Source organism: Paenibacillus silvestris, from assembly GCF_009882985.1.
GTDB lineage: Bacteria > Bacillota > Bacilli > Paenibacillales > NBRC-103111 > Paenibacillus_E > Paenibacillus_E silvestris.
The window spans coordinates 1,101,121-1,158,791 of record NZ_WTUZ01000022.1; the positions used below are offsets into that span (position 1 = coordinate 1,101,121).

The following is a 57,671-nucleotide window of genomic DNA, read 5'->3' on the forward strand; positions in this document are numbered from 1 at the left end:
ATGAAAATTAAGCGTATCGAAACGTTTACAACCCGCCAGCTTTCCGTTGTCCGCGTCACTTCGGAAGATGGATTGCAGGGCTATGGGCAGATTGCTCCTTATCATGCTAATATTTCTGCGCTGGTGCTGCATCAGCAAGTAGCTCCACACGCACTGGGGGCAGACTTAGATCAAATCGAAGCATTGGCTGAAAAGGTTGTTAGAGAAGAACATAAATTTCCAGGTTCATACATTTGTAGAGCTGTCGGAGGTCTGGACACGGCTTTATGGGATTTGAAGGGGAAAAGGATGGGCAAAAGTGTAAGTGAATTGCTCGGGGGTCAGCCTGGCAAAGTAAAAATATACGGCTCCAGCATGAAGCGCAACATTTCGCCGCAGGAGGAAGCTAACCGGATATTGCGTCTCAAGGAAACGCAGGGGATCGAAGCTTTCAAAATTCGGATTGCCAACAATTTCGCGAATGATGTGGACGTATATCCGGGCCGTTCGGAAGAGGTTGTCCGGGCTGTAAGGGCTGCGATTGGTGACAGCACACAGCTTTATGTCGATGCGAACAGTGGACTCACGCCGGCTAAGGCGATTGAAACAGGTAAAATGCTTGCGGACTACGGGGTATGCCACTTTGAAGAGCCTTGCCCTTACATGGAGTTGGAGTGGACGAAGCAAGTAGCTGACGCACTCGATATTCCGGTAACCGGCGGTGAGCAGGATACGGACTTGGTGCAGTTCAAACGGATGATCCAGATGCGTGCAGTCGATATCGTTCAACCGGATATTTGCTATGTTGGAGGCTTGAGCCGCGCACTTGAAGTAGCTCGAATGGCCGAAGCAGTGGGAATGACCTGTACACCGCATGCCGCGAATTTATCGATGTTGACCGTATTTACGCTGCATATGGTCTCCGCCATTCCGAACGCAGGGAAATACATGGAATATACGATTGAAGAGGACGCTTGGACGAATGGACTTTTTGTAGAGCCGTTGACAGTTTCTGACGGTGCAGTACAGGTTCCGCAAGGACCAGGCTGGGGCATCACGGTACGGCCGGAATGGCTTGAAAAGGCCGAGTATCAAGTGAGCGAATAAACGGGCGAGGTGCTTCACATGCAAACAAAGGTACAGACAATTGTAAAAAGTACGCGCGTACATGAACGCTCACGGTTGTGGGCTGCCATGGTGCAAAGTAAATGGATGTATGCCCTGGCTGCGCCGGGCATCCTATATTTCCTCATATTTAAATTCGCGCCCTTATGGGGGCTCTTGATTGCCTTCAAGGAATACAACCCTTTTAAAGGCCTATGGGGGAGCGAATGGATTGGATTCACCAATTTCACTGAATTATTTAAGAGTGAGATCTTCTATCTCATGTTGAGAAATACGTTTGCCATTAATATTTTTGGGATCATTTTTATGTTCCCTCTTCCGATTTTGCTGGCTTTGATGCTCAATGAAATCCGGCATGAAACGTTCAAACGGATCAATCAGTCGATCGTCTATTTACCGCATTTTCTATCATGGGTCGTTGTTGCTAGTATGACGTTCTTTATGCTCTCCACGGATGTAGGGTTAATCAATAAACTGATTTCGAATATGGGCTTCGAAACGGTATCCTTTTTGTCCAATCCTAATCTATTCTGGGGACTGCTTACCGCTCAAAGCATGTGGAAGGAAGTGGGTTGGGGGACGATTATTTTCTTAGCCGCAATGGCTGGCGTTGACCCTCAACAATATGAAGCTGCCGTCATAGATGGCGCGTCGAGAATGAAGCAGATATGGCATGTGACGCTGCCGGCGATTCGCCCGACTATTATTATCTTGCTTATTCTAAGACTAGGGCATATGGCAGATGTCGGTTTTGAACAAATCTTATTGATGAACAATCCACTGGTAACCTCAGTTTCCCAGGTGTTCGATACTTATGCGTACACCATTGGCATACTCGGGGGCAAAATCAGCGTCGGTGTGACGGTAGGTATGTTCAAGGGCGTTGTGGGCTTGATCCTTGTTATGCTGTCCAACTACGTCGTGAAGAAGCTTGGGCAAGAGGGGATTTATTAAGGAGGAGAACCCATGAGTTATGTTACAACCAAGAAGTTGACGGTTTTCGATTATATTAACTACTCGCTGCTTGCAATCATTTCTATAGCCTGCGTATTTCCATTCATTTATGTATTCAGCGTTTCCTTCACCGATCCGGATGTCTATGTGCCTCTGCAATTTTATTTTTTCCCGGAAAAATGGTCGCTGTCTGCGTACAAATATATTTTGTCAACGAATAGCTTCATTAACGCCCTGAAAAGCACCGTATTCGTGACAGGAATAGGGACTGTGCTTAGTATTCTTATCTCATTTACATTTGCGTATGTGATGACCAAGAAACATGTACCCGGCCGGAAATTAATGCTCGGTGGCGTTATTTTTACCTTGGTGTTCAACGCAGGTATTTTGCCTAACTATTTATTAATGAAAGATATGAACCTGTTGAACTCGCATTGGTCTTTAATCTTATCAGGTCTTACGAATGCATGGAGCTTAATTGTAATCAAAGGATTTCTGGATTCGCTGCCTCCGGAGCTGGAAGATGCTGCTCGAATTGACGGGTGCTCGGATATCGGTGTATTCTGGCGTATCGTCATTCCTTTATCCATGCCGGCGATTGCTGCTTTTGTCCTGTTCTTTGCAGTTTCGTATTGGAATACGTACTTCAATGCTTTAGTTTATTTGAGCGATGCGAAGAAATGGACCTTGCAGGTACTGGTCAAGTCGTTGGTTATCGATTCCGATGCCAGTGGTGCAGGATCTGTCGGCAGTGACGATAGAGTACTGCCACAGGAAACGATTCGTATGGCTTCGATTGTGCTCGCCATGGTGCCGATTTTAGTTATATATCCTTTCTTGCAAAAGCATTTTGCCAAGGGAGTTATGTTAGGTTCCGTAAAAGGCTAACTGGACTTTTATGATAAATGTAATGAAGTGCCGATTCATCACCGCTTACAAACAGCAGGTGGATGAATGGGCACTTTATGTTTTCTACATTGACTAGCCGTTGAGCGCATGGTAGCATCTAGGGATAATGCGATCAAAATACAGAACGATGTTTATCATATAAAGGACGTGACAAAATGGAGCAAAAGTATGCCGTCCCCGCTCTGGACCGGGCACATGCTGTACTTACCTTACTGACTGAGGAGCCATACAAATGGAAGTTGTCCGACTTGTCCAAGCACTTGGGTATCAGCAAAAGTACGCTGTACTCTCTTCTTCAGACAATGGAGCGGCTGCAATGGATTAACCGGGACAGAAATGAAACCTACGCGCTTGGAAGCGCAGTTGGTGATCTAGGCAGCGCTTATTTTCGTCAGTATGACCTTATTGAAGAGTTTAGGCGAATGGCTGAGCCAGTTATGCGTAAGCTGCAAGAATCCGTGCAAATGGCTCGTTTGGATGGAAGCGAAGTTCTCTATCTGACCAAAGTGGAAGCTCCGACACCGGTGCAGATGGTCTCGGGGCCGGGCATTCGTATCCCGGCTCATGCAACTGGTCTTGGCAAATCGTTGATGATCGATATGGATGCCGAGCAAGTCAGCCGAGTATTTCCGCAGGAATCGCTCCACAAGATAACCGTTCATACCATTGGTTCGCGGTCGGCATTTTTGCAAGAATTGGAGAAAGTGCGTGTAGAGGGGTACTCCTTAGATATACAAGAAGGAGTAATGGGATTTTGCTGTGTTGCTGCACCCGTTCGCCGTCTAGGTACTGTAGTTGCAGCGGTCAGCTGCTCAATGCCCATCCATCATTGGGAGGGGAAGAAGGACGAAACCGTTAATGAAATACGCTCACTAGCGAAGCGGATGTCAACGAATATATAAGAATTGAAGTCTCGGGTCACTTAGGTGAATCGGGACTTTTTTCTATGCAAGTGTTTGAACGTACGCTGGCAAAATCCCATTGACACAAACGGAAAACTATGGCAAGATCAATTTAAATACAAAATATAGAACGTTGTTCATAATAATGAACAAGAAAGGCGGCTTTTCTTATGAAATTAGCTCGTTTTACGATACCTGGTGAATCAGAGGTACGCAGTGGGATTGTTGATAACTCTGAGATTCATGAGTTTACAGGAGATCTATTCACCTCTCGTATTCTTACAGGGAAGACATTCTCCTTGCAGAATGTTGGGCTCAAAGCGCCTATTATCCCGAGACACATCATCGGTATCGGTAGAAATTTTGTCGGCGAAGGGGAACCTAAGCCAGCCATTCCAGACATGCCGATCCTGTTCTTCAAGCCATTGAGCACCGTTGTCGGACCCGAGGACGCTGTGCTGCTGCCCCTTGGAACGGATGAGATCAAGTTCGAATCAGAGCTTGCCGTCATTATCGGGAAAGAAGCGAGAAACATAGCCCCCGAACAGGTAGACGATGTGATCTTCGGTTTCACGGTAACCAATGACTTTGGCGCTTTTAATTATTTCCATCCCGAGGGCCATTGGACGATTGGCAAATCATTTGATACATTTTGCCCACTTGGTCCGGTCATTGTAACCGATTTCGATTATCACTCTGCTCGTATTCAAGCAACAGTGAACGGTACCGTTAAGCAGGATGCACTCATGGAACGCATCATTACACCTATCGATAGCATGATCTCGTACATCAGCCGGTTTATGACCCTTATGCCAGGAGATGTCATTCTGACTGGAACACCTGCCGGTGCGGATTTAGTCCGAGATGGCGATATTGTTGATTGTTATATTGAAGGGATCGGTCATCTGCAAAATCCAGTTCGGGCTCAAAAACTATCATCCAATTTGTAAAAGGAGACATCCATATGAGCGAATATGTAAAAGTAGGAAGTCTACAAGTTGCTGAAGTACTTTATCAGTTTATTCAATCAGAGGTGCTTCCTGGCAGCGGACTCCATAGTGAAAAGTTCTGGGCAGATTTTAATACGTTAATTCACGACCTGGCCCCTCATAATAAAGCTTTATTAGCCAAACGAGATGAACTGCAGATGCTTATTAATGAATGGCATGTGCAACATAAAGAAAATTTCGACTTCGAGAGCTATCAATCATTTTTACGTGAAATTGGCTATTTGGAAGGGCAAGTAGAAGATTTTCAAATTACTACACAAGGGGTAGACGAGGAAATTGCCTATCAAGCAGGCCCTCAGTTAGTTGTTCCAGTCAATAATGCCAGATATGCTTTGAATGCTGCGAATGCCCGTTGGGGAAGCCTTTACGATGCTTTATACGGAACGGATGTTATTGATGAAGACGATGGTGCTGAGCGTACCGCTGCGTACAATCCGATTCGTGGTGATAAAGTGATTGCGTATGCCAAGGATTTCATGGATCAAGCAGCACCTTTGTCCAACTACTCCCATTACGATGCAGTTCGCTATTCGATCGTGAATGGCGAATTGTCCGTCTCGCTAGCCAATGGGGAAACGATAGGTTTGAAGGACGTTTCTCAGCTTGTCGGCTATCAAGGACTGGCAGGTGATCCTTCCGCGTTCTTGCTAAAAAATAATGGGATCCATGTTGAGATCCAAATTGACCGTCAACATCCGATTGGTCAGAATGATCTGGCAGGCGTTAAAGATATCCTCATGGAAGCGGCGTTAACGACCATTATGGACTGCGAAGATTCGGTTGCTGCCGTAGATGCTGAGGATAAGGTTCTGGTGTACAGGAACTGGTTGGGACTAATGAAAGGCGACCTCTCGGCTTCCGTACCAAAGGGGAATACATTCATTACAAGGACTCTGAATCCTGACAGGACGTATACATCTCTTGCCGGTGAGGAATTTAGTTTGCCTGGGCGTTCACTTTTATTTGTCCGTAATGTAGGTCATTTGATGACGATTAATGCGGTATTAGATCAGCATGGACAGGAAATTCCTGAAGGCATTTTGGATGCTGTTGTGACTAGCCTTATTGGCAAGCACGATCTTTTGAGAAATAGCTCTTATCGAAATTCTCTTCAAGGCTCCATATACATTGTAAAGCCTAAAATGCACGGCTCTGAGGAAGTTGCTTTTGCTAATGAATTGTTTAATCGTACGGAAGATATGCTCGAGCTGGAGCGCCATACGATCAAAATCGGTGTGATGGATGAAGAACGCCGTACTTCAGTGAACTTGAAGGCTTGCATTCGCCAAGTGAAGGATCGCATTGCATTTATCAACACGGGGTTCTTGGACCGAACAGGTGACGAGATGCATACTTCGATGGAAGCAGGACCTATGATTCGCAAAAATAATATGAAGTCATCCAGCTGGCTGCAAGGTTATGAGAAATCAAATGTTAACATAGGCTTGGCATGCGGTTTGCAAGGCCGGGCTCAGATTGGTAAAGGCATGTGGGCCATGCCGGACCTGATGAAAGACATGTTAAAGCAAAAGGTTGCTCATCTTGAGGCAGGCTGCAATACGGCATGGGTGCCATCGCCGACTGCAGCGACATTGCACGCGCTTCATTATCATCAAAAGGATGTAAAGGAAATTCAGAACCATTTAAAAGCGAACAGAAAAGATTATCTTACTGAGATCCTAGAAATTCCAGTGGTGGCCCAACCGCAATGGAGTCCCGAAGAAATTCAGCAGGAACTAGACAATAATGCGCAAGGTATTCTAGGTTATGTTGTCAGGTGGGTAGAGCAAGGGATTGGCTGCTCGAAAGTTCCGGATATTAACAATGTGGGACTCATGGAAGACCGCGCCACTTTGCGAATTTCCAGTCAACACATGGCGAATTGGCTGCACCATGGGATTTGCACAGAGGATCAAATTCGTAAGACGATGCAGCGTTTAGCCAAAGTGGTGGATGAGCAAAATGCGGGAGATCCTGCCTACCGTCCTATGACCGATAATTTAGATCAATCCGTGGCATTTCAAGCCGCTTGCGAGCTCGTTTTCAAAGGGTATGAACAACCAAGTGGTTACACAGAACCGATCTTGCATCGAAGACGCAGGGAATTCAAGGCTATGGTGCCAGCTTCGAATAGATAATTACGGAGGGAGAGAAGTATATTGAAATCCTCATCTAACAGCCTTATCTTGCGTATTGAACTGGATCAGAAGGTAACAACGTTCGGTGAAGTGGCTAATGCCGTCAGCCTTGTCGGCGGAGATATCGTCGCCATTGACGTGATTCGTTCTGATAAACAATCGACAACGAGGGATATTACGGTCAATCTGGGAGAACAAGCCGAAGAATTGATAGCGGATAGAATTAGAATGCTCCCGGGTGTTGTTTTGCATCATATCTCGGACCCCACGTTCCTTGTGCACCTAGGGGGCAAGATTGAGATCCAGCCCAAAATACCTGTGAAAAACCGGGATGATTTATCGAAGGTTTATACACCAGGTGTAGCAAAAGTATGCATGGCGATTCATGAAAATCCGGATAAAGCCTTTACTTTGACGATTAAACGCAACACCGTTGCTGTAATCTCCGACGGTACAGCTGTTCTAGGCTTGGGGGATATTGGCCCCGAAGCAGCTATGCCGGTAATGGAAGGAAAGGCGATGCTGTTTAAGCAATTAGCAGGTGTGGATGCTGTTCCTATTTGCTTAAATACCAAAGATACAGAGGATATTATTCGAACCATTAAGAATATCGCTCCGGCTTTTGGTGGAATCAACTTAGAGGATATCAGTTCTCCGCGATGCTTTGAGATTGAATCCCGTCTGAAGGAAGAGCTCGATATTCCTGTGTTTCACGATGATCAACATGGGACAGCCGTTGTTGTTTTAGCTGGGCTTATTAATAGCCTTAGGCTGACTAAGAAGAGAATCGAGGATATCCGGATTGTTGTTGTAGGTATTGGTGCAGCGGGAGTCTCCATTATTAAAATGCTCTTGGGAGCTGGGGCTAAGACCATCTTGGCTGTTGATCGTCAGGGCATTCTGACTCGTGACAACACCTACGAGAATCCATTGTGGGATTGGGTAGCACAGAACACGAATCAGGAGGATCGCAAAGGCAGCTTATCTGATGCGATGAATGGTGCTGATGTTTTCATAGGTGTATCCGGACCGAACGTGTTAAAACTGGAAGAGGTTCATCGTATGGCTAGCGATCCGATCATTTTCGCAATGGCGAATCCAACGCCTGAGATAGACCCCGAATCGGCTGCTCCCTATGTTAGAGTGATAGCCACAGGTCGAAGCGATTTTCCAAACCAAATCAATAACGTGCTTTGTTTTCCAGGCATATTTCGAGGAGCGCTTGATTGTAGAGCAAGCCAAATTAATGAAGAAATGAAGCTGGCTGCATCGAAGGCCATCGCTTTCACGGTTACAGATGATGAGTTAAATGAGCAATATATCATTCCTTCCATTTTTAATGAGAAGGTCGTACAAGAAATTCGAGATCAAGTTGTGCAGGCCGCTATTCAAACCGGAGTTGCACGTCGAATACCGCCTGAATTTAAAGGCTCGAAATTATTAGAACGGAAATTAACACCAATTAGCTAAGCGAAGGTCGACCGGACACGATCCGGTTGACCTTTTTTAAGCAGCATGTATATATGTGGGGTTCTGGGGTAAGCGAAGCTTACCCCAGAATTATTTGTGTTGAGTTGAGCACTCCACCCCATGATCTTTGCTGCTATCGCTTGAGCGGTTCCTTCCTCCCCAACGACGGGAACTGCAAAGCGCTATATCATCGAAATAGGTTCTTTTTCGCGGGGAGGGGAACTGTGGTCCGCTATTTGCACGTTTTCTTAGAGAAAAAGGGATCAGGCGGTCAGATATGGCCCTGTAGTTCCGCTTGAACGCGGAAACGGGCTGAATTTGCTGGAATAGCAGCCTGTAGTTCCTCATGGGTGTATCCTTGCTACGGACAAAAAATGATCAGGAAGACAATTATTGTCCCTAATCCAACAGGAAGGATACATCAAGAACTGTCGGTTCTATGCCTCGAAATCACTTGTTACAATTAGGCTTGAAGCAACGATAAAGCCTTAATGAAGGGAAGGAGTGAGTTAAAAGTGACTACGGGTGTTATGTATCACAAGGATTCATCCATGATTCGTTTTGCAGCTTCTAAGCTGATAGACACAATTGCAAGAATTGAGGGAACGGTTAAACCTTTGGATATAACAGCTAATGTTATATCTACGAGTGTAATCATCATCTCCGACAAGGAGGAAGCTGCCAGTAAACACGGCATTACAATAGATAACTCTGTCGCTCCAGAGGGCTTCGAGATCCGTAAGCGGGAAGGGCATAGCTCCTTAACCTGGTATATATTGGCCGGAGATGAAGCGGGGGCCATGTATGGAACGCTGGAGCTGGAAGAGCGACTCCGGAGTTATGGATCGCTTCTGGCAATCCCGGCTTGCGTTATGAATGCTCGCTTTCCATTCCGTGCCATCAAATTCAATCTTCCTTGGTCAAGCTACCGGAAGAATGAATGTTTCGAACTTCAAAAGGACACGGTACGCGATCTAGCCTTTTGGCAAAAGTTTCTCGATATGATGGCCCAGAATCGCTATAACGTTCTTACGCTATGGAATTTGCACCCGTTTCCATACATGATTCGTCCTGTGCATTTCCCAGAGGCATGCCCTTTCAATGAGGAAGAACTAACGGAGTGGAAGCAGTATTGGACCGCTTTATTCCGGATGGCCAAAGAACGCGGAATCGAGACGTATATGGTCAATTGGAACATATTCGTATCGGAAGCCTATCGGGAGCATTATGATCCTCAAGCGATAAGCGATGAAACCTTTTATCATTATGGCGATTCGTACTCCACGGACATGATCAAACAATATACCCGAGAATGTGTTACTCAACTGATCGATGAGTATCCGGATCTGACCGGGCTCGGAATCTCGCTAGGGGAAAGAATGAACGATATGTCTCCCCAAAGTCGGCAGGATTGGGTGAATGACGTGTATTTTGAGGGGATGAAGCAAGCAAGCCGGCCCGTGAAATTCATTCATCGCGCACCGTTTTCCGTAGATCCGTCCATCACGCGTAATGCGATAGAAAGTAATGGCTTTATGCCTGAACCGGTATGGGTGGAAGTTAAATTCAATTGGTCGCATGCCTACTCTTCCTCCAAGCTGCTTCTGACGCATGGCGGCTCACAGGGGATGGAGGGGTACTGGAAGCCATCGCCAACGAATTATAAAATCACTTGGATGGTTCGCAACGAGGACTTCTTCACGCTTCGCTGGGCGCAGCCGGATTTCATTCGGGAGCATATTGTAGAGAACGGGCAGGACTATGTTGGGGGCTACTATATCGGGTCGGAATGCATGATCCCCGGCATCGATTATTCCCATCTGAAGGATAGCGATCATAAGGATTGGACCTATCTGTTTGAAAAAAACTGGCTCTATTACATGCTATGGGGAAGACTCCTGTATGAACCGGATACACCTGACCGTGTATTTGAGAAAGCGATTGAGCAGCGCCACCGTGCACCGATTGGAGTGCCATTGTTGAAAGCGTATGCAGCCGTCTGCAAAATGCCAATGGCTCTCGCTTCCATGTATTCATTCACATGGGATTTCACCTTATATGCCGAAGGCTTCATGTCTACGGACGAAGCGGAATACGATGGAGGCGCATCGTTTATTTCGCTGCAAGATCTTCTGGAGCGGAAAACGTTCAATCCACATTATTTATCGGTATCCGAATATGTGGACCAACGCTTAGAAGGACAAACAACGGACAAGGTTTCACCGCTTGGACTGGCAGAGACGCTTGAGGAGGATGCAAATCGCGGACTCGAATGGTTGGCGGCTATTAAAGCCGATACACCAGTACTCTGTTGCGAAAAGGCTGACATTGAAGCGTGGGCTCATTTGACTTATTATTTTGCGGATAAACTGCGGGCTGCCGTTTCTTATGAGCTTTATAGAAGAACTGGAGATGAAGCCGAACGCCTTAATGCGATTCAGCTTCTGGAGGCACCTCACGCAGCCGGGCATTGGGAGCGGCTGATCGCAGTTACCAAGTCGCACTATGTAGAACATCCCTTGATGCACCTTGGCAAGACACCCTTCTCATGGGAGCTGTATCGTCCGCAGGTGCTTGCAGATATCGCCTTTGTATACGGCAATGATCAGACATCAGCGAGGGAATGACTTCAATAAATACAGAAGGACAAATCATGTCTTCTTGGACAAATATTGCGCTGAGCAAGAGCCGAGGCAATGTAACAAAAAGTGTCTATAGGATGCGGCACTAACCGTATCTATAATCAAATTGGGCAGTGTTCACATGACTCATATTGGGGGATGAATATGGCGAAATCAGATTGGTTGAGTAAGCGAAGCAGAGGCGTACATCTTACAATCAGGGATATAGATTGTCTTGATTTTGACACGGAACGTTTTGCGAAAGATTTGAATGAACTCGGCGTAAATGTGCTGTCGTTTTTTTGTGCAGGGTATGTGACGGTGCATCCTACTAACTTGTCGATCAGAAAGAGTCCCTTTCTGGGAGATCGGGATCTGACAGGGGACATTGTGAAAGCGGTTCAATCTTATGATATCCGCGCAGTAGCGGCAATGGACCTGAGTCTGATTCCAGGTAATGCTGCATTAGAACATCCGGAGTGGTGCTCCTGCGACCACGAAGGCAAGCCGTACAAAGCCAATCAGGATTTGGGCGATTTTTATATCGCTTGTCCACTAAGCGGATATCAAAATGAATATTTAGCAGAAATTTTACGTGAAATCGTAATGCGCTACGAGGTCGATGGTATCAAATTCGGCGGAGGAAGCTACGGTTTTTCCTCTTATGGAAACGGCATCTGTCACTGTGCCCGCTGCAGAGAAGCATTCGGAGCTTATGCCGGCAGCCAAATTCCGGTGAAAGAGGATTGGAACGATCCTGTTTGGGGAACTTTTCAACGGTGGCGTCAGCAGCGTGTCGTGGAGCGCTCTAAATTTCTATATGATTTAGTGAAATCGCTCGACCCCAATATGCCGGTTATGTGCAACAGCGTGTGCTTTGGGGAAACAGGATGGACGACCAAAGGTGCGTTAGATATTGAAGGAATGGCGGCCTATATCGACGCGGTTCAAGTGGAAGCACAAACCCGGATCCGTGTGGAAGGTGATTCAAGCCATTGGGACTTTCTGCTGTGGCCTGCAGAGGAAGCGAACTTCCTTGACAATGTCAGCGATCATCAGCCATGGGTGCTGGCCTCCTATTTCCAAGCGTGGCCGTGGCGTAGAAATGCTGTGCCGCCGGCAGAACAAAAGGTGTATATGGCCCAGATTTATGCTAACGGGGGCAATGCCATCTTGAATCTATCCGGAGGACCGATTGAGGGGCATCAGGATCAGAGAGGTTTTCCGGCTGTGAAATCGCTCTATCACTTCGTGGCTGACAATCAAGAATATTATAACGATGACCGATCCGGAGCAAACGTAGCCATCGTATACTCCCAGGATACCCTCTTTTACTACGGAAAAGAAAAGCCCAAGCTTAACTATGTCGACGCGATCAGAGGAATTGAATTGGCGTTATCGGACAATCACATTCCGTTTGATATCATCTCGGATGCCGTAGTGAAGAAGGGTAATCTCGGCAAATATCGGGCGATCATCCTGCCATCCACTGCTTGCATGTCAGAAGAGACGGCTGCTGCACTCAGCCAATATGCGAAGAACGGCGGCAGTGTCATCGCCACGTTTGAAACTTCCTTGTTTGATACGGATGGCAGCAAGCGGTCAGACTTTTTACTGGCAAATTTATTAGGTGCCTCCTATATAAGTACGAATTCTGTAATGGGAGAGGAGAATGGTGTATATAAACAAAGTTATTTGAATGTACAAAATTCCTCACACCCCTTGCTGGATAGACTTGGAGATACAACGGTAATTCCGGCTTCAAACGCTTATTGCCGAGTGACCGCTGACAAAGAGTTCGTGGTGCCATTGACGTTATCCGCACCATTCCGTGTTTTCCCCGAGGGGCAGTCGTACACGCTGGAACTGGATACCGGAATACCGATGTTGATTGCGAGGGAGCATGCGGGCGGCGGCAGAACCGTTTATTTTCCAGGACAACAGGATACGGCGTTTGCGCGATACGGTTATCCGGATTGGGCGCTTTTGCTGGTAAATGCGGTGCTATGGACAACAAGGGAGCGTTTGCCTTTACAGGTGGAGGGTCCAGAAACGTTGGTGGCAACATTAAGGGTTCAAGAACAACGGCGTCTGGTTCATCTAGTGAACGTTAATGGCGGTCGTAGAATGTTTAGACAACTCATTCCGGCCCGTGACGTGACGATTTCTTTGCCGTTAGGCGACGATTTCGTGCCGCAGCGAGCTTTTAGGTTATCCGACCATAGCCCGTTAGCAATGATCAGAGAAGAAGATGCTGTTTCAGTCGTCGTGTCCAGCATCTTGGATTATGATGTCGTTGTTTTTGAATGAGGGGGTACTAAGCATGATACATGAGATTATGATGCCGCTGAGAATCAGCATTGGGCTAGGAGCTTTCTCAGGGGTGGCTTCCTATGCGTCAGGTCTAGGGACCAAAGTTTTAATCGTTAGCGATCCTATTATGGAACAAATCGGTCACGTCGAGACGTGCAGAAATTATTTGGAACAAGCAGGCTTCTCGTGTGCGGTCTATAGTGGTGTCGATACGGAGCCGACAGACCTCCACGTTAATGAAGCGCTAGCCATCTGCCGGCAGGAGCAGTGCGATGTGATTGTCGCTTTGGGTGGAGGCAGCTGCATCGATGCCGCCAAGGCGACGGCTGTTATGATGACGAACTCAGGATATATCGGAGACTATGTCTTGGGTATGAACAAGTTCGCTAATCGGCCACTGCCGTTGATTGCCATACCGACGACGGCGGGTACAGGGTCTGAGGTCACGAAAGTGACGGTCATTATTGATACCCGAAGGGATGTCAAAATGATGATCGCGCAGCCGGAGTTGGTGCCGCAAGTTGCGATTATAGATGCGCTGCTGTGTATGTCGTGCCCTCCGTCTGTCATCGCATCTTCGGGCATCGACGCTTTGTGCCACGCCATCGAGGCCTACTGGTCCCGGAAGGCCAATCCACTAAGTGACGGTTGGGCTCTGCAAGCAATTGCCTTACTGATCAAACATTTGCCTGTCTGTTATGCGAAAAAGGGAGATGCGGAAGACTTCGCTCAAATCGCACTTGGCTCTATGTTGGCAGGTGCCGCATTCTCCAACGCTTCGGTGACATTGATCCATGGGATGTCCCGGCCGCTGGGAGCGATATTCCATGTACCCCACGGAATATCCAATGCGATGCTGATGCCCGCCGTCCTTGAATTTACTTTGGGATATGCGCAGGAGCGTATTGTTGAGATCGGGCGCGTGATGCGGCCCGATCTCGTTGACAGCGGGAGCGACAGGCTGTCAGCCGCCGTTCTGGAGGAGGTCCGTACCTTATGCAGTCTCTTGAACACTACTAATTTACGTGATTGGGGAATAGATCGCGAAGCGTTTGATAAAGCGATTCCACAGATGGCTGCTGACGCGATGGCTAGCGGAAGTCCCGGTAATCATCCGAGATCTGTAACCGCAGGTGAAATTGAAGCGCTATATCGTATTTGCTACGACTACGAATGGATAAGGGAAGAAGGAGCGGCGCGATGACAACGATTCCGGTTTTACACAATTATATCGGGGGCAGGTGGGTACCCTCCGATAGTTCGTCCTATGAGATCGTACCGAACCCGGCGACAGGAGAAGCTATTGCGCGAGTCCCCCTGTCTTCGCGCAGCGACTTGCATGCAGCAGTAGAAGCAGCGCGCAGCAGCTTCGAAGCTTGGAGAGAGACCCCGGTACCGAAGCGTGCCCGCATTCTTTTTAAATACCAGCAGCTCTTGGTAGACCACTGGGAGGAGCTTGCCCGGCTTATTACACAGGAGAATGGCAAAAGCTACACGGAAGCCTATGGTGAAGTGCAGCGTGGAATCGAATGCGTTGAGTTTGCGGCGGGTTCACCAACACTGATGATGGGTTCCCAGCTGCCCGACATTGCGACAGGTATCGAATCGGGCATGTACCGGTATCCGCTTGGTATCGTTGCGGGGATCTCGCCCTTTAATTTTCCGATGATGGTGCCATGCTGGATGTTTCCGTTAGCGATTGCTTGCGGGAATACGTTTATTCTGAAGCCATCGGAAAGAACGCCGTTGTTAGCGAACCGTTTGGCAGAGTTGTTCACCGAGGCGGGGCTTCCGGATGGCGTGTTCAACATTGTGCACGGCTCGAAGGAGATCGTTAACGGGATGATCGAGCATCCGGACATCCAGGCGATCTCGTTCGTAGGTTCCCAACCTGTTGCAGAGTATGTGTACAAATCCTCCGCCGCTCATGGCAAGAGAGTTCAAGCGCTGGCAGGAGCCAAAAATCATAGTATTGTGCTGCCTGATGCAGATCTAGAACTTACTGTCAGCAATATCTTGAGCGCAGCGTTCGGTTCGGCCGGCGAACGGTGCATGGCGTGTTCCGTGGTCGTAGCCGTAGGAGATGTCGCAGATCCTTTGGTTCATAAATTGAAGGAAGCAGCAAGCCGATTGAAGATCGGCAACGGGCTCGAACGAGATGTTTTCCTCGGTCCGGTTATCCGGTTGTCCCATAAAGAAAGGACGATAGACTACATTGAAGCGGGTATTTGTGAAGGAGCTTCTATAATAGTGGACGGACGAAATGCGGCTGCGACGCAGGAGAGTGGTTATTTTCTCGGTCCGACTATTTTTGACGGGGTCCAAACCGATATGAAGATTTGGCAGGACGAAATCTTTGCACCGGTCTTAAGTATCGTTCGCGCGAGCAGCTTGAAGGAAGCGATTGACATCGCTAACCGCTCAGAATTTGCGAATGGCGCGTGTCTATATACGGACAGCGCGAAAGCGATCAGACAATTTCGAGAGCAGATCGATGCGGGAATGCTCGGCGTTAATGTCGGGGTGCCTGCACCAATGGCCTTCTTTCCATTCTCGGGTTTCAAGAAATCCTTCTATGGCGATCTGCATGCCAATGGTAAAGACGGTGTTGAATTCTACACCCGCAAGAAGATGATAACTTCCCGCTACTAATGCGCTTGCCGCACGTGCTACAATGAGGAATCAGACAATTTATTCCGGTCGGACAATATTTGTTATTGGCTCAAATTGGACGCTATAACAAGAATTGTCGCTAACGTGCCTCCAGATAAGAGGCTAGAATCAATAATGTAAGCGTTACCGAAATAGAGATTACTTGCAAATGGTCATGTGATTCGATCTAACTTGAGGAGGGGTTCCGATGTCAAAGCTGTATCGAAAGTGTTTCACTATGGTAATGGTCAGCATGCTTTCAGTTGGCGTCTTGGCAGGATGTGGGGATAACAGCGCACCAGCGGGAGCTGCAGATAGTGCGGCTAAACAGGGGGATTCGAATAAGGCGGCATCAACGGAGCCGTTAAAACTTCAGTTCCTCGTTCCATCCTATGCGGATGTGCCGGACATGAAGGATGAGTATTGGACGGAATGGCAGAAAAAAACGAACACCCAATTGAATATGGAATGGGTTCCATCAGGTGATTACGATACGAAATTTGACCTGGTATTAGCATCAGGGAATTTGCCTGAAATTATTGTATCTACCAATATAACACGACCTACCTTGCTTCAAGCGATTAATCAAGGAGCATTCTGGGATTTGACACCATTCCTCGGTGATTTCAGCAAATACCCGAACATGAAAAATAACAGCGGCCCGAATGTGTGGAACTTTATGAAATTGGATGGCAAGGTATACGGCCTTCCACGCAACCGTCCGCAAATCGATTTGGGCATCAAGATGCGCAAGGATTGGCTGGATAAGCTGAATCTGCCAATACCTACAACAATTGATGAGTATGCAGCAGATCTGAAGAAAATTGTGGACAGCGACGTAGATGGTAACGGTAAGAAAGATACGATCGGCATCATCGGTCACGGTTTCTTGCTGGCTGACGGCGATGATACTTATTCGGGAGCCTTTGGCGGTCTTGATCCGGTTTACGATAAAGACGGCGGCATGATCAAGAATCAATTGACTCCTAATTATACCGCAATGGTTGAATGGCTTCGCAAATTGTATGCGGACGGCATTCTGGCGAAAGAATTCTCTTCAATGAAGAAAACACAAGCGGAAGAAATGTATGCTACGGGGCGCGCTGCTTCCTATGTACGAAATATTTGGCGCGATTATACTTGGGAGCAGATGAATCAGAAGACACAACCTGACGCGAAGGTCATCACCCTTCCTCCACTGAAAGGGCCTGGCGGTGTGACGGTCAGTTTGGCGAATCCGACATTCGGCGCTTTCTATATTTCCAAAAAAGTGCCAGAAGCTAAAGTGAAACAAATTCTTGATTATTTCGAGAAAACGACGACGGCGGAATATACGGATTTCAACTATTACGGTATTGAAGGTGTCCACAACAAAGTCGTGGATGGTCAACCGCAGCTGACAGATCTGGGAGTCAAACAGGTCACCACCAATGCCAATCAGGTATTTTCTCTGGCGTTTAACAACAAGATGAAAGTGCTCAATCCTTCAGCCCCGAAAGCTTACAACGATGCAAAAATGAAGGAAGTCGAAGTCTATGGGCAAGTAGGAAAGCTAAATCCGTTCTCGATCATCAATTCGAGCACATGGACAAACGTGTGGCCGAAGTATGAGAAGGAATGGCAGGCTATGGCAACGAAAGCGATTGTTGGCCAGATTACCATGGATGAGTACAAGAGCTATGTGGATAAACTGAATGAAAATCCGGATTTGAAGAAAGCATACAAAGAATTTGCGGATAGCTATAAGCAGTATTTTGGCAAATAAGAATAAGTTGGGGGAGATCGCAGGCTAACGCCTAAGACTCCTCTTTGTTATATGAAAGAGAGTGAAATAAGCAAGCTGCTGCCAAAGGGTTCGTCCTATGGCAAAGCGAAGTATACTTAGACAGTACTAACATGCATATGGATGTGGGGGGCAATATGATTAACTGGATAAAACACATTCGTCAGTCAGGTTCCAAACATGTCACCAGTCATGGAAGGTATTTGTATAAGCTGATTTGGCTTGGATGCATCTCAGTTTGCATTCCTTTAATACTGGCTAGTGCAGTATACTATCAATTTGCCATGAACCGGGCACAAGACCAAATTATGAACGAAAGCAATTCCTCGTTATCCAGCATGAAGGATCGTGCGGAGAGGATTTTTCAGACCATCGAGCAGGAATCGCTCCAGCTCGCTGTCGATCCTATTCTGACAGGCTTCTTTCTAGACCCGAATCAAGATAACAGCTGGCTGTGGCACCGAGATTTCCTGGATAAAATTAATCTGGTCAAAAATAGCGATAGCTTTATTGATGAAGTTTATTTTTATAATACCGTGGAAAATGTCGTGTTATCGAACCGATACGGGGTCATCGAAAAAGAGATTTATCCCTATAAAGATGACATTGATGCTATCATCGCTAGCGGAGAGCTCTCTCAGTGGGCTTATTTGCCTTCTGCGCAAAAGGACGGTTACGTGACATTCGCGCGCCGGCTTCCTAATATGGGGAGCGGTCAGGCTCAAGGTATTCTCGCTTTTGAAATTGAAAAATCGGCAATCAGTGAATTTCTGGATTCCGATACGTATTTGATGCCGATGGGACAGAATTTGTTCGTTATTCATCATAAACATATCCCTGATAGTGAGGAGCTAGGCTACGATCAGACGATTTCATTAATGAAAAGTTTGGACAGCATCGATGGTATCAAGGATAGAAGCAGCAATACAGACAGTTTCCTGAGCAAAGGCTTGGATGGGGAACAAGCACATTTTCTGTATACCAAGAATATATACGGGCGAATTTACGTGACCGTCGTACCTGAAAAAACCATTGCCAGCCAGTTGAACTGGATACGCAACGTCACCCTTCTGTTCTTGTTTATTTTTATCACCTTCGGAGTCGTATTGACTTATTTCAATTCTAAGCGGGCCTATAACCCGATCGGGCAGTTGATGAAGCATAGCAAGGCGCTGCGGATTGGGCAAATCCAAAATAAACATAACGAACTCGATTATATTAAGGAATGTCTGGATTTTCTAAACATGGAAACAGAAAAGCTAGGTGGTTTTATGGCTAGCATTCAACCTACTCTTAGGGAGAAATTTCTTCAGCAGTTGATTAGCGGAGAATATTTAAGAAAGGAGCCATTGCTCCGTGACTGTGAAGCCAATGGTATTGCCATACAAGCGACCAATGTCGTAATCATCGTGGATGCCGATAATATTGCCAGGGAGAAACGATTTCGACCGGAAGAAAAGGGAATCATTGCGTTTGTCATTTCGAACGTTATGCAAGAGTTAATTCAGAAATATCCCAGCGTGCATGGTTATGTGATTCCTGACAGGGGTAGGGGGGTAGCGCTGCTGCAGTTCAGGGCGGATGCAGAGCAGGAAGAGATGCTTCGACTAACGGAGGAATATGCGGAATCCATCTGCGACTCCTTGAAGGAGCACTTATCGATGAAGGCGACTGCTGGCGTCGGTCGGTTCTACTTTCATATCGAAGATGTGCCGGTTTCTTGCAAAGAAGCGGAAGGTGCGCTTCAGTATCGGATATTCAACACTACGAAGAACGTTCTGTTCATTGAACATCTGGAAAATGAGAAAAAGCAGATGGCGTTCCGCTACCCTCGGGAATTCGAAACCTCAATCATTGATGCCTTGGATCGCGGGGAACTGGAGATGGCAGTGGCAGGTTTGACCGCTTTTTCCGAAGCCATTCGTGCTTCCCAATCTTATCGCTATATTTATCAAAGTTATAATTTACTGCTATCTACGCTGATAACATCTTTGGAAAAGCAAGGGGCCACACTGCTCGATATCTTGGATCACGACTGGTTTGGGCAGCTTCAGACGAGGCAGACTTCGCAGGAAATCGCGGATTGGTTTGCAGGCAGCTTATTTCCGATGTACATCTGGCTGACAGCGAATTACCGGAATGAATCGGGACAATCCGTTATCCAACAGGTATGCAAGCATATTCGGGAGAATTGCGGCAGCGATTTGTCACTGGTTCAATGCGCGGAGCAAGTAGGGCTCAGTCCTTCGTATTTAAGCCGTCTTTTTAAGAAGGAGATGGGTGTTAACTTCCTTGATTTCGTTGTTGAGTGCAAGGTCGATGAGGCCAAGAGGCTGCTGAAGGAAACGGATCACAACGTGAGCGAGATTGCGATGGCCGTAGGGTATTCGGAGCGTAACCTGAATCGTATTTTTCAGCGGTTTATCAAGATGTCTCCGAGTATGTTCCGTACGCGTCAACGATAATAGGTTCTGAGGTGAGGTTGTTCCAAAGTCCATGACAATGGCGGGGCAACCTCTTATTTGTTTGTGTAGAGCACTCCAGTCCATCGCTTGAGCAGTTACTCCCTGGCTAGGGGAACTACAGGGCGCTATTTCATCGAAATAGCCTCTTTTTCGCGTGGAGGGGAACTGTAGTTCGCTAATTGTCCATTTTCTTAAAGGAAATGGGATTAGGCGGTCAAATAACACCCTGTAGTTCCGCTTGGACGCGGAAACAGGCTGAATGTGCTAAAATAACGGCCTGTAGTTCCTCAAAGATATATCGTCGATCTCGGACAGATCTTGCTGCTAAGACAATAATTGACCTTCAAATGGGAAACCCAGGTTTCTCAAGAATTGTCTATAGGATGCCTAACAGCCCGGTTATATAGTAAGTATTGTAATGAAAGGGTTTACATGAATCGTGAATCTTCAATCGTGAGTCATGAATCCGAACGGTGATCATCCAGGAATATAAAAAGAGAGGTGCAAGATGATGCAGTCGACCGCGAAGCTAACAACCAAGGGCATAGCGAAGCCCCATTCCCGCAGCTGGACGAATTTGGCCCGGCACAAATATGTCTATTTACTTGCTTTACCAGGCGCTCTTTATTTCATCGTCTTTAAATTCGCTCCGATGTGGGGGCTAGTACTGGCCTTCACGGAATACAACCCATATGCAGGAATCAGCGGGAGTGAATGGGTTGGTATGAAGCATTTCGTCGAGCTGTTCACGGATCCAAACTTTTATATCATGCTGCGCAATACGTTCGCGATTAACATTTTTGGTTTGATCTTCATGTTTCCCGTCCCCATTGTACTTTCACTGATGCTTAATGAAGTGAGACATGAGGCGTTTAAAAGGTTTAACCAATCTATCGTCTATTTGCCACATTTCTTATCTTGGGTTGTCGTTGTCAGTCTAACGTTTTTCATCCTGTCTTCTGATGTGGGGATCGTTAACAAAGTCATTACGGGTTGGGGGCATGAATCGGTTGCATTCTTATCCAATCCTAATTATTTCTGGGCGCTTATTACAGCTCAAAATATGTGGAAAGAAGCGGGGTGGGGAACCATCATCTTCCTGGCAGCCATGGCTGGGGTAGATCCCCAGCGATACGAAGCAGCTGTCGTAGACGGAGCAAGCCGCTGGAGACAAATCTGGCACATTACACTGCCTGCAATCCGGCCTACCATTATTATTTTATTGATTTTGCGTCTGGGGCATATGGCGGATGTCGGCTTCGAGCAAGTACTTCTCATGATGAATCCCCTTGTTTCTTCCGTAGGTGAAGTATTCGATACGTATGCCTACAGCATTGGCGTCCTACAGGGGAAAGTCAGCATCGGTGTGACGGTTGGTATGTTTAAAGGCGTGGTCGGTTTGGTACTGGTCATGGTCTCTAATTATATTGTGAAGAAGATGGGGCACGAGGGTATTTATTGAGATCATTTTAAAATGAAAAAGGAGGATGGATGTATGAGCTTTGTTGCCCAAAAAAAGCTAACCTTGTTTGATTATGTGAACTATTCTCTGTTGGCGTTGATCTCGATTGTGTGCTTGTTTCCATTTATTTATGTGTTTAGCGTTTCCTTCACCGATCCGAAGGTGTATATTCCGCTGAAGTTTTATTTGTTTCCGGATAAGTGGTCACTATCTGCTTATCAATATATTTTATCAACCAACAGCTTTATCCATGCGCTGAAAAGTACGGTGTTCATCACGGTAGTCGGAACTATCCTGAATCTTATTGTATCTTTCAGCTTCGCTTATGTGTTGACCAAAAAAACGCTTCCTGGAAGAAAAATTTTATTGGGAGCAGTCGTTTTCACGCTAGTGTTCAATGCGGGCATATTGCCAAGCTATTTGCTTATCAAGCAGCTGGGATTGCTGAATTCGTATTGGTCGCTAATTTGGCCAACCCTCACGAGCGCTTGGAGTTTACTTGTAATTAAGAGCTTCCTGGAGTCGCACCCACCGGAGCTTGAGGAGTCTGCACGGATTGACGGATGCACCGAGATTGGCGTATTTCTGCGTATTATCATCCCGCTGTCGATGCCGGCAATTGCGGCATTCATGCTGTTCTTTGCTGTCTCTCATTGGAACACCTATTTCAACGCACTTATCTATATCTCGGATTCAAAAAAATGGACGCTTCAAGTGTTGATTAAATCCCTTGTCATCGATTCGGACTCCACCGGTGTTGGACAAGCGGGTGCAGGTGGAGACGATAGAATTGTACCTCAGGAAACGATCCGCATGGCGGCTATTATGCTGGCTATGGCTCCAATTCTTCTCGTGTATCCCTTTTTGCAAAAGCATTTTGCCAAAGGTGTCATGCTGGGGTCTGTCAAAGGGTGATTGGCAAGCTGTTTGAACAATAATTTTAACGTTAAAGGATGGGAATGAAAATGAACTTATCAGCAGGAAACGTCACAATCGGTTTTATTGGTCTAGGTGTAATGGGGAGAAGCATGGCACGTAATCTTATGAAGGCCGGCTATAGCCTGTATGTATACAGCAGAACGAAAAGCAAAGCGGAAGATCTGATGCAAGCAGGTGCCATATGGAAGGACAGCGCTGCTGACGTAGCTCGCAATGTGGATGTGACGATTACAATGGTCGAGTATCCCCGTGATGTGGAGGACATTTTCCTAGGGCCTTTAGGAATCGTGGCTGCTGCTAAACCAGGTGCTTATGTGATCGATATGACGACATCAAGTCCAGCGTTGGCTTTACGGATTTATGAGGAGTCTCAAAGTAGAGGACTAAAAGCGCTAGATGCACCTGTATCAGGAGGAGACATAGGGGCTAGAGATGGGAAACTTTCCATTATGGTTGGCGGAGAGGAAGAAGCTTTCGAGTCCGTTCTGCCTGTCTTCCAGGCGATGGGGAGCAATATCGTCTATCAAGGAGAAGCAGGCGCTGGTCAGCACACGAAAATGTGCAACCAAATAGCCATAGCAGCCAACATGATGGGAGTTTCCGAGGCACTGGCTTATGCGGAGCGATCGGGCTTGAGTCCTACAAGGGTACTGAAGAGCATAGAGAGTGGGGCTGCCGGCAGTTGGTCGCTAAGCAATCTTGGACCGAGAATCATTCAAGATAATTATGAACCAGGATTTTATGTGAAGCATATGATCAAGGACTTGGGCATTGCTTTGCAGTCAGCCGAGGCTATGGGGCTGGAGACATACGGATTATCGCTAGCAAAGACGCTGTATGAAAGGCTGGCTGCGACAGGGGAAGAGAGCAGCGGTACGCAATCATTAATCAAATTATACCGATAATAGAGTAAGATTTTCGAAAGAAGCGGAGGGCGTCTATGAAACTCGTTTACGATCATAAGGATGAGATGGTTCTGTTTGGAATAAATCAAATTAAGAAGAGTTTGGAAGCTAAGGGCCAGTTTTTCGTTGAGCAGTATAACAGCCGGGGTGTGGTTCTAGCTCCAGAGCGGGGGATCGTCGTTCAGAAACTGCGTACACAGAAGGGCGAATCCCCCGAGGAAGAGCAGGCTTTTCGCCTGTCTCGTCAAGGAGAACTGATTCGCATCGAAGGGGCTGACTCACGTGGACTCATGTACGGATGTCTAGAATACGCGGAACGATTGGCAAGAGGAGCGGAATTGGCAGATGAGGAAGAGATATATCGGAAGCCAGCACTGCGTTTACGCGGCATTAAATTTAATTTGCCATACGCGCCCTTTGATTCAGGAGATCCCTTTACCTTGAATGAGGAAACGTGCATGGATATTGACTTTTGGAAAGCCTATATCGATATGCTCGCGTTAAATCGGTACAACTGTTTAAGCCTATGGTCAGAGCATCCCTACGACCTGATGGTTGTCTCGCCGAAATTCAGAGCCGCCAATCCATACAGTGATTCAGAAATCAATCAGAACATTCGGTTCTTCCGGGAGATGTTCCGTTATGCGGCCAGCAGAGGGATCGATATCTATCTATTTACATGGAATATCCGTCTAACCCCAGAAGTGGCACGAGGTCTAGGACTCCCTGAAGCTGTAGGAGATTTCGGTAATATGTTCGATAACCTGATTCACCGAGTTGGGTATCCGCTGAATCGTTTTCGCGGTGAATCAGAACTGATTAGAGATTACATTCGTGAAATGGTACTTCAACTGCTGCTCACTTACCCTGAGCTGAAAGGGTTAGGCACATCGGCCAGCGAATGGATGGATGGTAACGGGTACGAGCGGGAGAAGTGGATTGTTCAGACGTATGTGGAAGCGATCAAGCAGTCGGGAAGAGAGATTCCCTTTATTCACCGTACCAATATGCAGAATGCGGGCAAGGAAATTAAAGAAATGGTGCAGACCCAATTTGATTCCAACCAGTTCTATATCAGCTGGAAATATTCGAATGCTCACTGCTATTCCCATCCGGAACCCCAGTTTGAGCGTCTTTGGGATGCATGGGAAGGCATCGAACTGGAGAAGACCAATATCCTGTACACGGTTCGTAATGACGACGTGTTCACACATCGGTGGGGAGATCCCGAGTACGTCCGCGCTTATATCAAGGGAATGATCAAGCCCTATGTCAAAGGCTTCTACTGGGGAGCAGACGGCTACTTATGGGGCAATGATTTCCAACATGTTGAGCATGGGCACAAGACATGGAAGTACGATTTTGAACGTCATATCTTTCAATTCCAGCTCTGGGGCCGGCTATCATACGATCCTGAGACCTGTGATGATGTCTGGGTGCATCTATTGAAGTCTCAATATGGTCCCGTTCATGCTCCTCTCTTCTTAGAAGGATTGCGAAGTGCCTCGTCAGTCATACCGGCTGTCAATCGCTTGTTCTGGATCGATTATGACTTTCAGTGGCATGCCGAAAGCTGCTTATCCGAAGTGAGTGGTTTCAAGACGATCCTTGACTTCGTGAACGCTGCACCCATGCCTGGGGTGGGTGTAATGTCCATATCCGAATATGCAAGAGCTGAACATGAAGGCAGCATGGAGAAAGGGTTTGAGGCTTTCCGTGAAACACCTGCTGATATTGTAAAGCTGCTGCAAGATGCCGCAGAGCAAACAGAACGAGTCGCTTCCAAGCTGTCAAAGGAGCTGGGTGAGCTATGCTGCAGTCATGCTGCATGCACACTTCACGATCTCTTTGGCTATGTAGAGATGTCCAGATACTATGCTTGTAAATTCAAAGCGTCCCTTGAGCTTAATCGATTTAAGCTAAACAAACATACACAACATAAGGACGAGGCGGTTGCCCTCTTGGAGCAGGCGGCTATCCATTGGGAAAGACTGGGACATTACTGGAGCTTGCATAACAAGCCTTACTTTATGGCTCGAGTTAAACGTACTTTCGGATATCCCTATTACTTGGAAGATGTGAGAGCAGATATTGAATTGGCGCGTCGATTCGGCATATAAGAAGGACGGCGAGGGAGTTGAATACCACGGGGCTGCTAAGAAGCAGCTTCTTTGTTTTTTAATCAACAAGGGATCAACCGCTCCAGAACATTTCAAATTGACACGTATTAAACCTATGCTATTCTTAATAAAGAACCCCCATATAGATATCTTACTTGTAAGGCTCTTTTTCCACGCACTTCAGATCAATCTTCTTACATAACTGTTGTTTACACAATCATTCTTGTCGAATTGAAAAGAAAGGAAGTAATCGCGTTATGAAAGGGTTCTCGAAGTATATAGGCGGGATTTCCATTAAAAACAAAATATTCATAGCGAATATTTTAATCATTGTCGTATTTATCTCCACTCAGTCATACTTCGCCAACACGATTTCACAGAATGCCCTTATTGAGAAAGAGATTAACAATTCCTCCCGAGAGCTTGTACTCATCAAAAACAATCTTCAAACCTTGGTAGCTACAATTGATGACTATTCAAAAATTCTAGCCAGCGATTATCGATTGCAGAACGTGCTTTATAACGATTTATTAATAAATAGTGATTTCAATACGAGCAAGCTGGTTGAAGGCTTAAATAACCTTTCGATGAAAAAAGACCTTTCAGAGACGATCAGCAATATTGTGGAGCCTAATACAAAAATCAAAGCAGTAAGCATTCTCACCTCGAATCATCACTGGGTGGACGTCGGATTTGCCGATAACGCATATGCTTCCCGCATATTCGGTGACGGTTATGGAGCGGAGGATCGTTTCTATTTACCCACTTGGACAGGCTTGATCAAATTCGGATTCTTGTATGAAGGTGAACACAACGTATTTGCGGTATCCAAAACGGTGATTCACAAAGATACCGGTAAAATGGTTGGCAGAGTTTTTTTGTACGTGAAAGAAACGACAATTGCCTCGATTTACCAGGAGGGAAAAAATAAGGGGGGGGAATTCTATATTGTCGATTCCGCCGGCCGAATTATTTCTTCACAGAATAAAGCTATGTTATACCGAGATCTTAAGGAAGCTGTTTCCATTACCATTCCCGAGAATGGTAAAGACACAACATTTACCCAGGGAAGCGGAAGTAAAGAAATGTTGATATTTACCCAGCGCTTCGAGCCGTTGAAATGGACGATTGTAAGCGCTATCCCTATGGATGATATTTCGTCGGATCGGAAAGTAATCAATCAATTGATGATCGGGATTGGAGCAGCATGTTTGCTGCTAGCATTAATTGTATCCTTTCTACTGTCCGGGTCGATCACGCGACCCATCTTCCAGCTTGCCAAGACAATGAGAGAAATCCGGACGGGAAAGATGCAGGTCAGAAGCACCTACCAATCCAAAGATGAGATCGGATATTTAAGCGAGGGCTTCAATAACTTAATGAATCGCATTGAGGCGCTTATGGCCGAAAACGTCGAGAAACAAAGGACAAAGGCCGAGATCGAATTTAAATTGCTGCAATCGCAAGTGAAGCCCCATTTTTTGTACAACACGGTTGAAACCATTATTTCGCTCATTAAACTGGGCTTAGGGAAGCAAGCCATACAGGCAGCCCAATACATGGCGAATTTCTATAAGATCTCGTTAAGCAAAGGTAACGATATCATATCGATAGGGGAAGAGATGCGTCTAACGGAAAGCTATTTGGAAATTCAGCAGCTGCGTTATGTGGAATATATGGAGTATACGATGGAAATTGACAATGACATTCTGACGTATTCAATACCGAAGTTGACCTTGCAGCCAATCGTGGAGAACGCCATCTATCATGGATTGAAGCTCAAAAAGGAAAAAGGAATCATCCGCATTACAGGAAGGCGTTGCGGCAACCATGTGGAAATTGAAATTTACGATAATGGGGCTGGTATGCACAAGAATCAATCCAAGGCGATAATGGCAGGAACCAGCGTTTTTGATGAAACTGGCGGGTTTGGGATTAGAAGCGTATCCAATCGGATCCGAATGCTGTACGGGGAAAGATACGGACTGCAAGTTGAAAGTGAATACGGTGTTTATACGAAAATTACTATTGTACTGCCTCTTCGACATGATTAGCTCCTGCTCGCGTCCATGAGGCTGGCATTTCTATTATCCGCAAGATAAGGATTGAATAGAATAGGAGGAAAAACTATGTACAAAGTGCTTATCGTCGATGATGAGTATTACTTCAGGCAAGCATTGAAGATTTCGCTGGCATGGAGTGAGCTCGGCTTTCAAATCGCGGGGGAAGCAAAAAACGGCGCAGAAGCGCTGGAGCTGATGTCCGAGGTAGAGCCTGATGTCGTGTTGGTCGATATGAATATGCCGATTATGGATGGCTTGGAGTTTATACACAAAGCCAAGGAGCGAGACCGGCAAACAAAATTTCTGGTGTTGTCAGGTCACAGCGAATTCGTGTATGCCAGACAGGCCGTGCAATTAGGCGTCTTTAATTACGTACTGAAACCCATTAACGAAGAAGAACTCCGAAGCTCTTTACTAGATATTAAGGAACTGATACGAACGGAGCGTCTGGGCAAGCTTGAGTTGGACGATTTAAGAAAGCAGGCGAGCGAAAGCTTGTCTGTCATGAAGGAGCAATTGCTGAACGGTTTGCTGCAGGGCAACGGTATCTCTAGATCCAGTTCCGAACGGGATCGATTAAATGATTTGGGAATAAAGCTGGAAGGGATGCATTATCGGGCGATTGTCGTCGACCTGGATTCAAACGATGAGAGGAATCTGGAGGAGGGAATGCTGATTCGCAAAGCCAAAGTACAAGAAATCGCTCAAAATGATATGCAAAGCGTCTTTCAGTGTGTCGGCTGTCATGATCATGATGCTCGCCTGGTTCTGATCATAGGATCGCCTGACGGCTCCTTCAACAAGCTGGAAACGATTTGCGAGCGGATTCGATTGAACATAGAGAACGATTTGGGCTGTACGGTAACGATCGGCCTAGGGAATGGATGCGAAACGTTTGAGTCGATTTCGGTTTCATACATGGAAGCGTTAATCGCCTTGAAACAACGGTTTGTGTGGGGTGGCAATAAGGTGTTCGTACATTCCTTGATTGCGGAAACCGGGATAAAGGTCGGATTGTTCTCGGTGGAAAAAAGAAGCGGCTTGCTGATGTTCATGCGAATAGGGAACATGTCCGAGACGGAAGAATGGCTCTCCAGTTTTTTTCATGATACTCGCGTCCAAAAAGCTTCGATGGAAATGCTGCTTCTCGCCGGAATCGAAATCGTATCCACATGCCTGGAATTTTTGGCTGAAGCGTCGCAAAGCTTTGAAGATGTTTTCCGAAATACGACACAACCCGATATGATACAACACGTTCAGCGGATGAAAACTTTCAACGAGTTGGAGGACTGGATACGTGCTTTAATTCTAAAGTCCATGGATCATGTGCATAGTCGCAAAACCAATAGAGCCGTCAAAGTTATAGAGGAGGTCAAATCATATATTTCGAGGCATTATGGCAACGAAGAACTGCGAATCGAAGATATCGCAAAGAGCGTTCATATGAATTACAATCATCTTTGCTTCGTGTTCAAAAAAGAAACAACCTTTACAATCAATGACTACCTGACCGAAATACGCATTATTAAAGCAAAAGAGCTTTTTGAACAGGGAGAGAAGGTTATCCAAAACGTAGCGAACCGGGTGGGGTATGCGGACGCCAACTACTTCAGCAAATGCTTCAAAAAATATATGGGAATCACGCCCAGCAAATATGTGAACCAAATCCGGTAGCCGATACTTCCATGCAGACTATAGGGGGAAAGTGAAAACTTTGCCTCTATAGTCTATTTTTTTGCCGTTAATTTTACTGCTGATCCGAGAATAGTCTCTGTACTAAATATGGGAAGATTCGTAAAATTAACTTAAGGTTGATACCGCTTACAACAACTGAAATCAATCCGATATTCGCTTTAACAAATAGGGGAGGTTAAACAATGAAAACGAAGTCAAAGGCAGCAGCTATGTTCCTTATGGCAAGCACACTTCTGGTTACATCGGCGTGCAGCAGTAGTGGGAATGAAACAACGTCCAACCAGCCGTCCAACAATCCGTCGCCCTCGGCAACAAGCAAAGAGGAGAACAAGAATACGACGAAGACGGACAGCAAAAAAATCAAGATGAGAGTCATAACGCTTACGACGGACGAAAATCGCAACAAAATTATGGAAAAATTCATCAAACCGAATATTGCTTCAGCGCTTCCCAATCTTGAAGTCGAGTTTGAGCCCGGCGGCGGCGGCGAGGATATGGCAAACAAATTGAAGACGTTGAACGCATCTGGGGATATGCCGGACGTATTCTGGAATGATGCGGGCTACTTTACGCCGTTGAAGAACACAGGCAGCATTCTGGATTTGACACCCTATATTGCCAAAGACGGTTTCTTGGACAAATACGCGGTGCCAGATGCATTAAAGCATGTAGATAACAAGATCTATAGCTTGGCTTCCGGAGCGGACACGTATTTCACCCCTGTCATCTTCTATCATAAAGATATGTTCGAGAAAGCCGGGGTTAAAGTGCCAACCACGTTTGATGAGTTGATTCAAATCTCGAAGACGCTCAAGAGCAAAAGCATGATACCGGCTGTGACTCCCGGCAAGGACGGGTGGGGACCTAAGCTCTTTATGCTGCAGCAAATGATTCAAATCGGAGATCCGCAGGCGATGTCAGACCTTGTCAGCAACAAAACGGACTTCAACAATGCATCCGTCAAGGAAGGAGCGGCTCGCATCGAGAAGCTGGTCAAGGAAGGCGTGCTCCCAGACGGTATTGCCAATTTGGATTACGGTCCGGCGATGGAAATGTTTACGTCCAAAAAAGCGGCTATGCTATGGATGTTTACTTGGGAACTGCCGAATCTCGCAAAAGACGAAACGGTTGATTTCTTCCCTTTTCCAAGCGCCAGCGATAAGTATAACCCTACAAAGAACGTACAGTTCTGGGGTTCTCCGGTTAACGGTTATGCGGTAAACGGCAAAACGAAGAACCCGGAAGAGGCCGTCAAGCTTGCTGAATTTCTAGCCATGGCGGATGCGTTATACTTTGAATCTACCGGTGCTCCTATTTCTTTGAAGACAGGCAACAAGCCAATGGATAGGAGCCCGCTTATGCAGAAGTTCGTTGACTGGTACAATCCGATTCCTAATAAAATCGCGTCGTTGGCTCTTAATTCGCTAGATGCGAGGGCGTCTGCCGAAATGTCTACGCAAGGAGCGAATTTATTAACGGGCGAGTACACAGCTGATAAATTTAATGCGGCGATGAACAAGATTTGGAGCGAAAATACGTGGTTTAACAAGTAAAAGATGCAATAACAGCTAAATCCCCTTCGGATAGTTCCAAGGGGGTTTAGACACAAAATAAATGGTGGAGAGAGCGATGAACAAGTACTTTAGCACCAAAGTGTCTATATTTGTGTTTGCTTTCCCGGCATTGCTGCTGTTTACCTTATTCTGCGTATACCCTTTGCTGCCGGAGATCTGGATGAGCCTGCATAAGCATGACGGGTTTAATAATTTGGGTTTTGTTGGTTTAAATAATTACAAAGAAGTGATGACTTCCCCATCCTTTTGGACCGCTCATAAGAATACGTATCTCATCGTCGCTATCTCATTATTGCTGGGGCTCCCCCTATCCATGATACTTTCGCTTTTTATGGATGCTCAAACACCGAAGTTTCGTCGATTCTTCAAGTCGGTGGCGATGTTCCCCGCTATCTTGTCGGTCACGGTTGTTGCCCAGATTTGGCTGGCGTTCTACGAACCCAATTGGGGTTTATTTAACCAGATTCTCGACTCGTTAGGGTTGAGCTCTTGGACGCATTCATGGTTGACGGAAAAGAAAACGGTCATGCCCAGCATCGGAGTGACATTCCTGTGGCAATATATTGGACTGAATGCGATGCTGTTTTATACAGGAATCAAGACCATACCCAAGAGTTACTATGAAGCGGCATTGATCGACGGGGCTAATTTTGTTCAAGTTTGCTTACGAATTACGATACCCTTGCTGCAGAATGTAATCAAATACGTACTTATTCTGTCTACATTAGGCTCAATGGCATTTTATTCGCATGTACGAGTCATGACGGCAGGAGGCCCGGGGGATCAATCCAGAACGGTCATCTACCAGATGTATTTTACGGCATTCGATACTTCCGAATTTGGCAAAGGTACTGCTATCGCTGTTATTTTTATTCTGGAATGCCTTTTGATCTCCTTTGTCATTCAAAGGTTCGTGGCCAGAGAAAAACTGGAGTTTTAAGCAGGAGGGGAGCTTTCTGAAATTATTTAGTCGAGTGTTTTGGGTAGCCATGGGGTGCACATTTCTGTTTCCCTTGTATTGGATGGTAACGATGTCGTTGAAGTCCAAAAGCGAAGCTCACGACAATCCTTTTGGGTTACCAACTTCCTGGGATTGGATGAACTTTAGCGAAGCGCTGTCTAAATATCATTTTTATACGTATTTCGAGAATAGCGTGATTTATACCGCAGGCACAATCGCCATTACATTGACAACGGGCAGCATGCTTGCTTATTGCCTCAGTCGCATGCAATGGAAATTCAGTTCGTTGATGTTGTTTTATGTATCTATGGGTTTAATTGTCCCCATCGAAGTAGTCGTTATTCCTTTATTCCAGCTTGTTAAATGGATGCATATCAAAAATAGTTATTTCGGTCTTATCTTACCGTATTCCGGCTTCGCCATCGCTTCCTGCGTCTTGATGCTGTATGCCTTTCTCCGTTCTTTGCCTAATGAGTTGGAAGAAGCGGCATGCATAGATGGAGCGAATGTCTATCAAACGTATATGAAAATCATATTTCCAATCGTAATGCCAGCGCTCGTTACGCAATGCGTTCTTATATTCATTCGAATCTGGAACGAATTTCCGCTTGCTTTTATTATTGCTTCTAAGGATCAATTCCGGCCGCTTACAGTCGGGTTGCTAGGATTTTTTGTCAGTGTGGGAGTTACGGATTGGGGACTCATCGGCGCGAGTATGCTGCTGTCCAGCTTGCCTATGATTATCGTTTATTTAATAGGCAACGAAAAGATCGAAAATGCTTTGACTGCAGGCGCAATTCTGAAGTGACGAATGTAAGGTGGGAAGGGACGCCAGAGGGGGTGTCCCTTCTCCGTATCTGCAAGTTACGAAGCGTTCTATCTTTTCAAATTGTCCCGAGAATTTTCCTTACAGTCCAATAATAGTCTCTGGGAATATTCGTGCAGACTGGTATCATGAAAGTATCAAATGATAGCGCTTCCATTATTGGGATTAAAACATCTTAGTCGGAATCTGCACAGAGAAGAGGTCGGCACTAATACCGCTTAAGCGGTAATGTGTATAGCAATTTACTTATATCCAAGGAGGTTTTATGAAAGTGAGAAAAAGATCACTAGTTTGGATTATGACTTTGGTAATGTTATTTTCCATGCTGCCATTTTCAGAGTCGGTAGTCTTGGCTGACAGTCCGCCAAGTACAACCACGACTGGCAGTACGCCAAGTGCAACGATCTATGTTGCTACAAACGGCAATGATACCACAGGTGACGGAACACAAGCAAAGCCGTATAAAACGCTTGCCAAGGCAAAAACCGTAGTAAGGACTCTGCCTAAGACCGGCGGTGATATCGTCGTTCAAATTGCGGATGGCTATTATTCGCTTGATGAAACCCTAGTTTTTGACAAGGATGATTCCGGAAGTGCAAGCAGCACGATTCGCTATGAGGCGGCGCCGGGTGCGAAGCCGGTAATCAGCGCTGGTGAAATGTTGGAAAAAGGCGTTTGGACAGAAGCTGTTGGCCTTACCCAGACTGGAGGCTTAAAGGCGTATAAAACGACCCTTAACCGGAGCGATAAGCTGCGCGCACTCTATGTAAACGATAAGGGCGCAACCATGACGAAGAGTTCGGAAATAGCTTCGGCCAACAGAACCGTTACCGGCACCCCCACAGCCAGCTTTACCGCTGCCAATAACCCTTGGGCGTGGCAGAACGGCACCAACATCCGAGCGGGTATCGTATTCGATGCCAGCGTAGGTCTGACAACGGCAACGAAAAACCCCCAAAACATCGAAGCCGAAAGCACGGGCGGCTCCACCGCCAGATGGGCGAGGCCTTTTATCACCTTCGCGTCGATTGAACAGGCGCCGGCAGCCAGCAACAAGCCCGGCGGTGTCATGCTCCGGTTCCAGATGCCGTATGGGTTCATTTCACAGTCATTGGGTAATAACACGCAATACAATCCTGGTAACAATCAAGTCATCCGCAACGCTTTCGAGTTCTTCAACAAACGCGGAAATTTCTATTTCGACCAGGCGGAAAGCACGCTTTATTACATCCCGCTTGCAGGCGAAGATATCAATACTGCCGACGTGGTCATTCCAAAGCTTGAGACGGTCCTCGACATAAGAGGGATCCCAGTAGGAGATCGGTTGAACCCTGTTGCGGGCTCGGATGATGGACGTGTCAAAAACATAACCTTCAATGGGCTGAAGTTTGCCCATACCGACTACAAACTGACTGAACTGACGGGCACATATACACTTAGCGACGGATCCGGTCCGGTAACGACCAGTTCTCGGGGCTATGCGTCCGTTCAGGGCTCTATCGTGAACAAAGTTTACTTCCCCAGCAGCATAAACTGGCATGAGACTTTCTACCGAGGGTATGACATACCGCCGGCAGCGGTAATGATCAACGCGGCGAGGAACATCAAAGTGCTGAACGGCGAGATCGGGCTTACCGGATTTAATGGCATCCATGTAGAAAACGATGCCAAGGATATCGAAATCTCGGGCAACTATATCGTAGATACGCTCGCTTCCGGCATTGTAATCGGACATCCGCAGCATATCTATGAAAATGATGTGGCGATTACGCATGAATCCAGTGTTTCGGTCTCTGGCACGCCAATAAGGAACTGGGCCGGCGTTAATAAGGAAAAATTTATGGCGGGTACGGAAGCCGTGCCGGAGAATATTTATATTACAAATAACTTTTTGTACAGGACCTGCTACGGATTTCCGGGCGCTAACGCACTGGCTTCTTTCTACACAACGAATATGCAGGTACTGCACAACTACATTTATGACACCACTTACGGCGCCATGAGCATCGGTTGGGGTTGGGACGAGTATGATGGGTTCGGCTTTACTGCCCAAGGTACCAACAAGACCTGCGGCCCTTACAATGGTACGAGTGAAACGAGCATCGCAAGGTCTCCAGCAATATCTACGACATCCAGAAATAACAAAATAAACTTTAACCGGATAGAGCAAATTTGCACGGTAGTTAACGACTCCGGAGCCATTTACTCACTGGGCCGGCAGGGCGATCCGGGTAATTTGCCGGGCGGAGGGACATGGGACACCATCAGCACCGTCTACCCTCTGACAAACGACCCCGTCACGAACAAGAATAGTAACTGGAATTCTGACAATTGGACGAATTTCACCGAGATGAACTACAACTTCCTTAACCCGAATCCAACTGACAAACCTACAGACTCCAACAACTGGATGAACGGGTTCCATCCCGACGAAGGCAGCACGTTCATCAAGATGATAGGCAACGTTGTGCAGGCAAAGCTCTCCTATGCCGTGGGGCAGAGCCGTCTTATTGAGTTTAACAACTGGAAGCGCAAAAGCGATATGATTATGGTCCAAGGTTACGTAGACGGAGATAACAACCAGAATGGCGCCCCCAGGACTACATATGACAATTACAAAAGCACAAGCCGCATTTGGCCACTTAAGGGCAATGAAATCGTCTTGAATTCGGGCCTTACCAACGAATACACGAAGATGATCCCAAGGAGCCTCATTGCCGATACCGAGTTTGAGCTGGCTTCCAACGTCATCATGGGTAAAGGTGAAAAGCTGAACCGCAGGGGTCTGCTAAAAGCTCAAGACACAGTTTGGCTCGCGCCTGCGAACACAACTGTCTTTAATGAAGGCAATACGATGACAAAAGCTGCCGGCGACGTAAAGTCAATCAACGCTCCGTCTGCCGCAGGAGAATACAAACTATACATCCAATATGGAGACGGCAGAGAAACGGCCACTTCCAAGTATACGGTTTACGTCGACGCGAGCGGTTCAGCAACCAATGTGGAAAATGGGAAAAGCTACGAAGTTTCAGCGGTACGGCCGCTTAAACTGACTTTGAGTAATGATTACACCTTTACGCTTAACGGCAAGCCTGTGGCAAATGGGTACGAAATCAGCACCGAAGGAAGCTGGACCTTGGTAGGCAGCACTTCGACGCCTGCAATAACTCTCAACTTTACCACTACAGTATCAGTGGCGAATAGGCTGCTCCCGGCGGGAAAGTCAGATTTGCGTACGATTTGGACGACGCCACAAAACAGATATGGATTTCCTCATCGAGCGACGGAAATTTTATTGAAAGCGACAAAGAAACAATGGCCTCCGGCAACATGGTAGAAACAACTGCTCCAAAGTTGCCCGGTCCATACATTATTTATGTACGGTCGAAAGAAGGTAATGTTCTCAGCCAGTCGCACGCTCGTGTAGTGGTGCGCGATATGACACCTGTTGATATTCCTAGAAATGGGCTTGACTTATGGCTCAAGGCTGATGAAGGCGTGGAAAAAGATAGCAGTGGCAACGTGACTGGATGGACAAATATGGGAAGCGTCCCAGCGAAGCTTGTTCCAGCGAACGTCCCCGGTAGCGGTGGCGATAATCTTGGAACACCAAACGGCAACCCCACGCTAAAGAACGATGGATACGACTATGTAGATTTCGCAGCGATGTCAAGGCCGCTAAAAGCTGCAGGTTTTAAAAATTATAACGGCAGTACGCAGATGACGATATACACGCTGGTTAAACCAACAACCACAGCCAACAACTCCAGTGACCAAAGTGGTCTTGTTTATTTCGGATTGAACGAGACTTACCAAACTTGGGCGGCCAACAGCGGTTGGAGCGGTATTAATCTGGGTGTAGGAACAAACAGAGTTAACATCCGCTTTGGTAATACGGATGGCAGCGTATCTGGCGGCGGGCAACAAATTGCAACAACAGCCACTAACGGTCTGGCCAGTGTTCGGGCGCAGCTAGACGGAACCAATAGAGCCGTTTTTGTTAATAACAATGTCATCGGCACTGGAACCAACGCTAAGGCACTTTTAGGGAACAGCTCGGATCTGGGCGTAGGTTACACGATGGCGGCTGCAACCCCCTACCGCTTCCTGGGCGGAGTCTCGCAGATTCTCATCTACAACAGGGTGCTGACAGCTGACGAAATTACGAAAGTAGAAACATATTTTAATAATGTCAAAGCGGGCCGTGGTGGACCTGCGAACCCAATTGTCTCAGCGGTCGACAAAACCCTGCTGACCGCCTTGATTGAGGCCTCCAATAACAAGGAAGCTACAATTTATACAAGCAATTCATGGGACGCTTTTGCAAGCGCATTAAATGAGGCCAAAACTGCCGCCTCAAATGGTGAGATCGGGCAGGCAGTAGTGGACAATGCCTATTACGCGCTGCGTGACGCGATCAAAGCACTTCAACTTTTACCAAGCGGAGTTAGCACGGCTGTATACGGTACGCCTGTTCTCGGCGGCTCCGAGCTCGACCCGCTCTGGAATACGACCGTCACACTGCCGATCCTTAAGCATCTGACGATGGTGAACGGTCCGACGGACGGCACCGCTAAAGTGCTATGGGACAATACCAACCTGTATGTTCTAGTACGTGTAAAAGACCCTGTGCTGAACAGCAGCAGCAGCAACGCGCATGAGAAGGACTCGGTTGAAATCTTTGTGGATGAGAACAACAGTAAACAAACCACTTACGGCACAGGTATGGGACAATACCGTGTTAACTATCTGAATGAGAAAAGCTTTAATCCAGGAAGTATCAGTGCGGGTTTTGAGTCTTTTGCCAAAGTCGTGGATGGCGGCTATTACATTGAGACTAAGATCCCCTTTAAAGCTAGTACTCCTGCGGCTAATCGTGTAATTGGATTTGATTTACAGATCAATGATGCGAAAGCAACTGGTAGCCGTCAAGACATTATCATGTGGAACGACGTGACCGGGCAGTCCTATAATAACGGTTCACAATGGGGTGTGGTTACACTTTTAGGTGAGCAGAAGCTGACTGTTACCGGAGCTGACGGAGCGACTTCCATCTCGAAGAAAGACGGCACGCTGCAAATGTTGGCGGAAGTGCCCGTCATATGGTCAGTAACCGCAGAAGACGGTTCGGAGACGAATGCGGCAATCATCAGCGAGACGGGATTGCTGTCAGCCAAAAAGAACGGCGTCGTGAAAGTAACGGCCAAAGCTTTTGGATCCAGTTTGATCGGCAACGCTCTGATCACAATCAGCGGTCAAGAAGGCGCAGTGCTGACAGGACCAACGACCGTTGATGGCGGCAACAACTTTGATATTGATTTCAGCTTGGCGGGTTCTGGAAAAGATGTCATCGCGCTAGATACTACGATTAATTATGATGCCGATAAGCTGGAATTTGTATCCATGGAATCACTTCAGCAAGATTTCAAACTAGTCGGCGAAGTTAAAACGGATGGCAAGATTAGAACGATCGCGACGAATATCGGAAATACGAATATGACGAATGGATTGATTAGGCTAAAATTTAAAGCTATTGCGACGGGGAATTCGCAGATCGCTTCCATTCGTGTCAGTCAGTTAACCGTTGCTAATGGCGCGGGCCAAGAGACAGATTGGGCTGGTGCAACTTACTCTGTCCAAATTAATAATTTGGATAAGTCGGGCTTACTGCGTCTTATTGCGGAAGCACAAAGTGCGCACGATGCAGCAACTGAAGGCGTATATCCTGGCCAGTATCCATCAGGCTCGAAAGCAACCCTGCAAGCAGCAATTGATGCCGCTCAAGTGGTGGCGTCGACTCAGGGAGTAAGCCAATCTGAAATTGAAGCGGCGATCATGAACCTGAATGCAGCTCTGCAAAGCTTTAAAGATTCAAGAATTAAAGCAATCCAAGGAGATTACAATAACGACAATAGAGTTAGTATTGGTGACCTTGCAATTATTGCTTCTGCTTATGGTAAAAATGATCAAGATTCAGATTGGAATCTGTACAAAGGGTTGGATTTGAATGACGACGGTAAGATTGACATCGTTGATATCTCGATTCTGGCTCGTAAAATTTTGAATTAATTCCGTGTAAAAATAAAGAAATGGTGGCCTTAGTTGAAGTTAACTCTGAACCGCCATTTCTTTATTTTGGTCTTTATCATGCAGGCATGAAGTCTGCTTAGATGCCACACATGCGAAAGCTTGCTAGCCTCAGCAAGGATGAATAATGGCCGAAAACTTCTTACGTGGAAGGATCTCGGCCATTATTTTTATACAGCACCAAGTGAATCATTAAAGATAATAAAAAATTTTTAAAACATTTTTAAAAAAATAATCCATGTAATTTCCAATTTAATTTTATTATCATTAGGGCAAGGATTCTAAAAGTGAGTGCGCTTACATTATGTCAAAGAATGGTAAGTAAAGTAAAGAGTTGCGCATTGTTTGCTTTTTTTATGGATTTTATAATTAGAACATAATGAAAGCGTTTTAAATTCTGAAAGACCACTCACAGGTGAATGGAATAAGAATAAACACTTCTTCATGCATCTAGTGGGATCACCCTTCTCATTCAAGTGGAAAAAGGTGGGCCGAAATGAAAAAGGTTATGTTAGTAGACGATGAAATTCTAATCAGGGAAACGATACGGGATTGCATCCAATGGGAGCAAGAGGGCTTTATTTATTGTGGAGACGCCCCTGACGGGGAAATGGCTCTGAATTTAATCGAGCAGTTACGTCCTGACATCGTCATTACAGATATTATGATGCCCTTTATGAATGGGCTGGAGTTAAGCGCAATTGTTCGAGAACGGAATCCGGATGTGAAAATCATTATTCTGACGGGACATGAAGATTTTGGTTATGCAAGAGCGGCTTTGCGGATGGGAGTCCACGATTATTGTCTGAAGCCATTCCGTGCTTCAGATCTTATTCAACTTCTGCGTGGTGCAAGTGAGTTGATCGATAAGGAGCGCGAAATAAAGGCAAGCATTGATAAATTGAAGCAAAGCGAGCTTGAGAAAATAGAAGTATCGCGTGATAAGTTGCTGAATGATTTGTGCAGTGGTTTTGTTACAACGGTTGAGGCTATTCAGCTCGGCGCGACTTTGTCGCTTGATTTGCAAGCGCGGTTTTATGCTGTGGTAATTTCAGATGCTCGTACCTTTGAAGACATGACAATAGTGAACACTGGTGCAGCGAGTCAGATAGAAGATAATTTACTCGAGCAATTTCAACAAGCACTTGATCGTAATGAATTGATACAATTTAAGCGAAGCCGCACTGAGATTTGTTGGCTAATTAAAGGGGAGACACTAGAACAAATCCAGCATGAGTTAGAAATTTTCAAGGAATTATTACATATAAATAACGAACAGATTCCCACTGCATCGATTTCGATTGCTATGGGAATTGGCAGCGTACAGGAACGGCTTATGAATATCCACTTATCTTTCCTTGAAGCTGTTGAAGACATGCACTGGAGGCGACTATCTAGTCAAAACCGGATCACGCTATGGGAATCGATCTCAGGGTCCATGGAGCAGTACGTTTTCTTGGACCGTGCATGGTTCGTAAACTTCTTGAAAATGGGATCACCTTCACAATTATCTTCATTCATTGAGGAATACGCATCGGCGTTGGCAGCCATTAACTGGACAACTTCGCCAATCGGTTATTACATTTTGAACGATTTGACATTGGAAGTATTTCGTTCGGCTAAGGATATGTACCGGCAGTGGGATACACCTGAGGATACGCTTCAGCAGTTACAGCAGATTCTCAAATCGGTTCGGTCTATAGAGGAAGCGATTCAATATTTGACGAGCCTTACAAATCAGTTCTGGTCATGGCGTTCTCAAACGAATGACAGATATGGCGAAATGCTAAGGAGTGTTAAGGAGTATATTCATGCTAATTATAACAATGACGCTTTTTCTCTTCAGGATGCAGCAGAGCATGTCATGGTGAGTTCCAGTCATTTAAGTAAAGTATTCAGTCAGGAAACAGGTCGCACTTTCATTGAGTACTTGACACATTATCGCATACTTAAAGCAATGGAGCTGTTTAAGACGACATCATACAAATCATTCGAGATTGCATTTCTCGTCGGTTATAACGATTCTCATTATTTCACAACTCTCTTTAAACGCATAACTGGGATGACGACTAAGGAATTTAAAAAAAGTGGAAATTTAGATAGCTCCCTCTTGGTCATGGAGCGGAACGATTCTAGCGAACAGATGATTAAGCGATAATTATGACGTTTCATTAAAGAAAGGACTCTGGTGAAATTGACCAAGTCCTTTCTTTATATTCTTTTTATTCGTCCAATTTCGTTCATGATCAACGGCAAAAGTTTATTTTCATTCGCAAAAAATTTGATTTATAGCAGAAAAGATGATGGAGTTATAACCTAAAAAATGAACTTTTATAAAAAGAAATTACATCGTGCTTTAATAATCGCACAGTTATAATAAAGGAAATATTAACCAGGGGAGGCGTTGAAATGTTTCTAACTTAAAGAATGGTCCACAAAATTTAAAGCGCTATCAATTTCTGTTTTTTAAATTATGGGCGTCCAGGTAGATCATCCAAAGAGTCAAAAATTAGCTTTCAGATTGTGCCAGAATGGGAGGAAATCCAAATCCATGTCTAAAAAAATATTTGCATTCCTTTTAGTCTTTACATTAGTAGTCAGTTTATTACCAGGCCACAGTACGACACAAGCAGCGGAGAGCAGTGCGAAAAATCCAATTATATGGGCGGATGTCCCGGATGTTGATGTCATTAGGGTAAACGATACTTATTATATGACCAGCACTACCATGCACGTGAACCCCGGGGTTCCAATTATGAAATCTAAGGATCTTGTAAATTGGGAAATCGTCAATTATGTTTACGATATTTTAGCTGCTGGTGACAAGCAAACGCTTTCCAATGGTCAGAACCTATACGGACAAGGCTCATGGGCAAGCAGCATTAGATATAATAACGGCAAGTTTTATGTAGTGTTTGCTTCCAACGATATTGGTAAGACGTACATTTTTCAGACAACGGACATCGAAAAAGGCCCATGGGAAAAGTATGAACTAGCTGGTGGTGTTTATCATGACATGTCTTTGCTGTTTGATGATGACGGGCGTGTATATATGGTATATGGAGCTGGGACTATTAAAATAATTGAGCTTACAGCAGATGCCACTGCAATCAAAGCAGGTGGAATGAATAAAACAATCATTCAAAATGCTAGTGCTCCTGGAGGTTCTGGCGGTCTTGGAGCTGAAGGGTCTCACATTTATAAAATTAACGGAAAATATTATATCTTCAATATTTCATGGCCGACAGGGAGCGTTCGTACGGAATTAGTTCACAGAGCGGATTCGATAGATGGCACCTACGAAGGGAAAATTGCTTTAAGATCCGGGAGTAATTCTAATAGTGCCGGTGTAGCGCAAGGGGGAGTTGTTCAGTCCCCTGATGGGAAGTGGTATGGCGTGTTATTCCAAGATTATGGATCCGTCGGTCGTATTCCTTACATTGTACCGATGACATGGAGTCAAGACGGATGGCCCGTATTCGGAGATGTCAATGATACGGGGATTCCAGCGGCACTATCGAAATCCTGGGTCTCATCAGATGATTTCGATCAAAGAACAGACAAGGCCGCAGCTTATCATACAGAGGTAGCAAGTGGTGAAAATGACGATAATGGATCGAACCTCTCACTGGTATGGCAATGGAACCATAATCCCGATAATAGGTTCTGGTCCCTAACTGATCGCACCGGGTATCTAAGACTTAAGACTGGAAAAACGAGCACTGATATTTTGAATGCAAGAAACTCTCTTACACAGAGAACCTTCGGGCCAGAAAGTTCAGGAACGATTGCTTTAGATATTAGCAATATGAAAGACGGGGATTATGCCGGGATTGCGGCATTCCAGAAAAACTACGGATTTGTTGGCGTCAAAATGTCCGGCAATACGAAATCTGTCGTAATGGTCAATGGCAGTTCAGGATCGCCCGTGGAATTAGCCAATATCCCTCTTAATCAAAATACAGTCTACTTAAGGACGGAAATGGACTTTAAGAATAGGACGGATAAAGCTTATTTCTATTTCAGTCTTGACGGTCAGCGTTGGGCTTCAATAGGAAACACACTCCAAATGTCGTATACACTCCCACATTTTATGGGCTACCGTTTTGCACTATTCAATTTCGCAACAAAAACGACAGGCGGTTATGTTGATTTTGATTATTTTAAATTAAATGACACGTTATCGGGATCCAATTTGGATACGAATCTAAAATCGCTTCAAGTGAATGGCGTGCAACTAAGCGGATTTAATTCAAGTGTGTACACCTACTCCGTAGATCTTCCCGCTGGTTCAGCACCTCCGCAAGTTACTGCTGCTTCGAATGACTCTGAAGCAAATATCACAATTACACAAGCAACTTCTTTACCAGGAAAGGCTACAGTGACTGTAAGCAAGGATGGTCTGCAGACATTGTATACCATTAATTTTAATACGCCAACCGTTGTGACCATTGAGGCGGAAACGGCTGCAGAAAATTCAGCGAATGCTTATGTACAAGGTATCGCAAATGGCCATACGTGGACACTTGTTGATGGTCAATCTACGAAAGCAATGTTATTTGGCCCGGATGATGGCACTGCTGTTACGGCGGGAACTGATGCTGCAAGCCTTGTTGCAGGTTCCAGACTTAACTACAAAATCAACTTCCCAACCTCAGGAAGTTACAATGTTTGGTTGCTTACGAAAAGTCATAGCTTCCAAACGGATTCCATCCACGTCGGATTGGATAATCAGTATAAATTTACTTCCAATGGTATTCAGAATGTGAGTAACAGCCAGTTTAGATGGGCTAACCTCAGTAATGGCGGTACGCTTGTGACAGGCGGCACAGCGCTAAATATTTCCGCCGGTGAGCATGAACTGAATTTATGGGGAAGGGAATCCGGCTTAATTATTGATCGGATCTATCTAACAACAAGCAATTCAACCGCAGATCCTGTTTGGCCTACTGTTGAGCCGAAAGTAGCTACAGCTTCAATTACAGCAGACAGCAGTGTAAAGCCTGGAAGCAGCTTTACAGCGGCAGTCAATCTGAATAACCTGACACAAACGGCTTATGCTCAGGACATTACTCTTTCCTATGATGCCAACGTTTTTGATTATGTAAGTGCGGTAAGTTCCAATGAGAACATTGTGATCGCCGGTGAGGACAAAGCGACAACAGGGAAAGTTAGACTTATTTCCGCTAATATCGGGGGGATAACTGGCGTCAGCACGCCAATTTTGAATCTTACATTTAAGGTGAAGTCCGGTGTTCATGATACGACTGGAACGATTGCTGTTACCCAGGCCAAGCTGGCTGATTCGGATGGAACTGAAGTTCAGGCAGCTATAAGCAGTAAAAGCATAACAATCGGCAGCATGGAAGTTGTCGTAGATAAAACGGCGTTAATAACGGCCATAACGAGTGCCCAAGGTTTGTATGATTCAGCAGTCGTAGGCACGCAACCTGGTGAGTACCCGCAGTCGGCAAAAGATACGCTTGGCGCTGCTATACATGCAGCCAAAGCTGTGAATGACAATGCAAGTGCAACACAGTCACAAGTTGATAGTACCGTAGCAGTACTGAGCAGCGCAGTGGATATCTTCAAGGCAGCGGTAATGAAGTCTGCAGATATGAATAATGACGGAAGCGTCAACGTGGGAGATCTTGCGATGGTTGCCTATCATTATGGCAAGGATTCTACAAGTGCGGATTGGGCAACTGCGAAAGCTGGAGATCTGAATGGCGATAATAAGATCGACATTCTGGATCTTGCGATCGTTGCTTCCCAAATACTTGAATAAGTCATAACGCTAACAAAACGGAATGTTAGTAAGCTCTATCCTAAGTATGGAAATTATGAGTGGATAGAGCTTACTTAATAAGAAATCTGCAATTAATTTGCACTAAATGTAACAGAATTCCTATCATGATAGTGGAGGTTATTCAATGAAAAAGTGGAAAAAATTGCTTGGGGTTACAATGGCTTTAACTGTTGCACTTACATCAAGCCCAGTAATGACTGGGAATGTGGAGGCTGCGACAGCTACGATCACTGCAGCAATTGGGAAAACACCTGGTAATGCTAATCCTTTATTTTCACAAAAATTTGGTGCTGACCCCTTTGCCATGGAATATAACGGCAGAGTCTACGTTTACATGACAAATGACGTATTTGAATACAATGCAGACGGGACAATTAAGGATAACGGATACAGTAAGATTAATAAGATTACGGTTGTTTCATCTGACGATATGATGAACTGGACAGACCACGGTGAGATACCTGTAGCTGGCGCGCAAGGTGCGGCCAAATGGGCGAATAATTCCTGGGCACCGGCAGCAGCACATAAAACGATAGATGGAAAAGAGAAATTCTTCCTTTACTTTGCAGATAGTGCGAATGGAATCGGCGTGCTTACAGCCGACAGCCCGATTGGTCCCTTTACAGATCCAATTGGAAAAGCTCTCGTGAATAGAAACACCCCAGGAGCTAGTGATGTGACATGGCTGTTTGATCCAGCCGTGCTGGTTGATGATGATGGAAGCGGGTATATCTATTTTGGCGGTGGTGTACCTAATGGCAAGGATGCAGACCCAGGGACAGCGCGTGTGGCAAAACTTGGAGCAGATATGATTAGTTTGGATCTGAGCGCGAGTGGCGGGACACTAGGTCGTATTAATCCGCCATGGTTGTTTGAGGACTCAGGAATCCATAAATATAATGGAAAATACTATTACTCGTATTGTACGAATTTCTCAGGCGGACATCCGGCGGATATTCCTACTGGAACAATTGCCTATATGGTGAGCGATAATCCGATGGGTCCCTTTACGTATGTTAAAACCATACTGCCTAATCCAGCGACATTCTTCGGTGTCGGAGGTAACAATCACCACTCCGTGTTTGAGTTTAAAAACCAATGGTATATCGTCTACCATGCCCAGACCCTTGCTAAGGCATTGGCTGAAAGCGGGACGGTACCTCAAATGGGAGGACAACCGCATGGATACCGTAATGCGCAAATTAATAAGGTCGAAATGGATGCAAATGGCGTCATACAGAATATTACCGGGGATTATAAAGGTGTTCCGCAGTTAAAAAACTTCAACCCCTATACACGGGTTGAGGCTGAAACTATCGGTTGGAACGGAGGCATATCCACCGAAACGACTACCGAGCCCGGAGGAATGGTAAACAGCATAAACCTCGCTGTAAGCAACATTAGTGATGGAGACTGGACAGCCATTTCCAAAGTCGACTTTGGTACTACAGGAGCAGGAACATTTAAGGCTAATGTTGCAAGTAGCTCGGTTGGTAGCACGTTAGAACTCCATCTTGACAGTGCCGATGGCACATTGATTGGGACACTTCCGATTTCCAACACAGGCGGAGACAACGTATGGAAAACAAAGGCAACGAGTGTTACAGGTGCATCAGGTGTTCATGATGTTTATATGGTATACAGGGGCCCAGCAGCAGGGAATCTCTTTAAGGTGGATTCTTGGCAGTTCGAGCAAAAGAGTGATGTTCATGAATTAGCCGCCATTAATGCATCTATTGATAAACAAAAGATCGACACTGTTTCCGGAACGAACCAAGCAACTATGAAGGTTACTGCCGTATACGCCGATGGAACAAGTGAAGATATTACTGCTCAAGCAGCTGCAACATCATCGCCAAGCGGCATTGTAAGTGTTAGTAACGGAGTAGTAACCGGCATTGGCTATGGCACGGCAACCATTAACGTAAGCTATGGCGGTAAAACAGACACACTTAATTTACAAGTAAAAGACTTGAACAGTGAGCTGACGGTGAAGAAAATTACGGTTGATAATGCTTCTTTCGCACTGGATGCTGGCAAAACTGCCGCATTTAAAGTAACAGCAGAGTATATGGACGGACATACGGAAGATATAACAAAATTAGCAACTTATGCGAATACGAGTCCTGCCGTTGCAGATGTTGCAAATGGAACAATTACGGCCAAAGCCAGTGGAACAACCCTTGTTACGGTAAGTTATAAAGGAACATTAGGTGATGCAGCAACAACGCAGATTAATGTTAGTGTTAATACGCCTGCTGTAGTGGGCATCGAAGCAGAAGCTGCTGCAGAAAACTCCGTTAATGCTTACGTATATGGCACCATTAACGGACATACTTGGTCGCTGGTTGACGGACAGTCAACGAAAGCCATGTTATTTGGCCCTGATAATGGCTTTGCTATGACAGGTACGGATGCAGCTACACTTGCCTCGGGTTCAACTCTGAATTATAAAGTCGACTTCCCTGCTTCAGGTTCCTACAACGTATGGTTACTTGCGAAGAGTATTGATTTCAATTCAGACTCTATCCACATTGGATTAGATAATCAATATAAATTTACGGCTAATGGTATTCAAGGCGTGAGTAACGGCCAATTTAAGTGGGTTAATGTTAGCGCAACAAACGGCGGGATAATTGGTGGGGCTACATTGAATGTTACTGCGGGCATACATGAATTGAAACTGTGGGGAAGAGAAGATGGACTTATCATAGACCGAATATTGTTAACTACTAGTAGCTCAACAACGGATCCTATCTGGCCTGTACAAAAAGTGCCTACTGCTGAAATATCGGCGGATAGCACTGTGAAGCCTGGTAGCAGCTTCACAGTGGCGGTTAATCTAGACAACTTAACCCAAAGTGTCTATGCCCAAGATGTTACGTTGTCTTATGATGCCAACGTCTTTGAATATGTAAGCGTGACGGGTACAAACGACAATATCCAGATTGTTAAAGAAGATAAGTCAACCGATGGAAAAGTAAGACTCATTGCGGCTAATATCGGAGGGGTTGCTGGAGCCAGCACACCGATTTTCCATCTGACCTTCAAGGTCAAGGCCGGTGTTCATGATACGACAGGTGTGATTACAGCTACCCAGGCTAAATTCGGTGTGGGCCCAGAGGGAACCGTTATTCAGGGGGGACTTGGCAGTAAGCATATTGCAGTTGGCAGCGTGGAAGTCGTTGTAGATAAATCCGCTTTGACAGCAACGATTACGAATGCACAAAGTCTGTTTGACTCTGCCGTGGTTGGAACGCAACCTGGTCAATATTCGCAGGCTGCGAAAGACACATTTGGCGTTGCCATCCTTGCAGCCAAAGCTGTCAATGACAATGCAAGTGCGACACAGTCCCAAGTTGACAGTGCCGCAGCAGAACTGGGCAGTGCTGTGGATATCTTCAAGGCAGCGGTAATGAAGTCTGCAGATATGAATAATGACGGAAACATCAACGTGGGCGATCTGGCGATGGTTGCTTACCATTATGGCAAGGATTCTACTAGTGCGGATTGGGCAACTGCAAAAGCTGCTGATCTGAATGGCGATAACAAGATCGACATTCTGGATCTTGCAATCGTTGCATCTAAGATACTTGAATAGTTGATGTAATAATTTGTTGAACAGCGAGTTATGCCCTCTCTCGATAAATAGGGATAGGGCATAACTCGCATAACTATTTAGTAGAGGCCACCTTTTTTGTGAAAAAGGAGTTCAAAAGATGAGAAATGTTAGAAGAGTAGTCTCCCTGATTATGGCTGCGGCCATTTCAGTATGTATATTTATCGGGGTGTCACCAGTCGTAAAAGCTGAAACCGATACATACGTACCCGTAACCGATGTAACCGTTGCGTTAAGTATGATCCAGGGGTCCACCGCAACACTGCTTGCAACAATATCCCCCGGGAATGCTACAAACAGGACAGTAACCTTTTCATCAACTCATACAGAAGTAATAACAGTTACTGAAGCGTTATACAATCCTATTACAGGTGCTACTAGCGTAAAGGTAAATGCTGTAGCAGAAGGAAATGCAGTCATTATTGCATCCACAGCAGATGGTAATAAAACAGCGGTGTTTCATATTACGGTGGTTTCGTCCACCCAAGCATTAGTACCTATCGCTGTACTTACAGCAGACAACAGCGTTAAGCCTGAAAGCCGTTTTACAGTGGGCGTTAGCCTGGCGAATGTGACACAACCTGTCTTTGCTGAAGATATCACCTTAGCTTATGATACCAACGTATTTGAGTATGTAGGCGCTTCTGGTGTAAATGCCGACATTCAAATTGTGACAGAAGATAAAAGTACCCCCGGAGAAGTTAGAATCATTGCGGCTAATATCGGAGGGATACTAGGGGCTGGCACGCCTATTCTGAATACAGCTTTTAAAGTTAAGTCCGGTGTTATGAATACGATCGGTACAATTGCAGTTACGCAGGCAAAGCTTGGTATAGCGCCTCAGGGAACTGTAATTGAAGCGGCCCTTAGCAGTAAGTACATTTCAATTAGCCATTCAGAAGTGGTTATAGATAAGGCAGCATTGATTACAGCTCTTACCAATGCTCGTAATTTATATGAATCTGCAATGGTTGGCCCACTGCCTGGACAATATCCGCAAGCATCTAAGGATGTATTTGGCGAAGCCATCAGCGCAGCACTAGCAGTAAAAAATAACGTAAGCGCCACTCAGATTCAAGTGGATACTGCGGTCGAGGCGTTAGGGAATGCTGAAGCTATTTTCAAAGCGTCGGTCATTGAGGGCGTATCAGCTGATCTAAACAAAAATGGCAGACACGATGTAGGCGACCTAGCGATTTCTGCCTACCATTACGGTAAGAATTCTACAAGTGTAGACTGGGCGACAGCCAGTATGGCAGATATGAATGGAGATAAGATGATCGATATTATTGACATTGCCTACATTGCTTCCAAGATCCTCGAATAGTTAATTAAGGAAACCAGGAGGAATTTAATTCATGAAAAATCAATTTAAGAGTAATCGTCGTAAAATATCCATAATAGCGTTATCTGCGGCAATGCTTACAGGGGATTTGCTTTCAGGGCATGCTGTGCTCGCAGCCGAATTTGATCCTTTAGCAGTTTTGAATGCATCCAAAGTTCTCTCCCTGGAATTTGAAAACAATGTTAATGATAGTTCTTTAAAGGGGAACAATGGGGCAATTAAAGGCAGTAATTTTTCTTACATCGAAGGCCTACATGGAGGTAAGGCTTTAAAGTTGGATGGAAGCACTTACATTGATCTTGGCAAAAGCGGTACGCTCCAGCCGTCGGATCTTACACTGTCTTTTTGGATCAAGCCTAATGCTACTATGACCGGCGAGCAGATGATGATGTGGAACAAAACCGCATGGTACAGCGACGGATGGTATGTATCGTCGGAGAGTGAGGGCAAGCCGCTGGCCATATCATTGGGATCCTCCGATACGAATATGCAGCCTTACAAAGTAAGTGTAAGCGGCAATAGAACAGATTTTTTCCCTGTCGGAGTTTGGACACATGTTGCCATCACCTATGACAGTAAGACGAAGACGGTAAATATGTATCGTAACGGAATTAAGCAGAGTACAAGTGTTGATTATAACTATGGCTCTAATGGTGCTGATGGACTTATTACTCCCGACGAAACAACCCAAAAATCAATTGGTTATAACGGTCCGAATTATAATGGAGCTTACGCCAAATTTGCTCTCGATGATTATGAAATTTTCAGCACCACAGCCCGATATGAAGACATTCTCGCGTTGTATGAGCAACAATCCGGAACCACTTTCGATTATGAGATGGTTGCTAGAAGTGATGCGGAAGCGATTTCGCTGCCTAAGCAAACAAGTGGGGATCTATCCCTTCCTTTGAGAGGCAAGTCGGATTCGACAATCTCATGGACATCAAGTAATGAGAAGGTAATTGATTTACTCGGAAGCGTAAACAGGCCGGCCGCCGGAGAGAACGATGCCACTGTAACATTAACAGCAATTGTAACGTTTGGGGGGAAACAGGTTTCCAAAGAATTCATAATCACTGTACCGGCGAAAAATGACACGGACTTCTTGGAGGATGTGCCTATGTCCAACGTGGTATTAACAGATAACTACTATACGAATGCATTTGATAAAGATGTCAATTACTTGTTGTCATTGGAGCCTGATCGTCTTCTTAGCGCATTCCGTACGACCAGCGGTTTTACGGCCAAAGCTCCGGTCTACGACGGATGGGAAAACACAGAAATCCGGGGCCATACTCTGGGGCACTACCTATCGGCTATCTCAATGGCGTATGCGAATGCTAAAGGCGACACCAAAGACCGTTTGAAAGAAAGGCTGGATTATATCATTGATGAATTGGCAGCTTGTCAGGTTGCAAATGGCAATGGATATGTGTCTGCGTTTCCTACTTCATTCCTCGACAAGGTAGAAAACGGGCAGGCGGTTTGGGTACCATGGTACACGATTCACAAGGTTTTGGCTGGTTTAGTCAGTGCTGCTGAGTACGGTAACAATGAGAAAGCGATTCAAGTAGCGGAAAAGCTTGGCGAATATATTTACAATCGGACTTCCAAATGGGATGCTGCGATGAAAGCAAAAGTCCTTAGTGTTGAATACGGTGGTATGAATGATGCCCTTTATGATCTGTATAAGCTTTCCGGGAACGAGCACATGAAATTGGCAGCTGAGAAATTTGATGAACAGAACTTGTTTGATTCCTTCTACAATAACGTGGACGTCTTAAATGGCAAACATGCAAATACGACGATTCCGAAGGTCATTGGCGCATTGAAGAGATATACCGTTCTTGATCAAGCGGAGAGTGAAAAATATTATCTGCAGGTAGCAGAAAATTTCTGGGATATGGTTGTGCAGCATCATTCCTATATTACAGGAGGCAACAGCGATAACGAGCATTTTGGTCCTGCCGATTCGCTAGACGCCGAGCGTACGAATGTGAACGATGAGACCTGTAACGTCTATAACATGCTAAAGCTGAGTAAAGAACTTTATAAGATTACAAAAGATAAAAAGTACGCAGACTTTTATGAAAATACATACACGAACTCGATTATATCTTCTCAAAATCCTGACACAGGAATGACCACTTATTTCCAACCAATGGACACAGGATATTTTAAAGTATTCAGCAGTGAGTTTTTCCATTTCTGGTGCTGTACAGGAACGGGTATGGAGAACTTCGCGAAGCTAAATGACAGCGTTTACTTCACCGGAAAAAATAGTATTTATGTCAATATGTATCTATCTTCGATCCTGACGATGCCTGATAAAAATTTGAAAATCACTCAACTTTCCGAGCTGCCAAATACGGGGAGAGGAGACGCTTCTTCCGGAAAGGTTACTTTTACACTAAACACAACAGGACCAACAGACACAGTACTTAAATTCAGAATACCGGATTGGGTGAAAACAAACCCACAAGTAAAGATAAACGGAATGACAGTTCAGAATTACACGGTAGACAATGGTTATATCGCGCTTTCACAAAACTGGACAGACGGTACGACAATTACACTGGATTTCCCGATGGAGGTTGTATTGTACAATCTGCCCGATGGTCCGGATACCGCTGCCTTTAAGTATGGTCCTGTTGTGCTTAGCGCCGGATTAGGGACTACTAATATGACCACAAGCCAGCATGGTGTTAATGTATTGAAACCAAATAGGGATACGTCTGCAAGAGATTTCATTACGATAACAAATGGAGATATAGAGGCTTGGAAGACGAATATCATGCAGAATCTTGTGAAAACACAAGGAAAGCTTGAATTTACGTTACGAGGTACGGATGTTGATGGGGGACTCTTAACTTTCACCCCGCATTTCACGAGATATCTGGACCGGTACGGCATCTATTTCAATCTTGTGTCCGCAGATTCAGAATTTTTCCAACAAGCCATCCTTAGAGAGAAGGAAGCAGGGAGGACAGAATCTTCAAGTGTTAGTTTCGTTATTGTAGCGAACGATCAATATGAACTTGCCGCGAATCGTCTTACATCCAATTCTACTGTCGGCACCTACAATGGCAAGCCTTACCGCGATGCTAGGGCAAATGGATGGTTTAGTTATGACATGGAAGTAACCCCAGGCGTGGCTAATTATCTGTTTACGACCTATTATAGTGGTGACGTTGGACGGAAATTTGACATTTACATCGATGACAACAAACTTGTAAGCGAAGCTATAGAAAACAAAAATCCGGGAGATTTCTATAACAAGACCCGCAAAATTACGCAGGAAATGGTGGATAACAGTAGAACCAAAATCGTAACTGAAACCGATGGAAATGGAAATTCCGTGCAAAGAACGATACATTACGTAAGGGTTAAATTTGCTAGCACAGGAGGTTTCGTCGGAGGATTATTTGATATCTTCCGTGTGATTACGGATTTCAAATCAAACCCGAACTTAATGAGCTTATCGTTTGATAAAGGGACGTTATCTCAGTCTTTTGATCCTAACATTACGGAATATACGCTGACCGTACCTCGTTCGGCACAATCAGTTACAATGAATGCGAATCCTACCAATGAATATGGGATTGTGTACGTCGGTAACATTCTAATTAATGATAAATTGGAGTGTACCATTTCATTAACGGGAGATACCACCGAACTGGTGCTGACGGCGAAAGCAGAGGATCACATGACGGCGAAGCAGTACACCGTTCATATTGTAAAAGGCGAAGATACGCCAGAAAGTCCGGCTATATTAACTGGATCAGGAAGGGTTGGTTCCAATCAAGTCTTTGATGTAACACTGGGAACGAACACAATAATGACGAATGTGTATGCCCAAGATATAACATTCGAGTATGATCCTGAACGTGTTGAGTTTCTTGGTGCCGAGCCTCTTGAGGACGGTCTAACTATTGTGGGTAAGGGACTAACACCAGGGAAAATACGATTGCTTATAGCAAAATTGCAGCCTGGTCAGGAAGCGGGCAATCTTTCAAATTTGTTGAAACTGCAATTCAAAGCCAAGCAGGTTAATAGAACGGAGACTAGTACAGTACGTGTGACTAGTATGATTGTGGCGAACGGAAATGGAACAGAATCCACAATAACGAACCCGGCTCCATATCAGTTTGAAATAACAGGAGACGTTACTAAAGACGCCTTGCGTGTTGCTATCGAGCAAGCTCAAGCACTGCATGACGCAGCTGTTGAAGGCACAAGACCGGGACAATATCCTGCAGGTGCGAAGTCGGCACTATTTGCAGCCATTCAAAGCGCAGATAGCGTGTTTCTAGATAGTGCTGCGACGCAGGAGCAGATTGATCAGGCGCTGAGCCAATTAAGTAACGCTGTACAAATTTTCACAGCTACGGTCATTACCCAACTGCCGGGAGATGTCAATGGAGACCAAAACGTGACAATCGGCGACCTTGCAATTGCAGCGGCACATTATGGTTTCACTTCGGCGGATCCAAATTGGAATCAGTTCAAGACTGCCGACGTAAACAATGACGGTAAGATTGATATTGAGGATTTAGCAGCATTGGCAAGATTGATCTTTGCTGAGTAAGATCACGACAAAATCAAGAAACCAATCATCAAAAAACTTCCCTTCCCACGGTAATAAGCGGGAAGGGAAGTTTTTTATTTCAACTCGGCTAGAAGCCGTTTCAGCACGACGACGGATTCTGCCCGACTGGCATGTTCCTGCGGGGCAAATTCTCGTTCTGTTCTTCCATTCATAAGGCCAGATTCGACGGCGAGTGCGACTACCTTTTTAGCCCAGTCGTTGATGGCAGTCTCGTCGCTGAAATGGATGGATCCGTTGACGGTCATATTATCAATATTCATCCCTGTCGCATGAGCTTTTGCTCTCAGTAGCATCGCTGTCATTTCCTCGCGGGTGATATTCTGCTCCGGCGCGAATGCATCATCCGCTACGCCGTTAATAAGCCCGGCAGCATAAGCCTTTTTCACGCTGCTCTCAAACCAGGCTCCTGAGGTTACATCAGCAAAGGGAATTTGTCCATCATCCTTCAGGTCTAAGGCCTTGGAGAGCAACGTTGCAAATTGAGCTCTCGTTACATTGCTATCAGGTGCAAAATGATCGTCATCCATACCTTCTACGACTTTTTTATCTACCATCTGCATAATATCCGATTTGGCCCAATGGCCTGCAAGGTCGGCAAAGATTTTAATTAAATTTATAGATGCGTTTGTTGTAAATACTTTGCTGTCCAGCTTCGAATCTACGATTTTGATGTTTGTCCAATTAATTATTGTGGATCCTGCTCTCTTTGCCTTTAAAGTGATGGTACCAATGTCTACATTGCCCTTCTCTCCATCCACTTTACCAACTTTTGTATGTGCAAAAGTAATTTCATTGTTTTTCAACATGGGTGGAACGGAGAAGCCGTTAATGGCTGTGGTTGCTTTAATAATTTCGACATTGCTGGCATCGATACCAAGTTTTACTTCATATGCGAATAAATCCTCAATATTTTGCCCTTTCAAGGTAATTGTAAATTCTCCGTTGTCTGCCTCTTTTGCGGGGGTAGTCATCTCGAATTTGGCGTCACCCGCTGCAATTGCTGGGGTTGCAACAGCCAAAGTTAAACACACATTGTAAATTAAAGTTGTTAGAATTAGTTTGCGTTTAAGCATGTATACCATCCTCTCATATATGAAGAGGGGGAAGAGTCGCTCCCTCTTGTTGCACGACTATTATAAACCTGTGTTATAGCTAAATCGTTGCAGTTTTACGTTTGAAAAAATATAAATTTTTATTCGTAATCATAGCGTGTTTATAAAATAACGATACTTTCGGATAAATTATTCTACTTTATTCCGTATGAGCTCAACGAAAGCAGTTTGGCGAGTCCCTGAGGGATGGAAGAGGAGATGCCTCTGAGGAATACGGCTTTCAGTGATATGAGAATAGATCAATAATCAATGAGAATACGTCATTGTTTTGAAAAAATTGATATCTTATAATTGCTTTAACGAAACGAAATGAAAACGCTATCAACACAAGGCGCATCCTTTAATTCATCGATGATCCTTTGAGCTGCTATAGAGGAGATTGCCATTTCGGCATTCCAAATATTTTTATAGATATCGTTATGTGTCAATAAATACGTTGAATATACCATTGAAGAGGGAGCGTTACATGGTGCAAATACAAAAAAACAGCCTGACTAGCAGTTCAATAAGAAAATTTCTCTATATACTTCCTTTTATGATTTTACTTGGTGTCTTTGCCTATTACCCGCTATATGGTTGGGTTTATGCATTCTTTGACTATACGCCGCCAATTCCGCTGTCCCAATCGCCGTTTGTTGGTCTGAAGTGGTTTCATACCTTGGTCGAAAATCAAGTTAAGATCGATCAAACCCTTCAAATACTTAAAAACACGTTTGGGATGAGTGGCTTGAATCTGCTATTTTCCTGGCTTCCAATGATTTTTGCCATATTCCTAACTGAGATCAAATCCGTGCGTTTCCGGAGGTTTATACAGACGGTAACAACCTTGCCGAACTTCATCAGTTGGGTATTGGTGTATTCATTGGCATTTTCAATGTTCTCTAGCGAAGGTATAGTCAACGGACTTTTGAAACAACTTGGATTTATCGATTCCCCGATATTACTTCTTCAAAACTCTGACCATGTGTGGATTATGATGTGGATTTGGACGACTTGGAAAACATTGGGCTGGTCAGCCATATTGTATATCGCAGCGATTATGGGGATTGATGATTCTCTTTATGAAGCGGCTTATGTAGATGGCGCGACAAGAATGCGGGTGATCTGGCATGTTGTATTGCCTAGTATGGTGCCGACCTATTTTGTTTTGTTGATGCTGCAAATTGCAAGTTTTCTGAATAATGGCTTGGAGCAATATTTCGTATTTCAGAATGCATTTAACAAGGATTCTATACAGGTTTTGGACTTATATGTGTACAACCTTGCAATGGGGGGCGGCAGCTATTCCGTATCCGTCGCGATCAGTATGCTAAAGAGTTTGATTAGTGTTGTACTTCTCTTTTCTGTGAACGGACTATCAAAAAGATTAAGGGGAGAGAGTATTGTATGAGTGATACAGCAGCAAGGGTGGCGTCGAATGATAAAGTGCCCGGCAGCCATCTCACCAAGAAAATGAAAGTCCAAATTAGCCCAACAGACAAGTTGAGTACTGTAATCATATATGTGTTGTTTTCCCTGTATGCGCTTATATGTGTCTATCCCTTTTATTCTATCGTTATTAATACGATAAGCGCAAACGATATCAGTGCCAAAGGTGATGTTATCTTTTACCCGATAAATATCCAATTTCATAACTATGTGGATGCGTTTAAAATACCGGGGTTGTGGGATGCAGCCATTGTATCTGTAGGAAGGACTGTCATTGGAACCGCTTTGACGGTAGGGGCTTCCGCCTTTCTGGGATTCATGTTTACCCAAGAGGATATGTGGAGGCGAAAATTATGGTATCGCTTTACGGTTTTAACCATGTTCTTTAATGCCGGGGTTATTCCGTGGTATTTGACAATGAGGACTTTACATCTGACAAACAATTTTCTGGCCTATATTCTGCCGACCATCGTAGCTCCTTTTTTCATCATACTTGTAAAGACTTTCGTGGAATCAACGCCGAAGGAATTGCAGCATGCGGCAAGTATCGACGGGGCTGGGACCATGACGCTTTTTTTCAAAATCATGTTGCCTATCTGTAAGCCCATATTGGCTACAGTTGCCATATTCGCTGCAGTGGATCAGTGGAACTCCTTCCAGGACACATTGTTGTTGGTCACGGAGAGCAAGCTTTATAGCTTACAGTTTATCCTCTATAACTATATCAATCAGGCAAGTTCCATATCCAGCATGGTCAACCTGCAGAATGCAGGTTCGACAGCGATGGCAAGTCTGG

The 57,671-nt window shown here is 45.3% G+C and carries 32 protein-coding genes and 1 pseudogene (1 of these 33 running past the window's edge); 32 read left to right on the forward strand and 1 reads right to left on the reverse strand.

Features of this window, described 5'->3' with window-relative positions; translation table 11 throughout:
• The 30 genes and pseudogenes from GQF01_RS25345 to GQF01_RS25490 all read left to right on the forward strand — a co-directional run bounded on the left by GQF01_RS25345 (position 1) and on the right by GQF01_RS25490 (position 54,314).
• Entirely contained in the window at positions 1-1,086 is a 1,086-nt protein-coding gene (locus tag GQF01_RS25345; RefSeq protein ID WP_161409658.1) for a mandelate racemase/muconate lactonizing enzyme family protein, read from the forward strand.
• An 18-nt stretch (positions 1,087-1,104) separates the two neighbouring features.
• Positions 1,105-2,058, forward strand: coding sequence for an ABC transporter permease (locus GQF01_RS25350; protein WP_235960247.1), 954 nt, complete (start codon positions 1,105-1,107; stop codon positions 2,056-2,058).
• A 12-nt stretch (positions 2,059-2,070) separates the two neighbouring features.
• Entirely contained in the window at positions 2,071-2,946 is an 876-nt protein-coding gene (locus GQF01_RS25355; protein WP_161409660.1) for a carbohydrate ABC transporter permease, read from the forward strand.
• A 176-nt stretch (positions 2,947-3,122) separates the two neighbouring features.
• Positions 3,123-3,869 (forward strand): IclR family transcriptional regulator, encoded by a 747-nt coding sequence (locus tag GQF01_RS25360; RefSeq protein WP_161409662.1) that lies wholly within the window; start codon positions 3,123-3,125, stop codon positions 3,867-3,869.
• Positions 3,870-4,039: 170 nt separating this feature from the next.
• Entirely contained in the window at positions 4,040-4,819 is a 780-nt protein-coding gene (locus tag GQF01_RS25365) for a fumarylacetoacetate hydrolase family protein (protein WP_161409664.1), read from the forward strand.
• A 14-nt stretch (positions 4,820-4,833) separates the two neighbouring features.
• Entirely contained in the window at positions 4,834-7,017 is a 2,184-nt protein-coding gene (locus GQF01_RS25370) for a malate synthase G (RefSeq protein WP_161409666.1), read from the forward strand.
• A 21-nt stretch (positions 7,018-7,038) separates the two neighbouring features.
• Complete coding sequence (locus tag GQF01_RS25375; protein WP_202556665.1) at positions 7,039-8,487, forward strand: NAD-dependent malic enzyme; 1,449 nt, start codon at positions 7,039-7,041, stop codon at positions 8,485-8,487.
• A 530-nt stretch (positions 8,488-9,017) separates the two neighbouring features.
• Positions 9,018-11,114 carry a hypothetical protein gene (locus GQF01_RS25380; RefSeq protein ID WP_202556667.1) on the forward strand — a complete coding sequence of 699 codons (2,097 nt, stop codon included), beginning with the start codon at positions 9,018-9,020 and terminating at the stop codon, positions 11,112-11,114.
• Positions 11,115-11,273: 159 nt separating this feature from the next.
• Positions 11,274-13,418 (forward strand): alpha-amylase family protein, encoded by a 2,145-nt coding sequence (locus GQF01_RS25385; protein ID WP_161409672.1) that lies wholly within the window; start codon positions 11,274-11,276, stop codon positions 13,416-13,418.
• A 16-nt stretch (positions 13,419-13,434) separates the two neighbouring features.
• Complete coding sequence (locus GQF01_RS25390; protein ID WP_161409944.1) at positions 13,435-14,625, forward strand: iron-containing alcohol dehydrogenase; 1,191 nt, start codon at positions 13,435-13,437, stop codon at positions 14,623-14,625.
• On the forward strand, positions 14,622-16,073 hold the full coding sequence (locus GQF01_RS25395) for a CoA-acylating methylmalonate-semialdehyde dehydrogenase (protein ID WP_161409674.1): 1,452 nt from the start codon (positions 14,622-14,624) through the stop codon (positions 16,071-16,073). Before GQF01_RS25390 ends, GQF01_RS25395 begins: the two co-directional genes overlap by 4 nt.
• Positions 16,074-16,281: 208 nt before the next feature.
• A complete protein-coding gene (locus tag GQF01_RS25400; protein WP_161409676.1) occupies positions 16,282-17,838 on the forward strand; it encodes a type 2 periplasmic-binding domain-containing protein in 1,557 nt (518 codons plus the stop codon).
• A 155-nt stretch (positions 17,839-17,993) separates the two neighbouring features.
• Positions 17,994-20,321, forward strand: coding sequence for a helix-turn-helix domain-containing protein (locus GQF01_RS25405; RefSeq protein WP_161409678.1), 2,328 nt, complete (start codon positions 17,994-17,996; stop codon positions 20,319-20,321).
• A gap of 511 nt (positions 20,322-20,832) precedes the next feature.
• A complete protein-coding gene (locus GQF01_RS25410; protein ID WP_235960473.1) occupies positions 20,833-21,783 on the forward strand; it encodes an ABC transporter permease in 951 nt (316 codons plus the stop codon).
• Between the two features lie 33 nt (positions 21,784-21,816).
• On the forward strand, positions 21,817-22,698 hold the full coding sequence (locus tag GQF01_RS25415; RefSeq protein ID WP_161409681.1) for a carbohydrate ABC transporter permease: 882 nt from the start codon (positions 21,817-21,819) through the stop codon (positions 22,696-22,698).
• A 50-nt stretch (positions 22,699-22,748) separates the two neighbouring features.
• On the forward strand, positions 22,749-23,627 hold the full coding sequence (locus tag GQF01_RS25420; protein WP_161409683.1) for an NAD(P)-dependent oxidoreductase: 879 nt from the start codon (positions 22,749-22,751) through the stop codon (positions 23,625-23,627).
• A 35-nt stretch (positions 23,628-23,662) separates the two neighbouring features.
• Positions 23,663-25,747, forward strand: a complete 2,085-nt coding sequence (locus GQF01_RS25425; protein WP_161409685.1) for a hypothetical protein — start codon at positions 23,663-23,665, stop codon at positions 25,745-25,747.
• 257 nt (positions 25,748-26,004) lie between these two features.
• Complete coding sequence (locus GQF01_RS25430; protein ID WP_161409688.1) at positions 26,005-27,801, forward strand: cache domain-containing sensor histidine kinase; 1,797 nt, start codon at positions 26,005-26,007, stop codon at positions 27,799-27,801.
• A gap of 75 nt (positions 27,802-27,876) precedes the next feature.
• A complete protein-coding gene (locus tag GQF01_RS25435; RefSeq protein WP_161409690.1) occupies positions 27,877-29,484 on the forward strand; it encodes a response regulator in 1,608 nt (535 codons plus the stop codon).
• A gap of 203 nt (positions 29,485-29,687) precedes the next feature.
• The gene (locus GQF01_RS25440) at positions 29,688-31,058 is read left to right on the forward strand and encodes an ABC transporter substrate-binding protein (RefSeq protein ID WP_161409691.1); all 1,371 of its coding nucleotides are present in this window, start codon (positions 29,688-29,690) and stop codon (positions 31,056-31,058) included.
• Positions 31,059-31,134: 76 nt separating this feature from the next.
• Positions 31,135-32,019 carry a carbohydrate ABC transporter permease gene (locus tag GQF01_RS25445; RefSeq protein ID WP_161409692.1) on the forward strand — a complete coding sequence of 295 codons (885 nt, stop codon included), beginning with the start codon at positions 31,135-31,137 and terminating at the stop codon, positions 32,017-32,019.
• An 82-nt stretch (positions 32,020-32,101) separates the two neighbouring features.
• Positions 32,102-32,848, forward strand: coding sequence for a carbohydrate ABC transporter permease (locus tag GQF01_RS25450; RefSeq protein WP_235960250.1), 747 nt, complete (start codon positions 32,102-32,104; stop codon positions 32,846-32,848).
• Positions 32,849-33,137: 289 nt separating this feature from the next.
• Positions 33,138-36,203, forward strand: coding sequence for a hypothetical protein (locus tag GQF01_RS25455; protein WP_328803528.1), 3,066 nt, complete (start codon positions 33,138-33,140; stop codon positions 36,201-36,203).
• Positions 36,197-38,935 carry a sugar-binding protein gene (locus GQF01_RS36410; protein ID WP_235960253.1) on the forward strand — a complete coding sequence of 913 codons (2,739 nt, stop codon included), beginning with the start codon at positions 36,197-36,199 and terminating at the stop codon, positions 38,933-38,935. The genes GQF01_RS25455 and GQF01_RS36410 overlap by 7 nt, the downstream gene beginning before the upstream one ends.
• Positions 38,936-39,449: 514 nt before the next feature.
• Positions 39,450-41,111 carry a response regulator gene (locus tag GQF01_RS25470; RefSeq protein WP_161409693.1) on the forward strand — a complete coding sequence of 554 codons (1,662 nt, stop codon included), beginning with the start codon at positions 39,450-39,452 and terminating at the stop codon, positions 41,109-41,111.
• 393 nt (positions 41,112-41,504) lie between these two features.
• Positions 41,505-44,741, forward strand: a complete 3,237-nt coding sequence (locus GQF01_RS36910; RefSeq protein WP_161409694.1) for a family 43 glycosylhydrolase — start codon at positions 41,505-41,507, stop codon at positions 44,739-44,741.
• A gap of 178 nt (positions 44,742-44,919) precedes the next feature.
• Positions 44,920-46,461: pseudogene (locus tag GQF01_RS37155) on the forward strand (glycoside hydrolase family 43 protein); the annotation flags it as partial.
• Positions 46,462-46,545: 84 nt separating this feature from the next.
• Complete coding sequence (locus tag GQF01_RS37160) at positions 46,546-48,363, forward strand: cohesin domain-containing protein (protein WP_456238699.1); 1,818 nt, start codon at positions 46,546-46,548, stop codon at positions 48,361-48,363.
• A 118-nt stretch (positions 48,364-48,481) separates the two neighbouring features.
• A complete protein-coding gene (locus GQF01_RS25485; RefSeq protein WP_235960255.1) occupies positions 48,482-49,708 on the forward strand; it encodes a cohesin domain-containing protein in 1,227 nt (408 codons plus the stop codon).
• Between the two features lie 31 nt (positions 49,709-49,739).
• Complete coding sequence (locus GQF01_RS25490; RefSeq protein WP_161409697.1) at positions 49,740-54,314, forward strand: beta-L-arabinofuranosidase domain-containing protein; 4,575 nt, start codon at positions 49,740-49,742, stop codon at positions 54,312-54,314.
• Between the two features lie 74 nt (positions 54,315-54,388).
• On the opposite strand, the gene GQF01_RS25495 is transcribed toward GQF01_RS25490, so the two are convergent.
• A complete protein-coding gene (locus tag GQF01_RS25495) occupies positions 54,389-55,408 on the reverse strand; it encodes an S-layer homology domain-containing protein (protein WP_161409698.1) in 1,020 nt (339 codons plus the stop codon).
• 505 nt (positions 55,409-55,913) lie between these two features.
• On the opposite strand from GQF01_RS25495, the gene GQF01_RS25500 reads away from it, so the two are divergent.
• On the forward strand, positions 55,914-56,837 hold the full coding sequence (locus GQF01_RS25500; RefSeq protein WP_161409699.1) for an ABC transporter permease subunit: 924 nt from the start codon (positions 55,914-55,916) through the stop codon (positions 56,835-56,837).
• Positions 56,834-57,671, forward strand: the 5' portion of a protein-coding gene (locus GQF01_RS25505) for a carbohydrate ABC transporter permease (protein ID WP_235960256.1). The gene runs 131 nt beyond the window's last position; 838 of the gene's 969 nt are visible here — the first part of the coding sequence; it begins with the start codon at positions 56,834-56,836; its stop codon lies beyond the right edge, outside the window. Before GQF01_RS25500 ends, GQF01_RS25505 begins: the two co-directional genes overlap by 4 nt.

Excerpts from the sequence above, each read along its gene's own strand:
- GQF01_RS25365 (WP_161409664.1), top strand. The coding sequence starts at position 4,040 with ATGAAATTAGCTCGTTTTACGATACCTGGTGAATCAGAGGTACGCAGT.
- GQF01_RS25495 (WP_161409698.1), bottom strand. The coding sequence starts at position 55,408 with ATGCTTAAACGCAAACTAATTCTAACAACTTTAATTTACAATGTGTGT.
- GQF01_RS25425 (WP_161409685.1), top strand. The coding sequence starts at position 23,663 with ATGAAACTCGTTTACGATCATAAGGATGAGATGGTTCTGTTTGGAATA.
- GQF01_RS25400 (WP_161409676.1), top strand. The coding sequence starts at position 16,282 with ATGTCAAAGCTGTATCGAAAGTGTTTCACTATGGTAATGGTCAGCATG.
- GQF01_RS25500 (WP_161409699.1), top strand. The coding sequence starts at position 55,914 with ATGGTGCAAATACAAAAAAACAGCCTGACTAGCAGTTCAATAAGAAAA.
- GQF01_RS25430 (WP_161409688.1), top strand. The coding sequence starts at position 26,005 with ATGAAAGGGTTCTCGAAGTATATAGGCGGGATTTCCATTAAAAACAAA.
- GQF01_RS25470 (WP_161409693.1), top strand. The coding sequence starts at position 39,450 with ATGAAAAAGGTTATGTTAGTAGACGATGAAATTCTAATCAGGGAAACG.
- GQF01_RS25410 (WP_235960473.1), top strand. The coding sequence starts at position 20,833 with ATGCAGTCGACCGCGAAGCTAACAACCAAGGGCATAGCGAAGCCCCAT.
- GQF01_RS25450 (WP_235960250.1), top strand. The coding sequence starts at position 32,102 with ATGGTAACGATGTCGTTGAAGTCCAAAAGCGAAGCTCACGACAATCCT.
- GQF01_RS25360 (WP_161409662.1), top strand. The coding sequence starts at position 3,123 with ATGGAGCAAAAGTATGCCGTCCCCGCTCTGGACCGGGCACATGCTGTA.
- GQF01_RS25395 (WP_161409674.1), top strand. The coding sequence starts at position 14,622 with ATGACAACGATTCCGGTTTTACACAATTATATCGGGGGCAGGTGGGTA.
- GQF01_RS25445 (WP_161409692.1), top strand. The coding sequence starts at position 31,135 with ATGAACAAGTACTTTAGCACCAAAGTGTCTATATTTGTGTTTGCTTTC.
- GQF01_RS25385 (WP_161409672.1), top strand. The coding sequence starts at position 11,274 with ATGGCGAAATCAGATTGGTTGAGTAAGCGAAGCAGAGGCGTACATCTT.
- GQF01_RS25405 (WP_161409678.1), top strand. The coding sequence starts at position 17,994 with ATGATTAACTGGATAAAACACATTCGTCAGTCAGGTTCCAAACATGTC.
- GQF01_RS25485 (WP_235960255.1), top strand. The coding sequence starts at position 48,482 with ATGAGAAATGTTAGAAGAGTAGTCTCCCTGATTATGGCTGCGGCCATT.
- GQF01_RS25350 (WP_235960247.1), top strand. The coding sequence starts at position 1,105 with ATGCAAACAAAGGTACAGACAATTGTAAAAAGTACGCGCGTACATGAA.
- GQF01_RS25440 (WP_161409691.1), top strand. The coding sequence starts at position 29,688 with ATGAAAACGAAGTCAAAGGCAGCAGCTATGTTCCTTATGGCAAGCACA.
- GQF01_RS25355 (WP_161409660.1), top strand. The coding sequence starts at position 2,071 with ATGAGTTATGTTACAACCAAGAAGTTGACGGTTTTCGATTATATTAAC.
- GQF01_RS25435 (WP_161409690.1), top strand. The coding sequence starts at position 27,877 with ATGTACAAAGTGCTTATCGTCGATGATGAGTATTACTTCAGGCAAGCA.
- GQF01_RS25380 (WP_202556667.1), top strand. The coding sequence starts at position 9,018 with ATGTATCACAAGGATTCATCCATGATTCGTTTTGCAGCTTCTAAGCTG.
- GQF01_RS36910 (WP_161409694.1), top strand. The coding sequence starts at position 41,505 with ATGTCTAAAAAAATATTTGCATTCCTTTTAGTCTTTACATTAGTAGTC.
- GQF01_RS25420 (WP_161409683.1), top strand. The coding sequence starts at position 22,749 with ATGAACTTATCAGCAGGAAACGTCACAATCGGTTTTATTGGTCTAGGT.
- GQF01_RS36410 (WP_235960253.1), top strand. The coding sequence starts at position 36,197 with ATGGTAGAAACAACTGCTCCAAAGTTGCCCGGTCCATACATTATTTAT.
- GQF01_RS25415 (WP_161409681.1), top strand. The coding sequence starts at position 21,817 with ATGAGCTTTGTTGCCCAAAAAAAGCTAACCTTGTTTGATTATGTGAAC.
- GQF01_RS25345 (WP_161409658.1), top strand. The coding sequence starts at position 1 with ATGAAAATTAAGCGTATCGAAACGTTTACAACCCGCCAGCTTTCCGTT.
- GQF01_RS25370 (WP_161409666.1), top strand. The coding sequence starts at position 4,834 with ATGAGCGAATATGTAAAAGTAGGAAGTCTACAAGTTGCTGAAGTACTT.
- GQF01_RS25490 (WP_161409697.1), top strand. The coding sequence starts at position 49,740 with ATGAAAAATCAATTTAAGAGTAATCGTCGTAAAATATCCATAATAGCG.
- GQF01_RS37160 (WP_456238699.1), top strand. The coding sequence starts at position 46,546 with ATGAAGGTTACTGCCGTATACGCCGATGGAACAAGTGAAGATATTACT.